We start from the raw sequence: 56633 nt of genomic DNA, 5'->3' as shown, positions 1-56633 counted from the left end.
CTGCCCCAGCACGCGCCCTTCGCCGGGGGCGAGCGTGCCGAGGATGCGCTCCAGATCGTCTATCGACGCGAACTCAACGACGATCTTTCCCTTCTTCTGACCGAGGTCGACCTTTACCCGGGTCTCGAAACGGTCGGACAGCCGGGAGGCAAGACCGGTGAGGGCAGGAGACACCAGGGCGCCCGCACGGGGCCCCTTGGCCTTGCCCCCACTCTTACGACTCGGCCCCATCACCTTCACGATCTCCTCGACCGTGCGCACGGAGAGTCCCTCCGCCACGATGCGGCCTGCGAGGTGTTCCTGCTCCTCCGAGTCATCCACGGGGAGCAGCGCACGGGCGTGTCCCGCGGAGAGTGTTCCTGCCGCGAGCCGCTTCTGTACGGATGGCGGGAGATTCAGCAGACGCAGCGTGTTGGAAACCTGCGAACGCGAACGCCCGATCCGGTCGGCCAGTTCGTCATGCGTGCACGTGAAGTCCTTCAGCAACTGGTCGTAAGCAGCTGCTTCTTCTATGGGGTTGAGCTGCGCCCGGTGAAGGTTCTCCAGAAGCGCGTCGAGCAGCAGCTTCTCGTCGCCCGTGGCCCGGACGATGGCGGGAATCCTCTCCAGCCCGGCCTCACGGCACGCCCGCCAGCGGCGCTCGCCCATGATGAGTTCGTACTTCTCCGGTGCCGTCTGACGGACCACCACCGGCTGTAGCAGACCCACCTCCCGGATGGAGGCGACCAGCTCAGTGAGCGCGATCTCATCGAAGTACTCCCGCGGCTGCCGCGGGTTCGGCTTGATCGCGTCGAGAGGCACCTCTGCGAAGTGCGCGCCCGCGACCTCTGATACCGCCGCTGACTCTTCCGGCTCGGTCGGTGGTTCCGTTTCACGGGAAACATCGTTCGTCGGCAGAGAAGCGACCTTGGCTGCCGCAATTCCGCGCTCCGGGGCCAATACCGGTACGGCCGTCGGTGACGTCGTTCCCCGTCCCACCGCAAGCCCGGCATGGTCCGTGCTCTGCGGTGCTGCGGGGATCAGCGCACCGAGCCCACGGCCCAGCCCTCTACGTCGTTCGCTCACTGAGTCCCCTCCGACATGCTGTGCTGTGCTTCATAGGTGATGCTGAGTCCCCGGCTCTCGGCCTGGGGAGCTCCACGCAGCGCGATCTCTCTGGCCGCTTCGAGGTACGACAGCGCCCCACTGGATCCCGGGTCATAGGTGAGCACCGTCTGCCCATAGCTGGGCGCCTCGGAGATGCGCACCGAGCGGGGGATGCTCGTACGGAGCACCTCGCTGCCGAAGTGGCTGCGGACCTCGTCAGCGACCTGAGAAGCCAGGCGGGTGCGTCCGTCGTACATGGTGAGAAGAATCGTCGAGACATGGAGCTTGGGGTTGAGATGTCCCCGCACCAGATCGACGTTCCTCAGGAGCTGTCCGAGGCCCTCCAGTGCGTAGTACTCGCACTGGATCGGGATCAGCACCTCGGCGCCGGCGACCAGAGCATTGACGGTCAGCAGGCCGAGCGAGGGCGGGCAGTCGATGAGGATGTAGTCCAGCGGCTGTTCATACGCCTTGATGGCCCGGTCCAAGCGGCTTTCGCGCGCTACCAGCGAGACCAGTTCGATCTCGGCGCCGGCCAGGTCGATCGTGGCGGGCGCGCAGAACAGGCCCTCCACTTCCACCACTGGCTGCACCACGTCGGAGAGCGGCTTGCTCTCCACCAGCACGTCATAGATTGACGGCACTTCGGCGTGGTGGTCGATTCCCAGAGCCGTAGAGGCATTTCCCTGCGGGTCGAGGTCGATCACCAGAACTCGAGCCCCGTGCAGGGCCAGCGAGGCTGCCAGGTTCACCGTGGTCGTGGTCTTGCCGACCCCGCCCTTCTGGTTGGCAACCACCATGACCCGTGTCTGATCGGGCCGGGGCAGCCCCTCACCCGCGCGGCCAAGTGTCTCTACCGCCAGTTGAGCTGCACGACCGATCGGGGTGTCGTCCATCGGGGGCGGCGTTTCACGTGAAACGTCGTCCCCGAACGACTCGCTACGGGGACCGGGGACCGGATCGGTCATCGGGCCCGCGATGTTGGCGTCGGACCGCAAGGATTCACTCTCCTCGACATCAGGCTCGGAATGTTCAGAGCCTGCCATGCTTTCGGCGTCATGAACCAGTGAGGTCCGCTCTCCTGTGGAGGAATCCACTTCTGTGGATACTTTCCTCACCCTGGCGGGCTTGCGGCCGCGCGGCACAGCAGCCGCCCGACCACGGCCGATGATCCCTTGCAGCAGAGAACGACGTTTCACGTGAAACACGATGCCAGCGTCGCCTCCGAATAGGCCGCGACACTCCGTCTTATATCGTTTTGATGGCGCCTGCGGAATTCGCCCCTTCAGTGATGCGGCGGACGACACGCCCGCCGCACCGGCACCGACCTGCGCACCTCTGGCATCAGGGCGTCAGCGCCGACGGCCCCTCGACACGCGACTGAGTCGCGCCGCCTTGGCCCGCTTGGCCGCAAAACGCACACCGCCGGGGCTCTCGCCCACCTCGACCCGCACCACGGTCGACAGCGGATCCACAATGCCCTCGCCTACGTGGACCACCGAGGTTTCCACCACACCCAGCTTGCTGAGCGCTGCCCGAGCCCCCTTGAGCTCTTCCTCCGCGGCATCGCCCTTGAGCGCCAGCATCTCGCCGTAAGGACGCAGCAGGGGGACTCCCCAGCCGGCCAGCCGGTCGAGCGGAGCGACGGCCCGTGCCGTCACCACATGCACCTGAGGAAGCTTGCCCATGACCTCTTCGGCGCGTCCCCGCACCACCGTCACATGGTCGAGCCCGAGCAGCTCGACGACCTCCTGAAGGAAATTCGTCCGCCGCAGCAGCGGCTCCAGGAGAGTGATCTTCAGGTCCGGACGCACCAGGGCCAACGGAATGCCCGGCAGCCCCGCCCCCGAGCCCACATCACAGACCGAGACGCCCTGGGGAACCACTTCGGAGAGCACCGCGCAGTTCAGCAGATGCCGCTCCCACAGCCGAGGCACCTCGCGCGGGCCGATGAGCCCCCGCTTCACCCCCGCGTCAGCGAGCAATTCGCCGTACCGCACGGCCTCCGGAAAGCGCTCACCGAATACCTCCTGCGCCGCTTTCGGCGCAGGAGGAAGCTCCGCCGCTGGCTCCGTCACGGGAACCGCCCTTCCTCTGGGACTGCTTTTCCTGCCGGGAACTCCGGGGGATGATCCAAGATCATCCCCCGGAGTAACACAGAAGGCTGACAAGTTTTGACCCCGCCTGCGAGCAGACGGGGCCAAAGACATCTGAAGCTCTGAGGGATCAGGCCGGGAGGACAACCACGCGACGCTGCGGTTCCTCACCCTCGGACTCGCTCCGTAGACCGGCCGCCGCCACCGCGTCGTGGACAACCTTGCGCTCGAACGGTGTCATCGGGTCGAGCTTCACCGGCAGTCCGGTGCTCTTGGCTTCTTCCGCCGCCTTCGCACCCAGCTCTGCGAGCTCCGCACGCTTACGCGCCCGGAAGCCGGCGATGTCCAGCATGAGACGGCTGCGGTCACCGGTCTCGCGGTGCACCGCGAGGCGGGTCAGCTCCTGGAGCGCCTCCAGCACCTCGCCGTCATGGCCCACCAGCTTCTGTAGATCGCGGCTGGTCGAGTCGCTGATGATCGACACAGCGGCGCGGTCGGCCTCGACATCCATGTCGATGTCGCCGTCGAGGTCCGCGATATCCAGCAGACCCTCGAGGTAGTCGGCCGCGATCTCGCCCTCCTGCTCAAGGCGGGTCAGGGTGTCGGTGCCCTCGGTGGCAGGGGTCGTGTCCGTCACGAAAGGACTCCTTCTTACTTCTTGGTCGGGTGCTTGGGGCGCTGCTGACCCTTGCGCTGTCCGGACTTGGTGGTGCGGGTGCCCGAGGCGGAGCTGCCCTTTGCCTTGCTGTCCTGCTTCTCCGGCGACTGCTTCTCCGACGCATCGGCGCCGGAGGCGGCGCCACCGGATCCGGCCCGCGTACGGCTCTGCGTACCGCCACCCACAGCACCGGTGCCCGCAGTGGCCTGCCGCTTGGACTTCGGCTGACGCTTGGGCTGCTGGCGGTTCTGACGCGCCTCTTCGACGGCCTTCTTCGCCTCGACCACGGCCGGGTCCTCGACCAGCTTGCCCGCGGCGCGCAGGCGCTCCTGGCGCTCCGTGAACGCCTTGCTGCCGGGGGTGGGGTTACGGCGGATGACGAACATCTGCTGGCCCATGGTCCACACGTTGGTGGTCAGCCAGTAGATGAGAACACCGACGGGGAAGTTGATGCCGAAGACGGCGAACATGATGGGGAAGACGTACATCAGCATCTTCTGCTGCTGCATGAACGGCGTCTTCACCGTCAGGTCGACGTTCTTGGTCATCAGCTGGCGCTGCGTGTAGAACTGCGACGCCGACATCAGGACGATCATGATGACTGTGACGACGCGGACGTCGACCAGCGAAGCACCCAGGCTCTGGATCTTCTCCGCGCTGTCCATGAACTTCGCCGCCAGCGGCGCGCCGAAGATGTGCGCCTTCTGCGCGCTCTCCAGCAGCGGCTGGTCGATGAAGCCGACCGTCTTGTTCTGCGCGATGTGGCTGAGGACCTGGTACAGCGAGATGAAGAACGGCGACTGGGCCAGAATCGGGAGACAGCTCGAGAGCGGGTTGGTGCCCGTCTCCTTGTAGAGCTTCATCATCTCTTCGGACTGGCGCTGCTTGTCGCTCTTGTAGCGCTCCTGGATCGCCTTCATCTTCGGCTGAAGCGCCTGCATGTTCCGCGTCGACTTGATCTGCTTCACAAAGAGCGGGATCAGGCAGATACGGATCAGCACCACCAGCGAGACGATGGACAGACCCCACGCCGCGCCACTGTCCTTGCCAAAGATGAGGCTGTAGAACGAGTGGAACTGGACGATGATCCAGGAAACGGCGTAATAGAGAGGTTTGAGGATCGTGTCCACGAATCAGGCTCCTTGGACGTTGGGCTGAGTCTCGGGCTGGGCGACAGGCTCAGGGACGGTGGGCCCGCCCAGGCGGCTCCTCAGCCGCTGATGCCAAACCGGACGCTTCCGGGGAGGGACGTGGTCGACGCCACCGAGCGACCACGGATTGCACCGCAGGATGCGCCAGGCGGTCAGCGCAGTCCCTTTCACCGCGCCGTGCCGGTCGATGGCGGTGTAGCCATAGTGCGAACACGACGGGTAGTACTTGCAGACCGGGCCCAGCAAGGGGCTGATGGTCCACTGGTAGATCTTGATCAAAAGCAGCAGCGGGTACTTCACCGTGCACTCCCTCCCGGGTCCAGGCCGGGGGTCCGGGGATCGTTCCCCGGGGGATTGCAGCCTCGTGGCACCCCTCCCAGCAGCCGCTGTAGCGCGGCGTCCAGGTCGCGGGCCAGCTGATCGTTATCCGCCGCGCCCGCGCCGGGCAGGGCCCGTACGACAACCAGGCTACCGGCGGGCAGCCGGTCCAGCCGATCGCGCATGAGATGGCGGAGCCTGCGCTTGACCTTGTTGCGCACCACCGCGATGCCAACGGCCTTGCTCACGACGAAACCCGCACGCGTCGGGGGAACGCATTCCCCCGACGCGTGCGGGTCCGTTGCACCGCTACGAAAATGAACGACAAGGAGCGGGCGCCCGGCCCTGCGTCCCCGGCGTACCGCGGTCGCAAAGTCCTCGCGCCGCCTCAGCCGATGCTCGGTAGGCAGCACGTCATGGACCTAGGGTCTGGCTGCTCAGGCCGACAGGCGGGCGCGACCCTTGCCACGGCGGGACGCCAGGATCGCGCGGCCGGCACGCGTCCGCATGCGCAGACGGAAGCCGTGGGTCTTCGCGCGGCGGCGGTTGTTCGGCTGGAAGGTGCGCTTGCTCACTCGGGGGCTCCAGGAATGCTTGTTGTCTCAAGAGAGACAAATGTGGGGCGTCTACTGGCTGTCACCGTGCGCCCACGAGTAGCTCGCAACGCCCAAGTGCACCGCTACACGATCACTGAGGTGCGATCTTTGCCCATCGGAGGCAGGCGGCAGCAGCCATCGACAACTCGACCTGGTCACGGTACGCGCGGCTACGCCATCCGGTCAAACCGGCCCTTGCCCGGTACGCACCAGTGCCTTGTCAGGACACACTATGCACAGCCTGTGGACAACAACTTGAATCCCCAGGCCCGCCCTGACTACCGTGGCAGAACTCCATTTACTTCCCGCCCGTCCTGAGAATCACACATTCGTGGGACTGTGAGAGAGCGTGCCCTGTGGCTGACGTACCTGCCGATCTTGCCGCAGTGTGGCCGCGCGTCCTCGACCATCTCCTACGTGCCGACGGCGACAGCCTCAAGCCCAAGGACCAGGACTGGCTCAAGCGCACCCAGCCACTGGCGCTGGTCGCCGACACCGCGCTGCTCGCCGTCCCCAACGAGTTCGCCAAGGGTGTGCTCGAAGGCCGGCTCGCCCCTCTGATCGGGGAAGCCCTCAGCCAGCAGTGCGGGCGGCCGATCCGGATCGCGATCACCGTCGACGACTCCGCCGAGGAGCCCCCGGCGCAGTCCGCGCCGCCCGTTGCTCCCCAGCAGACACAGCACCAGGCACCCCAGCAGCACTCGCAGCACCAGCAGTCGCATCAGTCACAGCAGCCGCACGATGCGTACGACGGCTACGACAACAGGCAGGGATACGGGCGCCAGGGCGACGGCCTCCCCTCCGTACGTCCCGCGTACCCCGGCTACCAGCAGCCCCGGCATGAGCAGGGTTCCTGGCCGCAGCACTCCCCCGGTATGGGTGGCGGCCCGCGTGAGGACTACGGCTGGCAGCAGCAGCGTCTCGGCGGTTTCCCCGAGCGCGACCCGTACGCCTCCCCGCCCTCGCACGTACAACAGCAGCACCAGCAACATCAGCAGAACGACTACCGCTCGCAGGTTCCCGAGCGCCCCGGTCCGCCCCAGCGCTCGGACGGTCCGCACTCTCCTTATGACCAGCCGCCGCGCCGCGACCTCGCCGAGCACCAGCCTCCCGGGCACAACGGCCGCTCCGGCCCACCCGCGCCCAGTGGTGCGCCCGGCCCGCTCGCCGCGCAGCCCGCGCCCGCGGCCGGCCCCGGTGAGCCGACCGCGCGGCTGAATCCGAAGTACCTCTTCGACACCTTCGTCATCGGTGCCTCGAACCGCTTCGCGCACGCCGCCGCGGTCGCCGTCGCCGAGGCACCGGCCAAGGCGTACAACCCGCTGTTCATCTACGGCGAGTCGGGACTCGGCAAGACCCACCTGCTGCATGCGATCGGGCACTACGCGCGCAGCCTCTATCCGGGCACCCGCGTGCGGTATGTGAGCTCGGAGGAGTTCACCAACGAGTTCATCAACTCCATCCGCGACGGCAAGGCGGACGCGTTCCGCAAGCGCTACCGCGATATGGACATCCTGCTCGTCGACGACATCCAGTTCCTGGCGAGCAAGGAGTCGACGCAGGAGGAGTTCTTCCACACCTTCAATACGCTGCACAACGCGAACAAGCAGATCGTGCTCTCCAGCGACCGGCCGCCCAAGCAGCTGGTCACCCTGGAGGACCGGCTGCGCAACCGCTTCGAGTGGGGTCTGATCACGGATGTCCAGCCGCCCGAGCTGGAGACCCGGATCGCGATCCTCCGCAAGAAGGCGGTGCAGGAGCAGCTGAACGCGCCGCCAGAGGTGCTGGAGTTCATCGCGTCCCGGATCTCGCGGAACATCCGCGAGCTGGAGGGCGCGCTGATCCGGGTCACGGCGTTCGCCTCGCTCAACCGGCAGCCGGTGGACCTGGGGCTCACCGAGATCGTGCTGAAGGACCTGATCCCCGGTGGTGAGGACGCCGCGCCGGAGATCACCGCGACCGCGATCATGGCCGCGACCGCCGACTACTTCGGGCTGACCATCGACGACCTGTGCGGCTCCTCGCGCAGCCGGGTGCTGGTGACAGCGCGCCAGATCGCGATGTATCTGTGCCGTGAGCTGACCGACCTCTCGCTGCCGAAGATCGGCGCGCAGTTCGGCGGCCGCGACCATACGACGGTGATGCACGCCGACCGCAAGATCCGCGCGCTGATGGCCGAGCGGCGCTCCATCTACAACCAGGTCACCGAACTGACCAACCGCATCAAGAACGGCTGACGCGGGCGCCCCGCGACCGCCGGCCACCGCAGGCGCCCAGGGCGCTTCGGGACGCGCTCCCGGGGCGCCCTTCGTCGTACGGGGAGACCGGGGGACGCATTGGCAGGAGGCGCGGCGGCGCGCCATGGGGGAGCCACGAGTGCCACAGGAGGCGTTCTGCGTCACGACCGGCCGCGACCGGAGGAGCCCCGGGACCGCTCGACGACCCCGGTGAACCGCCTCCGGAACGGGTTCCGGACCGGTTGCGAACCCGTTCCGGCGCGTCCCAAACCTGTGGAGCGCGCGGGCGCTGTTCGATTCCGGACCGGGACACGGCCTCTCTCCACAGATTGGGCAAGAATCTTCCGTCCACACCCTGGGGACTGGAAAGTTATCCCTGTGGGATCCACAGGCCGGTGTTCCTACGGGACATCAGACGAGGTCAGCCGGGTGTGGATTTGTGGCCAACCGTAATCCACAGGCTGTGGATGAAGATTTCGTCCACAGGGGGTGGGAGGGCTTGTCCACCGGCTGCCCACAGGAGCGCCGATGTTGTCCCCAGCTTCTCCACACCCCTGTCCACTGTTCGGCAACGCAACACCCGCTCTCACCGAGCCGAGTGAAAGCGGTCACACCGAGGTGATGGGTTGGGCTGTGGGGAACGTGGGTAAACCTGGGGACGGCGCTGGGGAGAAGTGCCCCTCGCCTGTGCATCGGGTGTGCAGAACTTTCGGCGATCCACAGAACCGCCGGCTTGTCCACTGCCGCCACCCACAGGGCCGGTGGACAAAAAATCCGTGTTGACCTGCGCAAAGGCAGTTGTCCACGGTTTCCACAGGCCCTACTACTACGACCACGGATATCTACCGGGGAACTTGCTCGGAAACGGGGCCTGTGCACAACTCGGCCCGAGAGCGCCCCACGCCGATCGAGTCGACTTGACCCCGAGCCGCAACGACTGTCGGTGGCGTGCGTCAGACTGGTCTCCGGCAACTCAGCCGACGACGAAAGCCAGCAGGGCGAGAGCCAGCAACAGCAGGAGGCGGTTTCCGGTGAAGATCCGGGTGGAGCGCGATGTACTCGCGGAGGCAGTGGCCTGGGCGGCCAAGAGCCTCCCGGCCCGTCCGCCGGTGCCCGTCCTCGCGGGCCTGCTGCTGAAGGCGGAGGACGGCAGCCTGAGCCTCTCCGGCTTCGACTACGAGGTTTCGGCGCGGGTCTCGGTGGACGCCGATGTGGAGGAGCACGGCACCGTCCTCGTCTCCGGCCGGCTGCTCGCCGACATCTGCCGGGCGCTCCCCAACCGGCCGGTGGAGATTTCCACCGACGGTGTACGAGTGACCGTGGTCTGCGGTTCCTCCCGGTTCACCCTCCACACCCTCCCTGTGGAGGAGTACCCGTCGCTGCCGACGATGCCCACCGCCACCGGCACCGTTCCCGGTGAGGTCTTCGCCGCGGCCGCCGCCCAGGTGGCCATCGCCGCCGGCCGTGACGACACCCTCCCGGTGCTCACCGGCGTCCGTATCGAGATCGAGGGCGACACCGTCACGCTGGCCTCCACCGACCGTTACCGCTTCGCGGTGCGCGAGTTCCTGTGGAAGCCCGAGAGCCCGGACGCCTCCGCGGTCGCGCTGGTCCCCGCCAAGACGCTGCTGGACACCGCCAAGTCGCTGAGCAGCGGCGACACCGTCACGCTGGCGCTGTCCGGCTCCGGTGCGGGCGAGGGCCTGATCGGTTTCGAGGGTGCCGGGCGGCGGACGACGACCCGTCTGCTGGAGGGCGACCTGCCCAAGTACCGCACCCTCTTCCCGACGGAGTTCAACTCGGTCGCCGTGATCGAGACCGCGCCGTTCGTCGAGGCCGTCAAGCGTGTGGCACTGGTGGCCGAGCGGAACACCCCGGTCCGGCTGAGCTTCGAGCAGGGTGTGCTGATCCTGGAGGCCGGCTCCAGTGACGATGCACAGGCTGTGGAGCGGGTGGACTGCGAGCTGGACGGCGACGACATCTCGATCGCCTTCAACCCGGGCTTCCTGCTGGAGGGCTTGTCGGCCATCGACTCGCCCGTGGCCCAGCTGTCCTTCACGACCTCGACCAAGCCCGCGCTGCTCAGCGGCCGCCCGGCCAAGGACGCCGAGGCGGACGACGCGTACAAGTACCTGATCATGCCGGTGCGGCTGTCCGGCTGAGCCTGCTGACGGCCGACGGGGCGCGGCCCTCCGGCCAGGAGCGCGAGGGACACCTCTCGCGCGGTCGGGGTGCGCCGGTGCGGCCCCCCGGCCGGGCCGGCTGACGGCGGTGGAGCACGGGCCGCCGCGGCCCCGCCGGAGCTCCGGAGCCCTTGGGGCGACCGGCTGATGCCCCGCCGATGAGCGCCCGAGCCCACAGGTGTGCACGCACCTGCGGGCGTAGGCTCGGACCCGGGTACGAAACGCAACGACTACGTGCAAAGAGGGTCTCTGATGGAGCTCGGTCTCGTCGGTCTCGGCAAGATGGGCGGCAATATGCGCGAGCGCATCCGCCGCGCAGGCCACACCGTCATCGGATACGACCGCAACCCGGACCTGGCGGATGTCCACAGCCTCGCGGAGCTGGTGGACAAGCTCAAGGGCCCGCGCGTCGTCTGGGTCATGGTGCCGGCCGGTGCCGCCACCCAGTCGACGATCGACGAGCTGGCCGAGCTGCTCTCGCCGGGCGACATCGTCGTGGACGGCGGCAACTCCCGCTGGACCGACGACGAGAAGCACGCAGCGGAGCTGAAGGCCAAGGGCATCGGCTTCGTCGACTGCGGTGTCTCCGGCGGCGTCTGGGGCCTGGAGAACGGCTACGCGCTGATGTACGGCGGTGCCGCGGACGATGTCGCCAAGGTGCAGCCGGTCTTCGACGCGCTCAAGCCCGAGGGCGAGTTCGGCTCGGTGCACGCCGGCAAGGTCGGTGCGGGCCACTTCGCGAAGATGGTTCACAACGGCATCGAGTACGCGATGATGCAGGCGTACGCCGAGGGCTGGGAGCTGCTGGAGAAGGTCGACTCCGTCACGGATGTGCGCGAGGTCTTCCGCTCCTGGCAGGAGGGCACGGTCATCCGCTCCTGGCTGCTCGATCTGGCCGTCAACGCGCTCGACGACGACGAGCACCTGGAGAAGCTCCGCGGCTTCGCCGCCGACTCCGGTGAGGGCCGCTGGACGGTCGAGGCCGCCATCGACAACGCCGTGCCGCTGCCCGCGATCACGGCCTCGCTCTTCGCGCGCTTCGCCTCCCGCCAGGAGGACTCCCCGCAGATGAAGATGATCGCCGCGCTGCGCAACCAGTTCGGCGGCCACGCGGTCGAGAACAAGAAGTAAGCCACACCAGCCACACCAGCAGTTCGGCAGCCGGGGGAGGTCGGCGCACCGTCATGCACGTATCGCATCTGTCGCTCGCCGACTTTCGCTCGTACGCCCGGGTCGAGGTCCCGCTCGATCCGGGCGTCACCGCTTTCGTGGGCCCCAACGGGCAGGGCAAGACCAATCTGGTCGAGGCCGTCGGCTATCTGGCCACGCTCGGCAGCCACCGCGTCTCCTCGGACGCCCCGCTGGTGCGGATGGGCGCGGACCGGGCCATCGTCCGGGCCGCCGTCGTCGAGGGCGAGCGGCAGCAGCTGATCGAGCTCGAACTCAATCCGGGCCGGGCCAACCGCGCCAGGATCAACCGGTCGTCGCAGGTCAGACCGCGCGATGTGCTGGGGATCGTGCGGACCGTGCTGTTCGCGCCGGAGGATCTGGCGCTGGTCAAGGGCGACCCCGGGGAGCGCCGGCGGTTCCTGGACGAGCTGATCACCGCGCGCTCGCCGCGGATGGCCGGGGTGCGCGCGGACTACGAGCGGGTGCTCAAACAGCGCAACACGCTGCTCAAGACGGCGGCGATGGCCAGGCGGCACGGCGGCAGGCAGCTGGATCTGTCGACGCTGGACGTGTGGGACCAGCATCTGGCGCGGGCCGGCGCCGAGCTGCTCGCGCAGCGGCTCGATCTGATCGCCGCGCTCCAGCCGCTGGCGGACAAGGCGTATGGGCAGCTGGCGCCGGGCGGCGGGCCGTTGGCGCTGGAGTACCGCGGTTCGGCGGGCGAGGCGATGGCCGCCGTGTCGACCCGCGAGGAGCTCTACGGCGTACTCCTGGAGGCGCTCGGCGAGGCCCGGAAGGGCGAGATCGAGCGCGGGGTGACCCTGGTCGGCCCGCACCGCGACGATCTGGTGCTGAAGCTGGGACAGCTGCCGGCCAAGGGGTACGCCAGTCACGGCGAGTCCTGGTCGTACGCGCTGGCGCTGCGGCTGGCCTCGTACGACCTGCTGCGCTCGGAGGGTACGCCGGGGCCCGCCGCGCCCGAGGGCGGGCGGCGGGCGGGCGAGCCGGTGCTGGTGCTCGACGACGTGTTCGCGGAGCTGGACGCCCGGCGGCGGGAGCGGCTGGCGGAGCTGGTGGCGCCGGGCGAGCAGGTGCTGGTGACGGCGGCGGTGGCCGAGGATGTGCCGGGGGTGCTGGCCGGTGCGCGGTTCGCCGTCTCGGAGGGCACCGTGCGGAAGGCCGGGCCGTGAGCGGCGAGCAGCTGCCCGGACCGGGTGCCGGGTCCGATCAGCCCAGGGCGCCGGAGCTGTCCGGGGTGGATCTGGCCCGCCAGGCGCTGGTGGCCGCGAAGGAGCAGGCGCGTGCGCGGGGCGCCGCCGTACAGCAGAAGAAGCAGGCCCGGCGGGGCGGGCTGCGCTCGGGTGCGCGGGCGGACGGTCGTGATCCGCTGCCGCTCGGCGCGGCGATCAACCGGCTGATCACGGAGCGCGGCTGGGAGACCCCGGCCGCGGTCGGCGGTGTGATGGGGCGCTGGCCGCAGCTGGTGGGCCCCGAGGTGGCGCAGCACTGCGAGCCGCAGAAGTACGACGAGGACGCCCGGGTGCTGACCGTGCAGTGCGACTCGACGGCGTGGGCGACGCAGCTGCGGCTGCTGGCGCCGCAGCTGGTGGCACGGCTCAACCAGGACCTGGGGCAGGGCACCGTAAAACTGATCAAGGTGCTGGGGCCCGGTGGTCCGGCGCGGCGGTACGGGCCGCTGCGGGCGCCCGGCAGCACGGGGCCCGGCGACACCTACGGCTGAGCCGTAGGGGACCTGCGTACGGGTGTCTACGCATGGTGCGGATGAGACTCCGCTCACGGTAGCCCGTGGTTGACAGCCGGAAGCGCTGAGTGCCCGTGTGAGCGTCCTGGGGCCCCATCTCAGATATGGGGAGTCGGCGGACGTTAGTTCAGGGCGGCACATGACGACTCAGGTGCCTGCAAACCCCCATGAGTGTCAGCGCTACCGGTAGACTGGCAGCAATCCCGCCCACTCGCGGAACATGTCGAACGACGCAGCCGCTCCCGCCTGTCTTCCCAGGGGTGTCCCCCACAGGTGCGGAAGGGCTCGTGCTGTGCCAGAAAGGGCGCTTCGTGGCCGACTCCGGCGACCTCAACGAGAACAACACGGCTTCTACTGAAGAGGGGGTTCCCCTCGGCGCCATGGCCGACTCCTCGGTGGAGAAGTCGTACGACGCCAGCGCGATCACCGTCCTTGAGGGCCTGGACGCGGTCCGCAAGCGCCCCGGCATGTACATCGGCTCGACGGGCGAGCGCGGTCTGCATCACCTCGTGCAGGAGGTCGTCGACAACTCCGTCGACGAGGCGCTGGCCGGCCACGCGGACACCATCGACGTGACGATCCTGGCGGACGGCGGCGTGCGCGTCGTCGACAACGGCCGCGGTATCCCCGTCGACATCGTGCCGTCCGAGAACAAGCCGGCCGTCGAGGTCGTGCTGACCGTCCTGCACGCCGGCGGCAAGTTCGGCGGCGGCGGTTACGCGGTCTCCGGTGGTCTGCACGGTGTGGGCGTCTCGGTCGTGAACGCGCTGTCGCAGCGGGTGGCGGTCGAGGTCCGCAGGGACGGGTTCCGCTGGACGCAGGAGTACAAGCTCGGTGTGCCGACCGCGCCGCTGGCCAAGAACGAGGCCACCGACGAGACCGGCACGATGGTGACGTTCTGGGCCGACGGCGACATCTTCGAGACCACCACGTACAGCTTCGAGACGCTGTCGCGGCGCTTCCAGGAGATGGCGTTCCTCAACAAGGGCCTGTCGATCACGCTGACCGACGAGCGCCCGGACCACGTCGACGAGGACGGCAAGCCGCTCACGGTGCGCTACCACTACGAGGGCGGCATCGTCGACTTCGTGACGTACCTGAACTCCCGCAAGGGCGAGCTGGTGCACCCGACGGTCATCGACGTCGAGGCCGAGGACCGCGAGCGGATGCTGTCGGTCGAGATCGCGATGCAGTGGAACACCCAGTACAGCGAGGGTGTCTACAGCTTCGCGAACACCATCCACACGCACGAGGGCGGCACCCACGAGGAAGGCTTCCGCGCGGCGCTGACGGGTCTGATCAACCGGTACGCGCGCGACAAGAAGCTGCTGCGCGAGAAGGACGACAACCTCACGGGCGAGGACATCCGCGAGGGTCTGACGGCGATCATCTCGGTCAAGCTCGGCGAGCCGCAGTTCGAGGGCCAGACCAAGACGAAGCTGGGCAACACCGAGGCGAAGACCTTTGTGCAGAAGGTCGTGCACGAGCACCTCACCGACTGGCTGGACCGCAACCCCAACGAGGCCGCGGACATCATCCGCAAGGGCATCCAGGCGGCGACGGCGCGGGTCGCGGCCCGTAAGGCGCGCGATCTGACCCGTCGCAAGGGGCTGCTGGAGACGGCGTCGCTGCCGGGCAAGCTGAGCGACTGCCAGTCCAACGACCCGACGAAGTGCGAGATCTTCATCGTCGAGGGTGACTCGGCCGGTGGTTCGGCGAAGTCCGGCCGTAACCCGCAGTACCAGGCGATCCTTCCGATCCGCGGCAAGATCCTCAACGTCGAGAAGGCTCGGGTCGACAAGATCCTCCAGAACAACGAGGTGCAGGCGCTGATCTCGGCGTTCGGCACCGGTGTTCACGAGGACTTCGACATCGAGAAGCTCCGCTATCACAAGATCATTCTGATGGCGGACGCCGACGTCGACGGTCAGCACATCAACACCCTGCTGCTCACTTTCCTCTTCCGCTTCATGCGGCCGCTGGTCGAGGCCGGGCACGTCTACCTCTCCCGCCCGCCGCTGTACAAGATCAAGTGGGGCCGGGACGACTTCGAGTACGCCTACTCCGACCCGGAGCGGGACGCGCTGATCGAGCTCGGCAAGCAGAACGGCAAGCGGATCAAGGACGACTCGGTCCAGCGGTTCAAGGGTCTCGGTGAGATGAACGCCGAGGAGCTGCGGGTCACGACCATGGACGCCGACCACCGGGTCCTCGGCCAGGTCTCGCTGGACGACGCGGCCCGCGCGGACGACCTGTTCTCCGTGCTGATGGGTGAGGACGTCGAGGCCCGCCGCTCGTTCATCCAGCGCAACGCCAAGGACGTCCGCTTCCTCGACATCTGAGCCCTGTCGGCCCTCTCCCCGCCCCGGGCGGGGGGACCTCAACCAGCCGCAGCTCGAAAGGACTTTGAATCAGCATGGCCGACGAGAACACTCCCGTCACTCCCGATGGCGTGACCGCCGAGGGCACGCCCGCCACCGTCGAAGGCGTGGGGATGCGCGTAGAGCCGGTCGGGCTCGAAACGGAGATGCAGCGCTCCTACCTCGACTACGCGATGTCCGTCATCGTCTCGCGTGCGCTGCCCGATGTGCGCGACGGCCTCAAGCCGGTGCACCGCCGTGTGCTGTACGCGATGTACGACGGCGGCTACCGCCCCGAGAAGGGCTTCTACAAGTGCGCCCGCGTCGTCGGCGACGTCATGGGTACGTACCACCCGCACGGCGACACCTCGATCTACGACGCCCTGGTGCGGCTGGCGCAGCCGTGGTCGATGCGGATGCCGCTGGTGGACTCCAACGGCAACTTCGGTTCTCCGGGCAACGACCCGGCCGCGGCCATGCGGTACACCGAGTGCAAGATGAAGCAGCTGTCGATGGAGATGCTCCGGGACATCGACGAGGAGACCGTCGACTTCCAGGACAACTACGACGGCCGCAACCAGGAGCCGACGGTCCTGCCGGCCCGCTTCCCCAACCTGCTGATCAACGGCTCGGCCGGTATCGCGGTCGGTATGGCCACCAACATCCCGCCGCACAACCTGCGCGAGGTCGCGGCCGGTGCCCAGTGGGCGCTGGAGAACCCCGCGGCGTCGAACGAGGAGCTGCTGGACGCGCTGATCGAGCGCATCAAGGGCCCGGACTTCCCCAGCGGCGCGCTGGTGGTGGGCCGCAAGGGCATCGAGGAGGCGTACCGCACCGGCCGCGGCTCGATCACGATGCGCGCGGTGGTGGCGGTCGAGGAGATCCAGAACCGCCAGTGCCTGGTGGTCACCGAGCTGCCGTACCAGGTCAACCCGGACAACCTCGCGCAGAAGATCGCCGACCTGGTGAAGGACGGCAAGATCGGCGGTATCGCGGACGTCCGCGACGAGACGTCCTCGCGGACGGGCCAGCGGCTGGTCATCGTCCTCAAGCGGGACGCGGTCGCCAAGGTCGTGCTCAACAACCTCTACAAGCACACCGACCTCCAGACGAACTTCGGCGCGAACATGCTCGCCCTGGTGGACGGCGTGCCGCGCACGCTCTCGCTGGACGCGTTCATCCGCAACTGGGTCAACCACCAGATCGAGGTCATCGTCCGGCGGACGAAGTTCCGGCTGCGCAAGGCCGAGGAGCGGGCGCACATCCTGCGCGGTCTGCTCAAGGCGCTGGACGCGATCGACGAGGTCATCGCGCTGATCCGGCGCAGTGAGACGGTCGAGGTGGCGCGTGAGGGCCTGATGGGCCTGCTGACGATCGACGAGATCCAGGCGAACGCGATCCTGGAGATGCAGCTGCGCCGGCTGGCGGCCCTGGAGCGCCAGAAGATCACCGCCGAGCACGACGAGCTCCAGCGCAAGATCGGCGAGTACAACGCGATCCTGGCCTCCCCGGAGCGGCAGCGGCAGATCATCAGCGAGGAACTGGCCGCGATCGTCGAGAAGTTCGGCGACGACCGGCGCAGCAAGCTGGTGCCCTTCGAGGGCGACATGTCCATCGAGGACCTGATCGCCGAGGAGGACATCGTCGTCACGATCTCCCGTGGCGGCTATGTGAAGCGGACCAAGACCGACGACTACCGCTCGCAGAAGCGCGGCGGCAAGGGCGTGCGGGGCACGAAGCTCAAGGAAGACGACATCGTCGACCACTTCTTCGTCTCCACCACCCACCACTGGCTGCTGTTCTTCACGAACAAGGGCCGGGTCTACCGCGCGAAGGCGTACGAGCTGCCGGACGCGGGCCGCGATGCGCGGGGCCAGCACGTCGCCAACCTGCTGGCGTTCCAGCCGGACGAGCGGATCGCGCAGATCCTGGCGATCCGCGACTACGACGCCGCGCCGTATCTGGTGCTCGCCACCAAGGGCGGCCTGGCGAAGAAGACGCCGCTCAAGGACTACGACTCGCCGCGCTCGGGCGGTGTGATCGCGATCAACCTGCGCGAGCGGGAGGACGGCTCGGACGACGAGCTGATCGGCGCCGAGCTGGTGTCGGACACCGATGATCTGCTGCTGATCAGCAAGAAGGCGCAGTCGATCCGGTTCACCGCGTCGGACGAGGCGCTGCGGCCCATGGGGCGCGCCACGTCGGGTGTGAAGGGCATGAGCTTCCGCGAGGACGACGAACTGCTCTCGATGAATGTGGTGCGTGAAGGTACTTTCGTCTTCACCGCCACCGACGGCGGCTACGCCAAGCGCACCCCGGTGGACGAGTACCGCGTCCAGGGCCGCGGCGGTCTGGGCATCAAGGCCGCCAAGATCGTGGAGGACCGGGGTTCGCTGGTCGGCGCGCTGGTGGTCGAGGCGACCGATGAGATCTTGGCGATCACCTTGAGCGGCGGTGTGATTCGTACGCGGGTCAACGAGGTCCGGGAGACCGGTCGTGACACGATGGGCGTCCAACTGATCAACCTGGGCAAGCGGGATGCCGTCGTCGGCATCGCACGGAACGCCGAGGCAGGTCGTGAGGCCGAAGAGGTCGACGGTCCCGAAGGGGCCGACGAGACCGAAGGGGCCGAGGGGACCGAGCCCACGGCAACCGAGGGCGAGCAGCCCGCGGCGGAGTAACACGAGGAGTAGAGCGTGAGTGGAGCCACGGGCGCTGCGGCGGGTGGACCGGGAACCGAGAAGGGTTCCCCGTCCGGACCCGCGACCGTGACGGAGGACAGCGCCCGTGGCTCCGCCGTTGCCGAGGACTCCCGACAAGAGGGCTCCTATCAGGGGGGAACCGTGACCGATACGCGTCAGCCGTATCCGCAGCCACACGCCCAGTCCCAGGGCGGACAGCAGCCGTACCAGCCGCCTCAGGCGTACAGCACGGGCGGTACCAAGGGCGCGGGGCAGCAGTCCGCGCGCCTGCCTCGTACGGACGCCCGTACGACGCCACGGACCCGTAAGGCCCGGTTGCGGGTGGCGCGGGCCGACCCGTGGTCGGTGATGAAGGTCAGCTTCCTGCTCTCCATCGCGCTGGGCATCTGCACGATAGTCGCCGTCTCGGTGCTGTGGATGGTGATGGACGCGATGGGCGTCTTCTCCGCGGTCGGCGGGACGATCAGCGACGCCACGGGCGCGGACGGCGGCGGCTTCAATCTCCAGTCGTTCCTGTCGCTGCCGCGGGTGCTGCTGTTCACCACGATCATCTCGGTGATCGATGTGGTGCTGGCGACCGCGCTGGGAACGCTTGGCGCCTTCATCTACAACCTGTCGGCCGGCTTCGTCGGCGGGGTGGAGCTCACCCTCGCCGAGGACGAGTGAAGCCCTGATGGGAGGGCGTTCCCAGGGTCGCGGGAACCGATTTTGGGAACGCCTCTGAAGTGCGCTAATCTTTCGGTGCAGCGAACGAGCGGCTATAGCTCAGACGGTTAGAGCGCTTCCCTGATAAGGAAGAGGCCCCAGGTTCAAGTCCTGGTAGCCGCACCGCAACATCGGCCCGGTCGGAGGTTTCTCCGGCCGGGCCGATGTGTTGCGCGAGTGCGGAAGTTGGGTGCGCGGCCGGGCCGGAGCCAGTTGTTGCCAACCGCGGCCTAGGTAACCGATCGGTATCGACCGGTGTGTATCATCGGCCCCCATAGGTCCCCTACGTCAACGAAAGACGAGGTCGCGCGGTGAAGAAGCTTCTCCTGGTCGCACTGGCCGCCATCGGCGGGCTCCTCGTGTACCGCCAGATCCAGGCGGATCGCGCCGAGCAGGATCTGTGGACGGAGGCGACCGACTCCGTGCCCGCAGGTTCGGGTGTGTGAGACCCAGACGCACAGCACAATTCGTACGGACCCCGGTCGCCTGTGGGCGGCCGGGGTTCCGTGCGTCCGGGGGCGGGCGGGGGTGTCCGGGGCGTAGGGGCGGATGAGGCGGCGCGCCGCGTCGAGGTGGGTTTATTTGCATTAGCACAACATTTAATTGCTATAGCAAATCTTAGTGTGATCTGTGTGACCCGCGTGAGGTGCGGGGTATGGCGCACGGAGCTCCAGACGTGATTCGGGCTCTTGGCGGACACCGCGCGGGGCAGCGGTGGAGGATGGGGTTTTGGCCCGGCGGGGACGGCGCCGGCGGACGGGGTGGGCGTACCGGTATCGGCCGGCCGCGGCGTGGACTTCCGGCGGGCCCGCGGGAAGGGGCGGGCGTACGGCGGGAATTCGGAACCGATGAGGGGTGACTTGTGGTGACGGGGCGCACGACGTACAGGGGGCTCGTCGCGCTGGCGGCGCTCGCGGTGGTGACGGCTCTGCCGGGGACGGTGGGAGTGGCCTCGGCCGGGGAGGTGCCCGCCTACCGGACGGCGGACGGCGCCACGGCGATCACGGGCACCCCGAGTGCCGCGGACGCGCCGCAGCTCACCCCCGGTATGCACACCGACTCCATCGGCCGCGGTGAGCGGAAGTACTACGCCGTCACCCTGGACGACAGGACCAGTGCGTATTTCTCGGCGGTCGCCGCGCCCCGGCCCGGCACCAAGGTCCAGGACTACGGCGACCAGTTGGCCATCAGCGTCCAGGACAGCGGCGGCAGCACCTGTGGCCCGGTCGCGCATCCGTCCTTCCACAGCGGTGGAGCGGCCTATCCCATCGCCGACTACGCCGTCCGCCGTATCGGCGCGGACAGGACGGACTGTCAGAAAGCGGGCCCGTACTACCTGGTGATCAGCCGCAAGGGGACGGCGGCCTCCGGTCCCGACAGCTGGCCGGTCGAGATCGGCTGTCTCACCGAGCCCGCGCTCAAGGGCGGCACCCCGGACCGGCCCGGCGACGGCACGTGGAGCAGTGCGACGCCCGCTCCGCCCACCGACACCAACAAGCGCGACGCCAGAGGCGGGACCGGTTTCAACGACGCGGGGTCGGTCGGCAAGGGCGTGTGGCAGGACCGGATCAGGCCGGGCGAGGCCCGGTTCTACCGCGTACCGGTGGACTGGGGGCAGCAGCTCAACGTGAGCGCCGAACTGCCGAATTCGACCCTCGCTGACCCGACGGCCGGTGCGGCGACGACCGGTGTCACGAAGTACGTCTCGAACGCGCTGGGGCTCAGCCTCTTCAATCCCGCGCGCGGGGCGGTGCGGGACAACAACTTCGTCTCGTACAGCGGGAAACCGGCCGCCGCCAGAGAATTCACCGCGCCCGTCGCGTACGGCAACCGCCTCCACCCGACCGGTGCGGTCAGCGCGATGCGGTTCGCGGGCTGGTACTACCTGGAGGTCACCCTCAATCCGGGTATGGCGCAGTACTTTCCCGAGGGCGCGGACCTCACTCTGCGGGTGGACGTCCTGGGCACCGCGCAGGCCGGGCCCGGTTACTCCCGGCCGACCGGCGTTTTCTCCGTCACACCCACCGACCGGGACATGGCCGACAAGGGGCAGCCCGCCCAGGGGGCGGCGAAGAGCGGCACCCTGATGGCGGTGGCGTACGCCGGGATCGGTACGGGCGTGACGCTGTTGCTGGGGCTCGCGGTGTGGACGGTGGTGGCGCGGCGCAAGGTGGGGGGTGCGGCGAGGCCCGGGGCTCCGGGTATGCCCGAGGCACAGGGGCCGCAGGGGGCTGTTGTGGCTTCTGTGGCCCCCGTGATGCCTGGGACGGTGCCTCCGGGCCCTGTGATGTCCGGGGCGGTGCCCCGGAACCCTGTGGCGCCTGAGGCGGTGCCTGTCCCGCCGCCGGGGTGGCCGGAGCTGTACGGGCAGTCGGGTCAGTCGATGCAGTCGCCAACGGGTCAGCCGAATCAGCCGAATCAGCCGGGTCAGCTGGGTCGGCCGAATGAGCTGGGCCAACCGGAGTGGGCAGGTCAGCCAGGCCGGTCGCCTGAGGCGGAGCGGTCTTCGGCAACACAGTCTTCGCTGCCTTCGCAGTCCCCGCAGTCCCCGCAGTTGTCGCAGTTGTCGCAGTCCTTGAATTCCTCGCCTGCGGCAGAGACATCGCAGCAGTCTCAGACTTCGCAGGCATCGGCATCGGCATCGGCATCGGCATCGGCATCGGCATCGCCGTTGTCCGGGACGCCGCAGGAGGACCGGGCGGCGCAACAGAGCCGGGAAGCCGAGCAGTTCGGGCCGCCGCAGGGCTGGTAGCCGGGCGGCGGACGGGTGCGTCAGGCGGCGAACAGAGCCCAGACGCCGACCGCGATGCACAGCAGCGCGACGATCAGTACCGGGACCGCCACCTTCGGAGGCGGCCCCGGTCGCTTGTACGGGGCGGTCCCTGGTGGTGCGGGGACCGCGGCGGCGGCGTCGGAAGTGGTGGCTGTAGCGGCCGCGGGATACGCGGGCCGGGCCATCGGCGCCATGCCTGCCATCTCTGCCAGCCCTGGCGTTCCAGGTATGCCCGTCGTCCCCGTCGTCCCGGTCATCCCGGTCATCGGCGCCATCGGCGTCATGGGGGCGGGCTGTCCCGGGGCGGTGACCTGGGGGTGCCCGGGGACGGGGTGGTGGTCCGCCGTGTAGGGGCGGGTCGCGGACGGCTCCGGGCGGAGGGCGGCCGTCGGCTCGTAGGTCGGAGGCGGGGGCGGTGGGGTGGCGGGTGCGGACGGTATGCCGTGGCCCGGAGGCGTGCTGCCGGGCAGGGGTGTCGGTGTGGGGGCGGCAGGTGTGGCGGTGGGGGTGGGCGGTGCGGCCGGCTGCGGCGGCGCCGGGGTGCTCTGCCGCGGTGGCGCGAGCTGGAAACTCCCGGTGTCCGACATGGACACCTGCCCGGCGGCCTGGTGGGAGGGCCTGGCGGGTGAACCGGCGTCCCCGAGTGCGCCGCCGTCCCTGCGCGCGGCGCCGTCCCTATGCGCGTCAACGTCCCCGTCCCCGCGCACGTCGTCCCTGTACGAGCGGGAACCGCCGTTCCCGCGCGGGCCGGGGCCGCCGTTCCCGCGCGGGCCGGGACGCTCGTTCCCGTGTGGGCCGTCGGCCATGGTGTCGGGGCCCAGGGGCCCGTCCGCGCCGTACCCCGAAGGCAGTGGCCCGATGTGGTCGAAGACCTCGACGACCTCGTCCTCGATCGTCGTCTCCGGCAGCATCTCGACCGCCGGCAGGAGCGCCTTACGCGCCCCCGTGGCCGTCCTGAACCGGGCCTGCGGATCCGGATGCAGCAGACTGGCCAGCACCTGCCAGAGGGGTTCCGGCACGTCCTCGGGCGCGTCCGGGATGCCGTGCCGGGCGAAGTGCTTGATCAGCGCCTCGGAGTCCGGTTTGCGGCCGGTGACCAGATAGAGCCCGACCAGGCCGACCGCGAAGAGATCCGCCGGGAAGTCCGGTTCGGCGCCCAGCATTTGCTCGGGGGCGAAGTAACCGGGTGTGCCCACCACATAGTTGGCCTCGGTGAGCCGCGGTTCCCCCTTGCGCATCGCGATGCCGAAGTCGGACAGCCGCAGATGCGGACGGCCCGTACCGGTGGCCTCCAGCAGGATGTTCGCCGGTTTGATGTCGCGGTGCACCACACCCTCGGCGTGCACCGCCGTCAGCCCGGCCAGCAGCTGGTCCAGCAGCGTGCAGACGTACCGCGGCGGCAGGGGCCCGTAGTCGCCGGTCAGATGCGCCAACGAGCCGCCGTTCACCAGGTCCATGGTGAACAGCACCTTGTCGTCGTCCGCGGCCCAGCTCGCCGGGGCCAGCACATGCGGGTGGTCGATCCGCAGCGCCTGCTCGCGGACGAAGCGCAGGAGGGTGTGCGCGTCGCTCTGCTGGAGCACCTTGGCCGCGACATAGCGGCGGCGGCGCTGGTCCCAGGCGCGCCAGACGGCGCCCACACCGCCCCGCCCGATCGGGTCGATCAGTTCGTACCGACCGGCGAAGATCTCACCCATTGCGCCCCGTCCGCCCTCTGAACTCCGCAAGTGCCGCTGTGGACGCGGCCGGCCAGCTCCGGTGCGCCGCGTACTAGTTCTGGTGTGCCTCGTAGTGGGCGACCGCGTCGGCGGTGCGGCCGGCACCGTAGACCCGCAGGAACTCTGCCAGTTCGGGGTGCGTGGGGGCGAGGGTGTTCGCCGCGTCGATGATGTCCCCCGCATCCGAGACCGAGCGCAGCAACGACTGAATCTCCCGCACCACCCGGCGCACCGTCGTCGCCCCCGTCGACGACGTGGCCTGCGCGGTGTTGTTCAGCACCGACCCGCCGGCTGTCTTCTTGATCTCGTCCATGCGGTCGGTGGCCTCGGCGGCACTGACGCTCCCGTCGGCGACCTGCCCGGCCAGCTCCTGGAGCGCCTGGACCCGCTGCACCACGGCCGGGTTGCCTATCTTTGCGCGCTGCCCGCTCATCAGCTGGGACAGCATCGGCGCGGAGAGCCCGAGCACGGAGGCCAGCCGGGCCTGATTGAGACCGAGGTCGTCGATCAGACGGCGGAACAGCGCACCCAGAGGCTCCCCGTACCAACTGCGCTGGAGTTCCCGGGCCCGCGCGGTGGCTTCCTGCTGTGCTGCGTCCATGCCGTCTCCCCTGTCTCCCCGATCGCGCTTCACTGCCGCGAATCTCGCGAAGCATCCTACGGAGAGCGACTGCCCGGGGCGATACCCGGTCGGGAAAGCGGCCGGGCACCGGGTACTCTGGTCCGCGACGGGGCCTTAGCTCAGTTGGTAGAGCGCTGTCTTTGCATGGCAGATGTCAGGGGTTCGACTCTCCTAGGCTCCACATCATGAGAGGTCCTCTGACCTGCGGAAACGCAGGTCAGAGGACCTCTCTGTGTTTATAACGTCAGCACCGTGTCAGCACGCATCTGATCTACGGTGCCGACCATGGCTTACGTGAAAGACCGCCCAAACAAGGACGGAACGACCACCTACTGCGTCATGTGGCGCAAGGGCGGCAAGGCGAGCGGCAAGCAGGAGAGCGAGAACTTCGACGACCCGAAGGCCGCGAGCCGGTTCAAGGAACTGGTCAATGGACACGGCCAGGAGTGGCCGCCAGGCTGGGTTCGGGGCCAGGGGTTCGTTGCGGAGCAGCGGAGGCCAGCAACTATGTTCGAGCCCTTCGCCCTCGCCTACGTAGACCGGCTCACCGGCATTCAGGGCGATACCCGCAGCAAGTACAAGAAAGAAATACGCGAGAACATGGTGCCCTGGTTCGGGCCCTACTCCGTGGAGGACGGCCAGGGCGGCATCGTCCGGGCGATGGTGCAGGACTGGGTCAACGATCTTGAGGCCGGACGTCTGGCTCCGATGGACGCGCGGGACCGGAAGCCTCGGACGAAGTACGCCCCGAAGACCGTCCAGAACAAGCATGGACTGCTGTCCGCGATCTTGCAGTCCGCCGTCGATGCAGAACCGTCACTGAGGGGCGCCAACCCGTGCTCGAAGACGCGCCTCCCTCGGCTCGACGGAGCGGAGGACGAGGAGGAGATGGTCTTCCTCGAACGCGAAGAGTGGGCATGGCTGCACGACTGCCTTGCCGACGATGCCAAGGAACTCGGCGAGACGATTGCGGAAACCGGCTTCCGTTGGGGTGAGGCCACTGCACTCCAGCCGCGCGACCTCCGCCGCCGTAACGGCAGGCCCGCTATCCGTGTCCAAAGGGCCTGGAAGAAGGACGAAGACGGCAAGTCCGTCCTTGGCCCGCCGAAGACGCGGAAGTCGCGCCGGACCGTCGTCATCACCCACAAGCTGGACCGGACGCTGCGGCGCCGTGCGAAGGGCCTGGCTCCCGACGCGCTCCTGTTCACGGGCCCCGAAGGGGGCAAGTGGGATCCCGGCACCTTCCGCCGTCTGCGCTGGGTGCCCGCGATCGAGCTGGCCGCAGAGAAGTACGGGCTCATCAAGCGACCCCGCATCCACGACCTTCGCCACTCCCACGCGTCGTGGCTCATTGCTGCGAAGGTGCCCCTGCCCGCCATCCAGGGACGGCTTGGCCACGAGTCCATCACCACCACCGTGGACCGGTACGGTCACCTGCTGGACGCGCTGGACGACGAAGTCATGGCCGCAGTCGAATGGGCCATGGACCCGACCGCCCCGTTGCCCGGATTCCTCGAACGCTCCGGTCTGGCATCCACGACAGACGGACTGCTCAACGTGCCTCGCCAGCTGTCCGGCCTGGCCCAAGAGATCTGGAAGGACGCGAGCGGCATGGTGCAGGACGGACCGGAGGACGGAAGCGAGACGGTCTTCGTGGTCACTCTGGATGGCCGCGAGGTGCCCTTCGCGGACCGCCAGGACGCCCAGGACGTGGCCGACCAGTGGAACGACGACCACGCGGACGAGATCGACGCCATGCGCGCGGATGGCTGGTCCGAGGAGAAGCCCACGCGGCGCGGCGCGATAGGACCGGAGGAACGCGAACAGTGGACCGGTGGCGGGCCGGTCTGGACCCGGATGCCGGCGCGCGAGTTCGTTCACTCCGCCCTGGCGTCGCACGAACCCGACGGCGCCTTGTCGTACGAACCGCATCCCGTGATGAGCCGGTGGACGTGGGAGTTCGAGCACGACGGTTTCACCACGAAGGCCGCCGAGTTCCGGATCGAGTTCCGGCCCGGAGGAACCACGGAAGCCCACGCCCGCGGAATCAACAAGGCTGCCGTGCGGAGGGCGTTCGAGCAGGCCCGCATGGACGCCTTGGAGGTCTGCTCGCAGAACCCGAATCTCGACCCGGTGGAGTCCAGGGCATAGCCGAACCTCTGTTCCTCCGCGATCATGAAGCCTCGGTGCCTGCCAGGCCGCCACAGTTCGGTGCAAGTCGGTCCGTAAGGCAGAGAAGCATCTCGAAGCCGATGCGTCAGGGCCCGCTCCTCTTCGGAGGAGCGGGCCCTCGTGCTTGGTTTGCCTCAGTGGCCACAGTGCGGACACCGGCTACTGGGCCGGCCGCGGGTCTCCACCGCGAGACCGTGCTCACGCATCCGCCGCAGGTGGTAGGCAACGGTGGAGGCGCTGGACAGACCGACGGCTGCGGCAAGGTCGCGCATCGAGGGCGGCTCTCCGAACTCGGCGACGTACTCCCGCGCACTTCGGGCAATGCGTATCTGCTGATCGCTCAGGCCAGCCACGAGGCCCTCGCCTCCGACTGCTCATACGCGCGTACCTGCCGCCGCAGCTCGGCTCTGGCCGCCGGCCCCCCGCTGGAGACGCTGTTGAAGAAGGGGTGCCAGACCAGACGCACGGAAAGCCGCTGAAGCTCGCGGCGCAACGCCGTCACGTTGTGGGAACGGGGTACGGCGAGTGCGGCGTACGTACGGTTCCATGCGTGCTGGAGCTGGACTAGGTCGTGGGGGAAGTGGGGGGACGGCATGGTCGAAATTCAATCATGTGTTCGATTTTGGGCGCACGCCGAAGAAGCGCCATCACTCTGAGTTGTGTGGTCGGGGACGGCTTCCGGCGCAGCCCGCGGCCGGGGGCGGCAGGTTCTCGACTGCGCTCCATCCTGTAATCCGGTAGCGCTGAAGGCTGTGCTGGGCCGTGAAGCCCATGACCCACTTCTCCCCTGCCGAGTCGATGACGATCAAGCGGGGGTCAGTGCCGTCCTTCGGGCGGTAAAGGCCCATCGGCACAGGGACGGGACACTCGCCCAGCAAGGCGGACTCCGCGCTGAAGATCCGCTCGGTGACCATCCGGCCCGCCAGGAATCCCCTGCGGTGGTACTGCGCGGGGACCGCGCGGAGGATGCCGTCTAGCTCGATCATCACCGTGCGGGCCACCGGTTCAGCGGCGGCCCGCACGCATGGGCACGGCTTGTCGTACGGGGTGCCGTCCGAATAGGTCGGCCGCTCGGCCCGGAGCCACTGAAACGCCTCACAGACGCGCCGGGTGTGACACGGGCAGTTCGGGCACCCCTCCGACGTCGGCCGTACGTACTCGGGGCCGAATGGCTCGGGGAACGGGTAGTCGGCGGTCATGCCCTGGCCTCCGTCGTACCCATGTGGAAAAGGATCGAGGCGGCCTGGTGGAGGCTGTCGGACAGAGCCCGTGCTCCGTCACCGGCTTCGCCGAGGTAGCGAAGGACTTCGTCAGCAGCCGAGCCGGCGTCAGTGCCGTCGTCCATCCGGATCAGGCCCTCCGACAGGTGCCGTCGAATCGCGGCTGAGAGCTGGTCGAAGGTCTGGGGGAGGCTGTCGAGCATCACCGTGAGGGACTGCGTGACCTCGCTGACCAGCGGCGGATACCGCAGCGCTTCCGGTCCGAAGGTGGCGTGGTTGATCTCGCGTATCGCCGCTGCGGCGTCGCTCGCGTGCCGGGAAATGTTCGTGGACATGGGCGTCAGCGCTCTCCTGATCGCAAGGGTGGTCGAGTGGTTTCCGGGGGCGGTCACCACAGGCTCAGCGGGCGGCCTGCCGCCGCTGCGGTACGGATGCGGAGGGCGATCTCCGCCTCGGTCTCGCCGTTCGCGCGACCAGTCCGTATGGCCTCGCCGATCGCGCGTGAGCGGCCGGCGGGCCCCCGCAGGTCTGCCAGCGGGCTGCTCGGGTTCCGGCGGCGAGCCAGCCACTCAGCCCGGTTCTCCGCCGGGGTACCCAGTCGAAGGTGCACAGGCTGTTGGCACGAGTGGCTGTCACACGTGTGGCATACGGTCGGGCTGTCGGTGCCCCAGCCAAGCCGGGGAATCACACCGTGCGCGAGCTGGTAGCCGTACAGGTGGCCCGGCACGGTGCCGCGCCGAGTCAGGCCAGGCAATGACGCCGCCCGGAAACTCGCGTGGCCTGTGCTGGAGATTCCCCCGAAGAAGAACCAGCAGTCCGACGTTGAAGACGTGCGGTGGACCTTGGCCCAGTACCGGGTTCGGACCGAGTCGTCGGCCAGCCATGCCGTCCAGGCCACGGCCGGGATGCGTACCGGCGACGGCTCCCCAATCAGCGCGAGTTGCTCGGGCAGGTCCTCGCCCGGCACCGGCCCTGCCCGGTCCACTGCGGAATGCGGGAACAGACCGGGCGCGGGGCCGTCTTCACGCGGCATCAGTGCGGCTGTCATCTGGATCAGCGGCCACCGAATGCGCGGTGGTCACCGGAGCCGGTTCCTGCGTCTTTGCAGGGCGGGCGGTGCGCGAGCGGCGGGTTCGGGGACGCTCCGCATGAGCACGCAGGGACTCGATGACCTCCTTCGCGCGAGCTGCGGTAACAGGCTTCGCCTCCCGTTCCAGCTCCTCCGCCGGCACGCCGAGCAGCTCAGCGACCAACTCGGCGTCGTTGCCGAACAGCCGCAGGACCGCCGCCGCCGCCTCACGCGCCGCGATGTCCGCCGCTTCCTTCGCGAGCGCCGCCTTCAGCGCGGCCTCCCGCGCCGTCAGAACATTCCCCGCCGCCAGCTCACGCGTCTTCGCCTGGAGAGCCTCGATCTCCCGTACGCGGCGCCGCAGTTCGGATTGGCTCACCCCAGCCGTTGAAGTCGTGGTCATCAGTTCTCTCCGTCGAAGCTCTGTGTGGCCGTCGCAGTCACCACGAGCACCTTGTCGGCCACCGGCGCCAGGCGGTTGGCCAACGACTCCGCGGCTTCCTTCAGCTCGCTGTCCGTGACGTTCTCCACCTCCTTGTACGACGGACGCCACCGGCCGTCGGCGACCTGGTGGCGGACGATGTCTTCCATCTCGCCCACCAGGCCCTGGACCGCTTCCTCGATCTCTGCGCGCTGCTGCTCGGAATACCTGCTCATGGCGCGCACCGTAGGCACAGGTCCGGAGACATCTCGAACTGGCGAGTGGGACGCCGGCCTCAGAACATCTATGCCTCCGGCGGGTCCTCTCTCGGAGGGGGAGGAGCAGTCGCTCGGCCGTCGCGCCGCCGTGGTTGAGGTAGAGGGGGCGGGGTTCCCTCCTCGGTCGGCCGACCCAGCAGAGCGCACCGCGCCGCAGGGGCGCGAGGTCGTACGTCCGGGTCACGCAACTTCCCTCGTTCCTCACGAAGTTGCGTGCTTCCGGGCGCTCCACCTCGCACCCCTGCACCACGGCACGCAGGGCAGCGCCGTCCGACCGAGGAGGGAACCCCGCCGCAGGCCCGTATGGGCCGAGGCCCCATTCCCAGGCCCGGACCGTCGTCCCGCACGAACAAAACCCCAGTTCAGGAGTTGATCAGAGCCTCAAAACATGGTTTAATTAGTGATGTCGGAAGGGGAGGGCAACACCCCGATCGACACCCCGCCGGACCGACCGGCCCGGCGGAACCTCTCACCAGGAGCAGAACTGTGAGCACCGAGAAGAAGAACCCCAAGCTGGACACCATCCGCGCCCTGCTGGCCAAGGCCGAGGACCCCGCGACCGCCGAGGCGGAAGCCGAACTGGCCCGTAAGCGGGCGTTCGAGATGATGGCCAAGTACGGCGTAGAACAGGCCATGTTGAACGATGGAAAGCCATCGAACGATGCCCCCGTCAACCGCCAGATCGTTCTTGACAACCCGTGGGCAATGGAACGGGTCCGCCTGATCAACCGGATAGCCAGGGCTCTTGGATGCCAGCTCATCCACCTTGGCCGGGACGGAGGCGGGCCCGGCCGCCGTGTCCACCTCTTCGGGTACGAATCCGACCTTGAGCGCGTCGAACTCCTCTACACCTCCCTTCTCCTCCAGATGAACAGCGGACTCGCAGCCCAGTACGTACCGGTGAGCAGGGGCGTACGCGTGTGGCGCCGTTCCTGGCTCCTGGGCTTCATCGACCGCGTCGGCGGGCGGATCGAGGAAGCCGAGCAGGGCGCGCGCGACGCGGCCCGCAACGAGACCACGGCGACCGGCCGCAGCGCCGCCCTGGTTCTGGCCGACCGCAAGGCCGTGGTGGAGCGCAACTACCGCCAGGTGTACCCGCGCGCCCGCAAGGGTGGCTCCACCACCATGACCGGCACCGGATTCCGAGACGGATGGGCCGCCGGAGGCCACGCTGACATCGGAGGTCGCCGCATCGGCCGCGCCACCTCCGGAGCCATCTCGGCATAGTCGACACGTCCGGGGCGGCGCGGCGCCGCCCCGGGCCTTGACTCAAGGGCAAGAACATGGTTTAATTAGTGGTGTCGGAAGGGGAGGGCAACGCCCCGACCGACACCCCCGCCAGGCCGACCGGCCCGGCGGAACCTCTCACCAAGGAAGACGAAGAACGATGAGCAATGCCACGGCCCAGGCCGGCGTCCAGGTCGCCCCTGCCCAGTGGGAGACCCTCCCCGTCGCCGAACTCACCGCCCACCCCGGCAACGTCCGCAATATCGAGGTGCCCGCCGATCTCTCGGCCGACATTCAGGCCAACGGTGTGCAGGAGCCGCTGTACGTCGTCCGCACTCATGGCGACGTGCCCCAGGTGATCGACGGGTTCCAGCGACTGGCCGCCGCCGTCGCCGTCGGACTGGAGGCCGTGCCGTTCACGCCCCGACCGGTCATCCGGATTGACGCGCTCACCCCGCACCCGAAGAACGCCCGCGAGGACCTCGACATCAACGCGTCGTTCGTGGAGTCGCTGCGCGCCGAGGGGTGCCGCATCCCGGTCAAGGTTCAGCGGCTGGACGGGGGCGTTGTCCAGGTCAACGACGGGAACCGGAGGTACTTCGGCGCACAGGAGGCAGGGCTTACCCACCTCCCGTACGAGTGGGAGGACGACGACCGCGACGCGGCCGGGCAGTTCCTCGACATGATCACCACTGCCCAGCACCGCAAGGCGCTCAGCCATGGCGAGATGACCGCCGCCATGTTCAGCGCGGCCGAGGCGGGCGCCCAGGTGGGCCGCATCGCCAAGGCCGCAGGTGTCCGGCAGAAGGACGTCAAGGCCGTCGTGAAGGTCAGGAGCGACAAAACCTTGAACGATGTCGTCGCGGGCAACTACGCGTGGACGTTCGATCAGCTCGCGGCCCTCAGCGAGTTTGCTGACGACCCCGAGGCGCTCGCCGCGATCACGGAGGCCGCCGAGGAGGCCACCGAGGATGAAGGCGCCGCCGACGAAGTCGACTGGACTATCAGGATCGAGCGGACCAAGCGCGAGAAGCAGGCGAAGGCCCAAGCACACCGGGCCGAGCTGGAGAAGGCCGGGCAGAAGGTCCGGGACAAGGCGGAGCTGTCCGAACGGACCACCCCGGTATGGCGTCTCAGGACCCCGGACGGCAAGCGGATCACCGCCGAGGAGCACTCGGAGTGCAAGGGGCAGGTGTGGGTTCTGGAGGACTCCGACGACGAGCAGTTGAAGCCGTACTGCACTTCTCCCGCCCTGTACGGCCACGCCGAGCCCGGCAACCCGTTGGGTGGCAGCGGCAAGAGCACCGCCGAGAAGGAAGCGGAGAAGGCCGCCCGTGCCGCCGTCAAGAAGGGGAATCTGGAGTGGGACGCGGCCGAGGGCAGGCGTCACCAGTGGCTTGCGGACATGATCAAGCGGCGCAACCTCCCCAAGGACACCATCAACGCCCTTATTGAGTACGTCAACACCGCGTTGCTCGGCGGTACTTGGGGAATCTGTGACGACCTGAACAAGGAGGGCACCACCAAGATTCTGGCAACTCTGCTCGGGCTCACCGGCGACAAGGCGAAGTACCGCATGGACTTCCCGGACCACGTCGCCAAGGACCCCCGCCGCGCGCCTCAGCTCCAGTTTGCTGCCGTCGCCGCCGTCCGCGAGAAGTCCGCGACCCGGTTCGCATGGCGCACCGATGACCAGATCTGCCGCGAAATCCGCAGGCCCACGGGCAAGTGGTTCGCGATCCTCGAAGCGCTCGGGTACCAGCTCACCCCGATTGAACAGTCCGTCAAGGATGGCGAGCCGTACGACCCGTACAAGAAGAAGCGCGCCGCGATCACGGCCAACGCCGACGCCGAGCAGGCCGCCGACCAGGAGCCTGCCGCCGACGAACCGTCGGACGACGACGCAGCCGCCGCCTAAGACCCTCAGCCGTACGACTCCGGGGCGGGAAGACCCACCCGCCCCGGCCGCCCCAGGAGCCTCACAGTGACCCGTACAGCCACGTTCGAGACCCCCGCAGACGCCCATGGTTGCGGTTGCCTCCCCGCCCCCGCCGAGCCCGACCCCGCCACCACGGCCGACATCATGCAGGCCCGCGCGATTGCCGCCGGACTCGCTGAGTTCGGCATCGGGCCCGACCGCTGGAGCGCCGCCTACGACCACGAGGCCGCCGCCGTCGTGCTGCGTGTGGATACCTCGCGCGGACTGTACGCGCTCGTCATCCCCGCCCCCGGCCAGGCGTTCCCCGTGCTGCACCGGGCCGAGCGAATCGGGGCCCTTGACTGCCGCCGCATCTACGGCACCGCCGACAGCTACACCGCCGCCCTGTTCGCGGCGTTCCTCCGGGACCGCGCGGCACTGGAGATCCCCGGCCGCGATGTTTGCCCCATAGCTCAAAACATGGTTTAATTAATTGTGTCGGAGGGGGAGGGCAACACCCCCTCCGGCCACTGGGCCCACGCGGCCCACCAGGTCCGGCCGAACGCGGAGGGCAACCCGCCCGGCCGGGCACTCATCACCTCTCACCAGCAGGAGCACACGCGATGAAAAGCGCAGCCATGCGTTTCGACGTCCCGGCCACGTCTGCCAACCACGTCCGTCAGCTTGTCGAGGCCACCAACACCCGCGCCGCCGTCCACGGACTCACCGCCTATTCGCTCGACATCTCCGCCCCGTTCCTTGCGGACTACAAAGACTCGTACGACGGCCGCGTGATCGGCCAGCGACCCATGGTCACCGTGACGATCTTCGGGGAGATCCCGCGTCACAGCGGCTGGACGGTCGTGGCCCGGCTGGACCACGACGAGGAGGGAGAGACGCTCCTCAGCCTGTTCCCTGGGCTGCCCGAGCAGCTTGCCGCCGAGGCGAGCGCACAGCGGGTGATCGAGAATGTCTGCCACGGCTGCAACGTGACCCGCCACCGGACCGCGACCTACCTTGCCCGCCACGACAGCGGCGAGTACCGACAGTTGGGCACCACATGCGTGGAGCCGTACACCGGACTGCCGATCAAGGGCCTTGAGGCACTGTGGCGCTTCGGGCGGTTGAAGGACTCCGATTGGGATGGCGACAGCGAGGGCGGATTCCCCGCCGATCTCCGGGTCCCCGTGGCAGAGGTGCTCCGGGTGACCGCCGCGATCGTGGCCCAGGAGGGACGTTTCTACAGCCGGTCCGAGCAGTGGGCGAAGTCCCCGACCGCTGACGGAGTCGAGGCGTACTTCTTCAGCCGCAAGGCCCCGATGGAGTGGCGCGCGGCCATTGACGCCGAGCCCGACGCTCCCGCCACGGCCGCCGCCGTCCGGCAATGGGCCGTCCAGGGATACGGCAGCGCGAACGACTACCGCCACAAGGTGGGCCAGCTGGCCAAGGCCGAGACCGTCAACCCACGACACCTGCCGACGCTGGTCTCCGCGATCGCAGGATGGCACCGCGACCAGGAGAAGGCCGCCGCCGAGCGCGCCGCCCAGAACTCAAAGCCACAAGGCGCCAAAGGAGAACGGCTCACCGTGGCCGCCACCGTGACGACCGTGATCGAGCTGGAGGAGCGCTACTACGGCTACCACGCCCAGCGCCGCCACCTGATCAAGTTCCAGGACCAGGAAGGCAACGTCTACGTCTGGTTCAGCAGCGCGGCCACCGTCCCCGACAAGGGCGACGAAGTCGAGTTGACCGGCACCGTCAAGGAACACAGCACGTATGGCGAGGTCACTCAGACCGTTCTGACCCGGTGCCGCGTCGCCGAGCACCAGCTAGCCGCAGCGTGAAGACACCGGCCGGGCGGACCACCACCGCCCGGCCGGACCCCGAGCAGCCGCACTGCACCCCGCACCTATCCCGAGGAACCCCCATGTCTGTCTTCACCAAGTTCTCCGAAGTATTCCGCGCACGCTTCATCTGCCCCGGGACCATCAAGTACACGTGCCGATGCGGACTCACAGCCACAGTCACCGGAGACGTGGCGTACTGCGAGCGCATGTTCCGCCGGATACGGAACCTTCACCGCCCCAACTGCCAGGCCAGAGAGGAAGCGGCCAGCCAGAGCTAGCCGAGATCAGCCCGGCGAGCGCGGCCGTGGTGTGGACGGCATCGAGCCGCCCACACCACGCTCCGCCCACCACCGTGGAGCCGCCGGTGCGTCGGCGGCCGCCCGTACAAAGGGCGTCCCTGCGGGGACGGCTCAGCCTGGCCCGGCTCGCAGCCGGCCGGAACGTCCGGGCCGCGGGCGGCCCTCCCGTCCCGTCCGGACGCCGGACCGAAGGACGTGCCCTCCGGGCACGGCGCACAGCCCGTCGCGCTTCGCGCGACCCCTGGCGGCAGCCCTGCGCCGGAGCGCCGCTGAATCGCCCGACTGCCACCACCGAAATTTCAACCGCGAGGACCCAGGTCATGACCGAGAACGAAAGTGGCGCTTGCCCCGAGGAGCCAACTGCCCGGCCGGGAGCCGCCTACGAGGCGCGGTTCGCCCGTGTCGCCAAACGGCACAAACGCAGCGACGACAAGAAGGCGCCGCCCGCCGTCTGCCGCCCCTGGACTCCAGCGCACAGCGGCTGTACCGGCGGCTGGTGACGCTCGTCGAGCAGGAGGCGCACGCCGAGCACGATGCGACTGACCGGTGAGAGGGCGAGGGCGGCTACGGCCCCGACGCGGAAGCCCCCCGCTCGGTGGCCACTCCTGTCGTGACAGCACCGGCCCCGATGAGCCGGCGGGCAAGCTGGCGCCCCATCGTGCAGCCCGCCTTGTGGTGATGCGAGGGTGCCGGCGGTCAAGACCTTGATGCCTCCGGCGGGTCCTACTCGGAGGGGGCGGGTGCCGGTCGGTCGGGTGCCGCGCCGTCGTGGTGAAGGTGGCGAAGGCGGGGTTCCCTCCTCGGCCGGACACCCCAAGGGGCGTACCAGGAACCCGAACACGGCGTCCAGGCCAAGCCGCTATGCGGTCGCTACGCGAGCCAGGACACCGCGCCCGGAACCCTGGTACGGCGGAGCTGTCCGACCGAGGAGGGAACCCCGCCCAAGCTCGTTGTAGCCGGGCCCGGCCGGGCGGGTGCAGGCCGGTGGGGGTGAGAAACGAGTAGCTCAGAGATTGCAGCCGGGTTGACCCGAGCCTGAGAACGTGGTTTAATTAGTGATGTCGGAAGGGGAGGGCAACCCTCGACCGGCACACGGCAGGCCGACCGGCCGCCGACAACCTCTCTCACCAGGAGACAGAGATGGAACAGCGCCCCACCGTCGCAGAGCTGGCCCACCCGATCGCCGTCGAACTCGGCGGGAACTGGCGACCTCAGCAGGCGTACCACGGCGTCCAGGGGCTGGACCACGCCGCCACCTTCACTCACCTCGACGGCCGACAGCTCCACCTTTCCGAGCGGTTCGACGACCCCGGCCACCTGCACATCCGAGGCGCATTCCCCGCCACCGACTACCCCTTTCGCAGGGGTGAGCGCGACAGCGTCCGAGTCGCCATGAGCGAGGACCCGGCGGACATCGCGGCCCGGATCGCCGCCGACCTCATCCCCGTGCACCGTGACGTTCACCGGCGGGTGAAGGAGCACAACCGCGAACAGGCCGAGACGAGGCGAGATGTCGAAGAAGCCGCCCGTGATCTCTCCGCCCGACTCCCCGGATCCCGAACCCGAGTCGACGGGACAACTGCCTTCGTCTACATGAACCTTGAACCGGGAGAGGTTCGAATCGGACTCGACGGTGACACGGTCAGCCTCGTACTCAATGATGCACCCCGGATCATCGCCGACGCCGTCGTATTCGCGGTGAGCCGATTCCTCCCCCACGTCCAGACCCCCGAGGCTGAACGCGGCGAATACGTCGACGGATACGCCCTCTAAACCCCACGCTTCACGGCGGCGCGCTCTTGGAGCGCGCCGCCCTGACGGAAAGTCCCTGTGCCGGAAGGGGGAGGGGCCCCCACCCGACACTGCGGGGCCAATCGGCCCCGGACGCCGATTTCTCACCAGGAGGACCGAGACATGCCCCGCAAGCCGAAGATGACCGACGAAGAGCGCCGCGCCTACACCGCCAAGATGCGCGGTGAACTCGAAGCCGTCATGGACCGCGCTTACGGCGCGATGGTCGCCAGCGAGGAATTCTGGACCACCGTCATGCGCGCGGCCGCAACCCTGACCGACCGTGGTCCCGTCAACTCCATCGCCATCGCCGCCCAGCGCCCCCACGCCACCCGCGTGCTTAGCTCCGGAGACTGGCGGAAGGTCGGGCGATTCCCGGCCAAGGGCTCCACCTCCATCCGCATATGGACGCCGATCAAGCAACGGTCGGGAGACGCCCAGGACGCCGCAGCCGCAGCCGCCGACGGCGGGCAGCGAGAGGCCGCCAGCGACGCCGCCGAGGGCGGGGAGCGCCGGGTGTCCGGCTACAAGGCGGGGCCGGTGTTCGACATCGGCCAGACCGACGGAGATCCGTACGAGCCGCCCGCCGCCGCCCGGCTCACCGCCGAAGCCGTCTGGGCCGTCATCGCCGGGGCCGACGAGGTGCCTGGAGGGTGTGGCCACGCCGTCCGCCTCCACCTGTACAACGCAGCTTTTCAGCGCATCAGCGAGATGGACGCCCCCGTTCGCGGGCAGCGTGAAGCGGAAGTGGCGTCCGCCGCCCATGTCGCCGCGCTGATCCTCGGGATCACTCCGGGTCCCGCCGTCATGCCCCCGCTCGCGGGCATCATCACCCAGGGTAAGAAGCCCCCGGTTCACGAGTCTGCCGTCCGGGTCATCGAGACCGGCCGCGCCATCGCCCACGCCATCACCACGGCCGCCGAGAACCGCCGCGAACTCGTCCCGGCGGTTGACCCTCACCCAAGAACATGGTTTAATTAGTGGTGTCGGGAGGGGGAGGGCAACCCCCCGACCGACACCCCCGCCGGGGCCGACCGGCCCCGGCGGCACCTCTCACCAGACAGGACACGACATGCTCACCACCGACCAGAAGCCCACCGCCCAGGACTTCCCCACCGCGACGCTCGTTCTGGCCGGACCCTGGCGCGACGGCTACCAGCTCGACACCCGCCCCGCTGTCGTCGTCGGTCCCTTCGGCGGACCGGAGTTCGCGGGCCGAGCCACCATGGTGGTCGCCTGGTTCTTCACCCTCGGGGCCCCTGAGCCCGGCGACAGCGTCCAGGGGATGTTCCCGCACGAGCTGACGCCGCTTGACGACTCGCTGACCACGATGCACCAGGACGTTTTCCGCGACATCGTGTGCGGTCTGCGTAAGGGCCGGTTCGCCTACGACGACGGACACGCGTTCCGCGCCGCCGTCCGCCAGGCATGGCGCGAGCGGACCGGACTGGCCGACGCCGACCCGGCCGCCCGGCACACGCTCCACCGCAGCTGACCACGGCCCCGCCGGTCCGGGGGAGGGCAACACCTCCGGACCGGCAGGCCCCCAGCACCCCAGCGGACACCCCTTCGGGGCGACAGCAGCAGGTCCGGTGCGTTCACCGCCGCCGGCCGACTCCGCCGCAGGCGGCTCCGCCGACCGACGACGGGCACCGGACCGCGAAGGACGCGCCCCGCGGGGGCGCGGCAGCCCCTGCCGTCGCGCAGGGCGCGACGGCCCGCGAGCCGATCGTCCCTCACGGCCCGCGCCCGTGGCGCAGCACCGCTGCCAACGCAAGGTCCGGCCAGGCCGGACCACAAACTCTCACCAGAAAAGACCAGTTCAATGACTATCGAGATCACCCACACCCGCCGAGAAGGAACCCTGATCGAGGGCACCAGCCGGGGCGACGGATCAGCCGAAATCCTCAAGCTCCGCGAGTACGGCCGCACCCAGCGCCAGCCCTTCCGATGGAGCAGGAACCTTGACTGCTGGTACCTCCCCCACAGCCGCGACCACGCCACCTACACCCCCTCGCTCGAACTCCTCGCCCAGCGCCTTCGAGACGCAGACTTCGACGTCACGCTGACCATCGACAACGCCGACCGCCGTTCGTTCTCCGAGGCCGAGCAGGACCGGGAGGAGAAGGCCGAAGGCCGGGCCGAGCGGTTCGGCGGGTACGCCGACACCGCCGCCCGGAACTCCGAGGCCGCGTGGAAGAAGAGCCACGAGATATCCGAGCGGTTCGCCTTCGGACAGCCCATCCTCATCGGCCACCACTCCGAGGGCCGCGCCCGCCGTGATCACGCGCGGATGGACAACGCGATGCGCAAGAGCATTGGTGAGCGCGACCGCGCCGAGCACTGGACCGGCCGGGCGCAGGCCGCCGCGAACTACGAGCAGTTCAAGAAGGACCCCGGCCGCACGCTCCGCCGTCTCGACAAGCTGCGGGCCGACCTCCGCGCGGTCGAGAAGTGGCAGCGCGGCGAGTCCGCCAAGGGCTACTCCCGCAACCCGGACGACCCCGAGCTGACGATCCGGCACGAGGAACTGACCGAAGAGATCGAGCACTGGCAGCAGATCATCAAGGACGCCGAGGCCAAGGGCTTCAAGGTCTGGTCGAAGGCCGACTTCACCCGCGGGGACTTCGTTCTCTACCGCGGCACCTGGTACGAGGTCCTGCGCGTCAACCCGAAGTCGGTGACGATCCCGCACATCCACAACGGCACCGGTCGGCGCATCGTCCGCGCCACGGACAACCGTCACGACGACTGGACCTGGACCGCCCCCTACGACGACGTGTCCGGGCGCAAGAGCGCCGCCGAGATGCAGCAGCCGACCCAGCCCGAGGCCGCCGAACAGCAGGAGCGGGCCGAGCAGTCCACGCCGATCGAGGAGCCTGTACCGGCGGAGAAACCGACCCCCGTGGTGGCCCCCGCCGCAGATGTGAACTGGCAGGACGGCATGGCGCTGGTGCTGATCGCCTCGAAAAACTCCAGCCGCTCCCGCAAGCGCGCCCTGTGGGCGATGACCCGCCGCGAGGCACAGACCGTGTGCGGCGACCCCCGCACCTCCGGCCGCTCCTACATGCTCACCTGGACCGACCGGCCCGGCACCGAAGGCGCCGACTGGGAATGGGTCCCGGACAACGGGAGCCTCGACCCGGTCCTTGAAGACCTGGGCATCACCCCGCGCCGTGACTGGACCGCCGCCCCGCAGGCCCCGGCCGACGCCGCGTAACGACTGCCCCGCCCGCCCCCCGGCGGCCGAGCACGCCGGGGGCGGGCCCCTCTCTCACCAGAACAGGGCCCCACCATGACCACGCAACTCCTCGAACGACCCGCGACGGCCACCGTCCCCGACACCGAAGCGGCCAGGCTCATCGTGCCCGCGACCGAGGGCATCACCACCATCCCGACGTACCGCGTCGGCGCCCCCGACATCCAGTGCCGATACCCCGTGACCGTTGGCGAAGACCAAGTCATCGGCCGCGCCTACCGGTGGCACCGAGACTGGCTCGTCCTCACCACCGCAGGCGAATACAACCTCCGTCGCCCGCCGAAGGGCACCCCGGGCACCGACATGGCCGCCGCCCATCTCGCGGAGCAGTACGCCGCCGGTCTGATCGGCGCCATCCCCTTGGACCAGGTGCTCGCCGAGGCCCCCACCCCGCTGTGCGGGCCGGTGCCTCTCCTGCACCCCCGGATGCCGGTCAACGACCGCAACATCCAGGGCGCCCTGACCGCGTTCGCGGGACTCCGGGCCCACCACTGGCGGGCAGTCCTCACCGGGTTCCCCGGCAGCGATAACCACTGGTACCTCAGCTGTGAATTGTGCCCGTGGGAAGGCCCGAAGTTCTGGTCGCACTTGCGCGGGCGCAACGGAGAGCCGCCGAGCGCGCGCCGTCACAAGGGCGGGTGCATCGGAGAGGACAAGGTACGCCGACTGATCCCCGCCTACCACTAGCAGCCCGACCGAGGGGCGGCGGCAGCGCGCCGCCGCCCCCGCTCTCCCGAAGGACAGCACCGTGCCGACCCGCCACACCCCCGAAAGCATCGTCATCGCGGACACCCCCGCCGCGATCCTGGAATGGGCCGCCCGCCACATCGAACACGTCGGCATCTACCAGGGCCCCCGCCTGTTCGACGGTCCCGGCCGTACGGCCACACTGCCGTGCTGGCCACGCGGCGCCCTCGAAGTCGCCGCCGGCCACGGGCGGGGAGCCGCCGGCCGGACGTACGACTGGGACCGCATCGACCGCGCCCGCGACCAGGCGTTCGGCATCCTCGCGGAAACCCTCACCGGTCACCCCGTCGACGCCGACGACCCCGCCGCCGCCAAGGCCCTGCACCGCGAGGTCATCGACCGGTGGAGTGCCGAGCCCGGACGTACCGCCGCCGACGCCGCCCACGCGTTTCGCACCGCCGCCGCCCACGCCGAACACGCCCTGTTCTGAACCCCGCCGCCCGCCAGCATCCCGAGTCATCGAAGGCCAGCCCGATGGACGAGACGACAGAAGACCGCAGCACCACCAGGACGCCGAGCCGCCGAGGAGCCGCCACCCCCAGCCGGGATGGCGTCCACCGGCTCAGCGTGCCCCTCCACCCCAGGCTCAGCGCGTCCGAGCTGATCCGCGTACTCCTCGCGGCCCCCGTGGAGACCGACCTCCACACCCTCGACCCCGTACAGATCCGATCGCTCATCGCCGACGTGCTCACCCAGCACGGCTATGACGTACTCGACCGATCGCTGTACTACTCGGAACTCGACCGCCACCAGGACGCCCGCCGCGCAGTGCGCTGCGCGTACGCCGGCCGGTTTCTCGACGCACCCGCCGAACAGGCCGTACTCGCTGACCCCCTCCGCGAAGTGCTCGCTGCCCGAGATGGGAAGTCGTGACCGCGACCGTCACCGAGCCGACCGGAGCACGAGCACGGCAGACGTACTACTGGCGGTTGCGCAACGCACGGACCCGCCATCCTCCCGCGAGCGCGGGACAGACGTGGCACATTCAGCCCGGACACCCCGGCGGCGCGTACTGCGACCTCGGCCACGAACTGGACCCGCCCGCCCGCACACCACGCCCCGACCCTGCTCTCCCGCAGCCGGCCAACCGGCCGCCGGGGGGACGAGCGGGAGTTCCGCGGCGGCTGCCTCACCTGCGACTGGGAAGGCCCCGTCCACCGCGGCGACGGTTACGGCGACGGCGACAACGAGGCAGTGGAGGACGCCCACGACCACGCGTTCCCCGGCTGGCGGACGCTGCCGCCGATCACCAGAGTCGAGGACAGATGGGCCGTTCCGCAGAGCCGGAGCCGCTGGGCTCAGCTCACCTCCCAGTACCCGGCGGGCTGGATCGACCAGGGCGCCCCCGTCCTGGCCTGGAGCCGGTACCACCGCGAAGCTCACGCTCCGCCGCACGCGGGACGCCCCCGCTACGAACTCCGGATCAACCGGCCACCGAGCAGCCGGGCCAAGCGCCCCACAGATCAGGGGGCCCTCTTCTGATGACCGCCGTCCTCCGGACCAGGGCCCCGCCCACTCCAAGGTAAAGGTGGTTTAATTACCCCGCCGTCAGCGGAGCAGGGCAACCTCCGACCGGCCGTGCGCCCCACGGACGCCGCGCACCCCAGACAACAGATGACGGCCAGCGCACAAGGGCAACAAGGCGCTGGCCGTCGGTGTCTCTCACCAGAAAGACCACACCATGCTATGTGACCGACACCCCGACTGTCCCCAGCCTGGCGACATCGCCCAGCTCAAGAGGGGTAACAGCATCGGCGCTGATCAGGCCGACAGCTTCGTCATCGTCGAAGACTTTCCACCGACCGGCCGACACCTCGTGCTCAACCTCCCCGCCGACCACCCCGGCCGCGCCGACTGGGCCGCTGCTGTCCCCCCGGCCGACATAGCCACCCTCACCCGGCTTGAACCGGCCGGCAGCCGTACGTGGGCGCCGGCCCCGGAACCGGACGACATCCAGTGACCCTGCCGAGCGGTCACGACCCCGAACAAGAACAGGAGACGACCGTGCCCAGCAAGACCGGCCGCACGCTTTACTCACGAGCGGACCTGCGCAAGGTCCACGGCATCAGCGAGCCCACGCTTCAGAACCTGTGGACCGACCGGGAGAGCAACGGGCACCCGCCCATCGCGGAGACCATCGGCGGCGTCATGCACTGGGACGGCGACGAATGGGCGACGTGGCACCACGAGCTTCAGCGGCAGCGCGCTGCCGCGAGCACCACCAACCCGCCGAAGCTCGATGGCGACCCCGAAGAGATGGTTGGCCCGGCCGAAGCGGCGAAGGTCTGCGGGTTCGCTGACTCCGCCACCGTTTCCCACTACGTCAAGAACCCGCCCGAGGGGTGGCCGGCGCCGGACGACTGGGACGAGCTTCCGACCCGGCGTCGCCCGAAGTGGAAGCGCTGGCGCCTGTGGCAGTACCTCGCAGACCGGAAAGGCCGCGGTCACGCCGGCGGACGGCCCACGGGCCGCCGCGGACTGGCCTACCCCTACCAAGGAGACGAGCGGCTGACCCTCGCGCGACAGGCCATCGCGGCGAACCCCAGCGCGAAGAACGCGGAACTGATCCCCCAGCTCCAGGAGCAGACGGAGAAGACCTACTCCCGCCCCACCTGGAACCTGATCCTCAAGTCCGCCCGCGAGCACCCCGAGGAGTGACCCGTGCCCGACACCCGCTGTCCGCGCTGCGGCAGCCCGCTCGGGGAACGGCCCGCGCGTTCCCGGCTGACCGTTGATCGAGAGGTCTTCATCTGTACCCCGTGCGGTACGGAGGAAGCCGTGCGCGAGGCCCAGGGCCAGGCACCCGTGCCGTTCGGCGAATGGCCCCTGAACACGTAGCCACCGGTAGAGAGGCCACACGGCGAACATGGGAAGGTCCCCGCTCCAGGGCAGTCGGAGCGGGGACCTTCCCATGTCACCAGGCACTGGCAGGTTGGCGGGGCCCAACCAAGACCGCTCGACCCGACAGCGGGGGCAACGGACCACCGCCTGCAAGTCCTCCGCCGGTCGGGGGCCCGCTCCGCCCACCGGCCGACCGCTTGCGGCGTAGGGCAGCGTCCCACGTCCCCGCCCGAACCAGCTTCCCGCGTCGGTCCGTACACCGGGGAATCCCAAGCCATCCAGAAAGAACCCGACAACTCCGCGAATCCGCGGGGGTGCCCCGGACGTGGGGTGTGCTCCATGCCTGGACCAACGACGCAGCCTCGCGTAGGTACCGCAGAGCCATCGGATCGTCACACCGCAGCAGCGTGAACAGCACCCCGCACATGCACCTCTCTCAGAGGTAACAGTCCACCAGGACATCAGACTTCAGGAGCCTGATCCGCAGGAGCGATCAGGCCGCCCCGAGCATCCGAGATTTCCCCCCGCTGATCACGAACTTGAAATTGGAGGACCAAGGTATCGTCACTTCGTGACGATACGATGATCCAAAGACGACCGGATTTGAGCGGTTGACCGGAGGGGGTGGGCGGGCCAATGGGGTGGGTGACGATGATCGGCCCGTCCGACGGGCAGGTCGAGTACCGCCTGACCGGAGGCCACGGCTGCGGGAAGGCCACCATCGTCGAGGCGGCCCCGCTCGTCGCCGCCATCGAGGCCAGGGCCGAGGAGGCCGGGACCAGCGTCGCCGCTCTCCTCGGTTCCACGGAGGCCAAGAAGGCGTTCTTCCGGGCCCGCACCCAGCTGCGGAACGCCAAGAGCGCGAGGTTCACCGGGTTTGACGCCGTCGAAGTCGCCGCTGCGGCCGGGCTGGAGGCCCGCGAGCTGTACGGGGAGAACGTCCTTCCTGCCCCGGCCGCTGACGGGCAGGTGGACTACCACTTGGACGCCAGCGAGCGCCCCCTGATGTGGATCGGCAACGGCCTCAGCGAGTTCGGTATCACCCCTGGCAGCGTGCTCGACCCCGCCCAGTTCCCGGCCGCCCGCCGCCTCACGCGCGGCGAGGACCCGCACACCGGCAAGACGCTCGTGGAACCGAAGCTCGCCATCGCGCCCACGGCCAAACTGCCCGCCGCCCCTCTCGTCCGGGCCATCCGCCGAAGCGCCGCCGAGCGCGGCGTGAAGCCGGAGGCGCTGCTCAACTCGCAGCGCAAGAAGGACGCTTTCCGCCGCATGGAGAGCCAGCTCACCCGGTTCGGCGAAGCCCACCGTGTCCCCGCGTCCACCCTCCTCAAATTGGCCGACGCCGTCGGCGTCGAAGCCGCCGAGCTGTACGGCGAAGAGGCCCTGGAGAAGGCGCTCACCGCCGAGTCCGGCGGTCGGCTTGATGCCCGCGCGCTCCTGCACGCGGTCGAGGACAAGGCCCGCCAGACCGGGCAGCAGCCCGCCGACCTGTTCACCGCAGAGTCGATGAAACGGCGCTACGCACAGACCGAGGCCGAGGGCGGCCGACGTCTGCGCGATCTCCCCATGGCCGTACGCGAGGCTGTCGCCATGGCCAAGGCCGCCGGACTCTCCCCCGAGCAGGTGTGGGATGCCGAAGAGATCAAGGCCGCCATGCGGGAAGGACGCGTCGAAGTCGGCAACCGCGCCGCCGACGTCACCTTGGACCTTCCCAAATCGCAGTCCGTGTTCCTTGCGTACGCGCCGGACGAGATGGCTGCCGAGATCGAGGCCATCTTCACCTCCGCTGGCCGCGAGTCCATCCAGGCCCTGGAGGGTTGGACCGCGTACGCGATGCGCGGCCGTCACGGCGACGGGGAGGAAGCCGACACCATCAAGACGAGCGGGTTCTCCGGGTGGATGATGATCCACCGCGCGGCCCGGCCCGTCGGCGGCGCCCCATACGGCGACCCTCACTTCCACCTGCACTTCACGCTGGCCAACATGGTCAAGGCCACCGACGGCAAGTGGTCCACCGTGGCCGCAGGCGGCCGTGACCTGCACCGTCACGCCCGCGCCACGCAGTCCCTGATGAACGCCCGCGTCCGCCGCGAACTCGCCGACCGCTACGGCATCCGCTTCCGCCGCGAGGAGCGCACTGGGGCCTGGGAGATCGCCGCGATCCCCGAGGCCACCATCAAGCTGTTCAGCAAGCGCGACAGCCAGGTCCGCCAGATGCTCACCAAGCTGGGACTCGACTACGACAGCGCCACCCTGCGCGAGCGCACCGCCGCGTCCGCCGTCTCCAAGTCGGCCAAGAACGGCGAGGCCGTAGGCGTCGCGGACGATGTCCTGCGCGGGTACTGGCAGGCCGAAGGCCAAGCGGCCGGTGACGACCCCGAAGCGATCACCACCGGTGCCATCCAGCACGACGGCCAGGAGCCGAACCCGGACCTGAACGAGCTGTGCAGCATCGTCTTCGACCCGAAGAACGGCCTCACCAGCCACGCCAAGGAGTTCACGCACGCCGCCGCCATCGCGGCCGTACTCGACGCGCTCCCGTACGGGGTCGGCACCGCCGCCGAAGCCGAGCGGCTCACCAAGTCGGTACTCCGGCACGCCGGTTACGCGGTCGAGCTGAACCCCAAGGGCGCCCAGCACTACACACACGCCACCCGGTACACGACCGCGGACATCGTCGCCGCCGAAACGTTGATCGTCTCCGAGACCACTCGCCGCCTTGGCGAACAGACGGCGGTCGTCAGCACCGACACGATCGCGATGACCCTGTCCACCGTCGAAGCCCAGCACGGCGGGGACTTCGCGTTCTCCACCGAACAGCGCGCCGTACTGGAACGGCTCCTCACCGCCGGACACGGCATTGACGCCGTTGTCGGCGTCGCAGGCGCGGGCAAGACCACCATCATGGACGCCGCCCGGCAGGCATGGGAGGCCCAAGGACTCGTCATCGCGGGCGCGAGCACTGCGGCCGTCGCTGCCGCCAACCTCAAGGCGGAAGCCGGGATCACCTCCCGCACCGTCGCCTCCTGGCTCACGGGCATCCGCAAGGGCGGACGAGGACTCACCGGTGTGGACGTTCTTGTCGTGGACGAGGCGGCTATGTGCGATGACCGCGACGTAGCCGAACTCCTTACCCACGCCGCCACGACCGGCACAAAGATCGTCGGCATCGGGGATCCAAAGCAGCTGCACTCGCCCGGCATCGGCGGCAGCTTCGCCGCTGTCCACCATCTCGTCGGTGGACTCGCCCTCAGCCAGAACTTCCGGCAGACGGACGCGATCGAGCGCCGGGCACTGGAGCTGTGGCGCGACGACAATCGCGTAGAAGCACTCCGCACCTTCGCCGGAACCGGCCGCGTACACGCCCTCGCGGACAAGGACACCACCCTCGCCGCGATGCTCACCGTCTGGGCCGACAAGCGCGCCGCACACACCGACGACCACACCGCCGTGCAGCAACTCCTCATGCTGGCCGCCACCAACGAGGTCGTGGAGGAACTGAACGTTGGGGCCCGCTCACTGCGGAAGTCCAACGGCGACCTCACCGGCCCGGAACACGCCTACGCCCTTCCCGGTGGTGGCGAACTGATGCTGTCCGTCGGGGACCAGGTCCTCCTTCGGACCAACGACTACCGGGGCAAGCGAACCCGAGGTGAGCACGAAGACGTACTGAACGGATACCGCGGAATCGTCCGTGCCGTCGATGACGAACGGCGTGTCTTGGTGGAGTGGCGAGAGAAGACCGCCGACGGCCACCGAGACGTCGCCGAATGGATCGATGCCGACTACATCGCACAGGGCGGGCTGAGCCTCGGATACGCGATCACCGGCCACAAATCGCAGGGCCTGAGCGTGCAGGAAGCCCTGGTCTACGGACCCGGCGCACAGGCCAACGCGCTCTACACGATGATGAGCCGCGACAAGCAGGAGTCGCACCTCTTCCTCCCACTATCCGTCTACGAGACTGACACCGACCGAGCACGCGCAGGCGCGCCCGTCACCGATCAAGAGCAGCTGGACCGCGCCGTAGCCGGCCTCATCCGGGAGATCGAAACCGGTACCGAGGAGCGCATGATCCTTACCGAGCTCCCGCAGACAGCAGTGCCCGCGCATCTCCGCGAGATCGTGGCCGGCCTGCCCACGCCACGGGCCCTCGGTCACGACGAACCACAGCAGGACGCTATGGCGGAGTCCGACGCCGAGCCCGAGACCCGCAGCCGACGTACCGCGCCCTACCCTTCCGCAGAGCCGACACCGAACAGCCCCGCACGGACGGAAACCACGCCCTACCATCACCTCGACAACGGTGCGTTGCGCGATGCCATCCGCAAGGCGGCCACCGCCACCCGCGCCACACAACGCGCCGCCGAAGCCGCCGAAGCCAAGGCGGATCGTGCCGAACAGCAGGCAGCAGCGGGCACCGGGCCGAACGTCCTCGCACTCACCCGTCAGCACCAGGACCTCATCACACGCGCCGACGCGATCCGTGAAGTCCAGAGCCTCACCTATGCCATCGACCAGCACAACGAAGAGCAGCACGGTTCAGATGAACGCCTTCAGCAGCTCGAACGGCAACTGACGGCCACCGGCCGATTCGGACGCCCCCTCCTACGCGGTGATGCCCTGGCGCAGGCTGAAGCCGAACGCGACGAACTACACCGCAACCGCGAAGAACCCGGTCACGAACTGGAGGCGCTGCACGCGCGACTCCACGAACTCTCCGCAGCGGCCGGCCCCCCTGAAGAACATGACGAAGTGCTGGCAGAAGCAGCGACCCTCAAACATGACAAGAAGGGGCTTCTGCGCCGCGCCCAGAACCACGACAACCAGCTGGCCAAGGGATTCCGAACTGCTGCGGCAGCAGCACGGAGCACGGCCCACGGGGCCGCTCACCGTGAAGCCGGCCTGCGCGCCGAACTCACACGCCGTAGCACATCCGACCCACACCACAGGGAAGACGCGACGAATACCGCGGAGCCGCCCCACACACGGAGACTCACGAGCCCGTACGGTGCCCGACGTCGAATGCCCGATGCGGCCCAGCAGTATCCCCACGGACCGGAAGAGCCACCCCCCGTGCCACTGTCTTGAGGGCAATACCGCCAGCACGACCCACCACAGAAAGGGCGGGGAGAATCCTCACCTCGCCGGACGAGTTGGGGGAATGAAGGCGCAGGCGCCGCACCGATGCGATCTGGTCAGTCGTCAATCACTTCGGGTTCGTTGCCCTGGTCGTTCCTGAGGTTCAAGAGGGACGGTGATGAGCGCCCCGGCTCGCCGGGAGCGCGCTGGCATCGCTTTACGGTGTGGTGACGCAGCGGAATCCGGTGTCGTTGTCGCGCATGGTGGCGTTTGCCGCGTTCTGAAGCGCCACACCGCATACCGCCTCTACACCCTGCTGCTCATGCTCTACGGAATGTGCCTGCGCATCGAGGCCGCGCTCGGCGCACAGATCGAGCACCTGGGCTACGACGCCGGCCACCACGTACTGAACGTCGAGGTCAAGGGCGGCTACTGGGTGAAGAAAGCCATCCCCCCGCTGGTCTACGACGCGATCACGACCCTCATCGGCGACCGCACCGCTGGCTACATCCTCACCACCAGCACCGGCCGGCGGCTCGACGAGCCCTCCCAGTGGCGCGCGATCCGCTCCGTCGCCAAACGGGCGGGCCTGCCGCAGAAGACGATCGGCCCGCACTCCCTCAAGCACTCCACCATCACCCACCGGCTGGCCCGACCCGGCGCCCGGCGCGACAAGATCCAGCACTGGGCCGATCACCACGACGCGCGCACCACCGACCGGTACAACCGGCGCCGCGGCGCCCTCGACGGCTCCCCCGCCTACGACGCCGCCGCAGACCTGGCCGAAGGACTCACCGGCGAAGGCTGACGGGGTTACTCGGGGCCGGCGCAGCCGGGGCAGCCTGCACCAGCATGAAGAACCCGCTGAGGGAGACAGCGTAGGTACCTATGGCGCTCAGGTCGGCTGGATGGCGCTCACCAGCAGTGTGTCGGCAGTGCGCGGCCCCTCGGCCGCCGACGGCAGCACATCGACGCAGATCTGGGTGAACCCGGATTCGTCCAGGGCCTTTGTCCAGACCTGCTCCTGGAGCACCCAGCGGCGCATCGTGGTCGCCTCCCCGTCCGGTGCCTTCGCCGGGACATCTGCGGGTACGACGTCAGGCTGTGCGGGCGCGCCGTTCAGGTAGTGGGCGAGGGTGGAGAACACCAGCCGGCCGCCGGGGCGCAGCGCGGTGGCTGCCGCCGGCAGCAGGCCGCGGGGGTCGGTGAAGTCCAGTGCGCCGAAGACGCTGTAGAGCACGTCGTATGTGCGGGTTGTCGCGTGCAGGTGCGGCACGGCATCGGATGGCACGATGCGCAGGCGCGGCGCGAGGTGGCCGTAGAGATCGGTGGCCATGGCGCATTGCGCGGGCGAGGCGTCGACGGCGACGACCTGGGCGGGCTCGTGGTGGGTGGTGAGGTGGGCGGCGTGCCGGGCGGCTCCGGCACCGAGGTCGCCGACGACCCGCCCGGACAGGTCGCCGAGGACTTCCGCGCCGGGGCCGCCGTTCTGGCCCCAGATCCAGTAGAAGGTCTCGGGGACCACGCGGTCGCGCTGGGCGCGGGTGCGGCCGTAGTGATGCCAGAGATCTGTGGTGGTGGTCGTCACCCGCCCATCCTGGCGGGCGCGGCCCGGCGCCGGGCCGATTCCGCGGATCTCGCCCAGAGTGCCCGGGGCCCGGCCGGTAGTCGGCAGGGCCCCGGGCACCTGGCGGGTCGGTCAGTGCGAGTCGTTGCCTGGGTGGCACGGGCCGCACTCCGCGGCGTCGGCCCACAGCGGCAGATCGACCTCCCAGCCGTCTGCCGCGATGATGTGGGCGGTCTTGAGCACCGAGCCGTCGTCCTTCATCTCGACCTTGGGCACGTGGTGCAGGAAGTGCCCGCCGTTGAAGCGGTTGCACAGCTCGGCGTACGCCACGGTGTCGAGGATGATCGTGTGGACGCCGATGTCGACGAGTGTGCTGGGCGCCAGCCCCAGCGACTCGCCGCGATGGTTCATCGCGGTCAGCAGGTAGGCGTACCCCTGGCCGAGGACCCGGGCCGCCATGACCGAGAAGAACCTGCGCCCCGCGCAGTTCCCGACGGCCGAGCGCAAGGCCCGGCAGGGCACCGACATGGCGCGAGCCTGGTGGGCGTGGCAGCGGCCCGAGCAGACCGCCCACGCACTGCTGTCCGCCTACCGCGCCAGCCCGGGAGAGGTCCGAGACCGTCCCGCCATCCGCAGCATCGTCTACGAGTTGGCAGAACGGCACCCCCACACCACCGGCGTCCGTGAATTGCACACCGCCGTATGCCGGCAGGCCAGTAACTAAGTCGTGTTTGAGATGTCGTTCATGAGGTGGGGGTGTCGGTTGTGGCCTGGTCATAGGTGCGGTTGATCTCTGTGACGGCGTCAGCCACGTGTGGGTGTTGGTCGTGCCAGTAGTTGGCCGCCATGTGGGGAAGGTGACGCAGATGCCGCTCGTACAGGTCGAGTCCGGCTGCTGTGGCTCGCAGGCCCCCGTCCGTGTGCTCCACCAGGCCGCAGTGGATGGCGGCTGCTTCGTGAAGCTCGGTGCCGAACAGGGACTTGAAGTACCGGTAGCGATCCACGTGAGGATCTGCGGCCTCTTCCACGAGTCCGCGCACCAGAGCGAGGATGTGGACGGGGCTGATGGTTTCGTGAGGTGCGTGGGCTTGGGACACGTCGCCGGACCCTCCTTCCGTCTGCGGGGAACACGATTGTCCTACCTCGGGCGTCGCCGGGCTCGCAGGGGCACCGGACACGGGCCACATCTCCAGGATCGCGCGCCGTTCGGCCTCTCGTTGCTCTGGCTCACCAGGCGACGGGAAGAACGCGTTGCCCGCTCTCCACCCACAGGTGCTGCCCGGCATCATCGACGGTCAGGCCGAGACGACCGAGGCCGGGCCGGCCCTGCTCCCGCCACCAGGCGTAAGCGGCCTCGACCTCGTCCCACAGCCGGCGGTCGCCGTACTGGTAGAGCGTGGACTCCTGCCCGTCCTCGCGGAACAGGACACATGCCCAGGACCGGTCATCGGCCAGGCTGCACAGCCACACAGGCCGTCGCCCGTCCTGCGGCTCATCGAAGATGACAGTGCAGTCGGCAACGAGCAACCCGAGGACGAACCGGCTGATCTCCCATTCGCCCGCAATCGTCTCCTCCAGCGTCAGCGCTGTGACGCCTCGCGCTGCCTTCTCCCGGGACTCGGCGGTCACGTAATCCGTGTACCCGGGCATGCCACGGCGCTGCGCCCGCAGGCTCATGAACTGCACCAGCTCCGTGAATTTACCGGTGGCGCTCCGGCCGTTCTCCGAGACCGTGAGCGCGACCGTGGCCTCCGTCGGCGTAAAACGGGTGCCCCACGGCACCACGATCACGCCCCCGGGGCGGCACTGCTCCAGCCACGTACGGGGGAAGGTGTGCAGCCCGCATGTGGCGATGATCCTGTCATACGGCGCGCCGGCCGGGTGCCCCTGGAAGCCGTCGCCGCAGACGACCGTGACCGCCTTCAGCCCCTGACGTTCGAGGGCCGCTCGGGCGGCTTCGGCGAGGGCCTTGTCGACCTCGACTGTGGTCACGTTCTCGGCACCCAGGCGGGAGGCGAGGAGACCGGCGTTCCATCCCGTGCCGGTACCGATCTCCAAGACGCTCTGCCCCGGGTGCACTTCGAGGTCACGGAGCATCGCGGCAACGACGGACGGCGCGGACGCCGACGACGACGCCACCACGCCTTGCCCCACCCCAAGGTGTTCTCCGTCGTCCCACTGCGTCACCAAAGGGTGGTCCGACTCGGCTGCCTCGCGCCACCGCTTCCGATCGCGAACACGGTCCGCGGCTTCGACTTCTCCGGTCGCCACGTCGTGTTGCCAGACCAGATCGGGCAGAAACCCCGTCCGGGGCAGAGCCCCGAACGCAGGTTCCCACTTGGCAGTCAGTGCTCCATCCGCCGCGAGCTGCGCAACCAGCTCCCGCCACCCCTGCTCGCTCACTTCCCGTGCTTCCCGCCGCCCTTGGGCGCGCCACCGTCGGTCTGCGGCGGCTCCTTCGGCGGTGTCCACGGCTGTCCCGGCAGCTTGTCCTGCTTCCCGCTGTCATCAGGCTTGTCACGCTGGCCCACGACGGCCCTCCCGCTTCCGGCGATATGAGACGGATCACGGTAGTGGTGGAACGGTGCTGGGAGGAAGGCCGCCCCATCGAGCGCCCTGAAGCAGCCGGGGCAACACCTTCCAGCCCACCGATCACCCGGGGTACGCTCCCCTAACCCATGGGTACGGCTGTACGAGAACGGCCCGTTTCCCCCCACATCTGCCGTGGGGGGAAACGGGCCTTCGCGCGCTGACTCAGATGCCGACGGAGTCGGACAGTGGTTGGCTTCTGCGCTACGCCTCGACCACGCCGAAGTCAGCGTCGCCGGAACGCACCAGGCCCATGAAAGAGGACCAAGCCGCAGCCGGCACAACGAGCGCGGGGCCGGCCTTGTCCTTGGAATCGCGGATGCCGACCTGACCCGTCAGATGTGCGATCTCGATGCAGTTGCCGCCGTCCTGGGAGCTGTATGACGACTTGAACCACCCTTCTTCGGTTGCCAGGTTGGTTGAAGGGCGCAAAGTGTGATTCACGGTCATTTCCATAGTTTCTTTTCGAGGTTTTTGAGGAATTGCGGCGTCTCGTGGGGGCCGGGTGCGATCTTGGCCATGTTGTCGAACTGCCGCTTGTACTGCCCTACATCCGATTCCTTGGACCACATGGTTGTCGCCTTGTAGCTGTCGCTCTGGACCACGGGGTCCAAGCCGTCGAACTCCAGCATCGTGAAGTTCCAGTCCGATCGGTAGGTGAGCAGGTCTCTGGGGATGATCTGCACCTCAACGTTCTCCAGCTTGGTGAGGCGGATGATCTCGGCGTACTGGACTCGCATCACCTCTGGCGAGCCGATGGCCGTGGTCAAGCTGTTCTCGGTCAGGATGACGTGTATCTCGGGGCCGTCTGCGCTGGTCAGCCGCTTCTTCCGCTCCATCCTGACGCGGATGGCTTGCTCCACGGCGTCGGTGGTGCGCTCTTCCACGATCTTCGCCGACTGCATCTGAGCACGAGCGTAGCTTTCGTCTTGGAGGAGTCCGAACACGCTGTTGTTCTGGTAGCCGCGGATGCGGATCGCGTCATGCTCCAGTCCCAGATATAGCGGCATGCCGGAGGGCAGCGCGTTGCGGTAGGACGTGTACGGCTCCTTGCTCAGCGAACCGCGTTGCATGGACAGCAGTGCGTCCCGGTCCGCTGGGTCTTTGACGCCGTAGCGGTCCATCAGGCGTTCGAGGTCGGCCAGCTTGGGCAGGGGAATGTCTCCGCTCTCGACCCTACTGACCTTGGACCGCGAGAAGCCCAGTTCGAGCGACACGCTCTCAGCGGTCAGATCGTTCTGCTCACGGAGTGCTCGTAGTTCCTTTCCGAGCATGACCCGTAGAAACGTCGGTCCCCGTCGTGCGGCCACCTGCTCCCTCTTTTCGGTGCTCTGTCTGCCAGATGAGTACCCCTGTCCGCCGGAATGAAGTGCCTGTCCGTCAGATTGAGGCGTCAGTCCGGAGTCTGACATGCCCTGTCTGCCAAACAACACCCCTCGTCGGGTAAGGGGCATTTGCCAATGTGCGCCCGAGTGCGGATTCGCTTGAATGTTAACTGCGATGTGAGCCAGGCTAGTTGAGCTGGTCACGGCAGCGCATCCGGAAGGGTGGGTTGCCTGCATCGGCGCCGGAGCGCTGCCTGTGCAGCGCGGTTCGCATCCGTGCGGGGGAGGTGTTCTGCGCTGTCCGATTGGCTCTGGCAGCGCTCCGGCTGAAGCTTTCGTACGACCGATTGCGGCAGGCGTCGAACCATCATGAAGCTACGGAAACTGTCTTCCGGGATGGCTCATGGGGCGCCTCCGCGTACGTCGCGTGCGGTGCCAGCCTCTTCGAGGGCCATCTTAGGGAATCCTCGGAGACCGGGCCGCGCCGGCAAGTCCCCCTCACCCCCGACGAGCCGAGGCCGGCAATGCGTCAGAGCACCACCCCTAGCGGTCTGGACTGGATGGACCGGGAGCGTGCCTTCGAGGCAGAGTTTCTCCTGGAGAAGGCCCGTGTTGAGGTCGATCCGTACGTGCCTCTCGCGGCAGCTCGGCGCGGGCATCTGGAGCGGATCGTCGCGCAGCTCCATGTCCGGCGCCGGGTGCCGCGGGTGTGCCTGTACGCGCTTTCTGTCGGTGGGCAGGAGCCGCGGCACTCTCTGGATGCCGCTGCGGCTTTCGCGGTGCGTCAGTCGTGGCAGGTCGGGGTGGGGCAGTCCTACACGGATCACCAGGGCGCGGCCGCCCCCTTGGCACGGCCGGGGTGGTGCCTGGTGCGGGCGCAGATCCGGGCTGGCTACGCCGACGGGGTCGTGGTGGTCACCCACAGTGTCATCAGCCCGCACGCCGACGAGTACAGGCAGCAACTGGAGTGGTTCGGACATCATTTCGGGTTCGTCGCTCTGATCGTTCCTGAGGTTCAGGAGGGGCGGAGGTGAGCGCCCCAGCAGCAGAACGGGCCGCTGTGCGCGCCTTCGAGGTGCACTTCTTGCCGGCTGCCTGCCGCGTGCGGCACATGCGGCAGATCACCGCCGCCCACCTGCGCCTGTGGCACCTGACCGCCCTGGTCGATACCGCGACGCTCGCCGTTTCGGAACTGGTGACGAATTCCATCCGGCACGGGGAGGGGCATCCGGTCGGGCTCAGGGTGACGTGCTCGGCCCACGAGCTGCGGATCGCGGTCACCGACGGATGCCCCACCCCGGCCCGGCTGCGCTCCGCAGACGACACCGCCGAGTCCGGCCGCGGGCTGCTGCTCATCGCATTCTTCACGAAGGACTGGGGCGTCAGCCCCGACGGGCTGACGACGTGGTGCGCCTTCGCGATCCCGGCACGGAGGCCGTGATGGCCGCCGTCACAGATCCTGCCGCCGCCCAACTGCGCCGCTCCCTCGTCCGCGACACGATCGGCGACGACCTCTACAACGCCTTGAACGCCGTGCTCGATGAGTACTCACGCCCCACCCCGGACCAGATCGGGCAGACCACGCAGCGGCTTCGGGATGTGACGGCCCCGCTCGTCCAGGCCATCCCGTACCTCGTGACGCCGTACCCGGCTGCCGAGATCCGGCACTTGCTCGACCTGCGCTCCGAACGGCCCGAGCCTGAGCACGCCTACCGGCACGCTGTCCGCTTCGCCCTGACAATCGTCGACCTGCTCGGCCTGATGGGAGAGGGCGCTCCATGACGCGCTCCCCGCGCCGGCAGGCCCGACCCCACGCACAGGGGCGGCCGGCCCGGCAGCCCCGATCTCCCGCCTGAGGAACCCGCCCGTATGCCAGATCCCCGTGACCATATGGAGAGCGCCGCGTGAATACCAGTACCAGTGGACTGCCGAGCGCCGCCGCCGGCGTGAGCGTCGATCTCGCTGCTGCGACCCGCGTTGTGCGTGTGGCCTGGACCCGTGTCGCCAGCCACGAGATGTGGGAGGACGAGGCGCGGACGTTGATCCGTAAGGTCGAAGAGACGCTGCGTGTTGACGTGCTGCCTGCCTCCGAGCAGCGCGCCGGCCGCCTCAACCGCGGCAGCCAGGAGTGGTCCCTCTTCGCGACGGCGATCAGCAGGGCCCGTCACTGTCTGGACGACCAGACCTGGACGAAACCGGCCGCACACCTCCACCACCTCGTCATCTGCGCGGTCCAGCTCCTGCATCAGATGGACGTGCCGGTATGAATCACACAAGGCCGCCGACGCATCGGCGCCAGCCGGACCCGCCCACGCGCGACCGGCTGGCCGTCATCGCCCTGGTCGTACTCATCGCGGTCAGCGTCGTCACCCTGACGCTGGCATCGACACCCGCCCGCATCTGAACCCACCGCCCCCTGACCGGTCACCTCCCGGCGCGCCGACCCCGCAGCGTCGGGAGGTGACCTCAGACGGGCTCCTCCGTCCCCGCCGAGGCCACCGTGAGGTGTCGCACGGTCCGGCCCGCGGATGGAGGAGCGGCGCCACCGTGCCGTCCCTGTCAGACGGCACGAGCAGCGCGCCCCGGCCGCCCTTACCAGCGGGAAAGGGCGGCCGGCCACCACTCCCGAATCGTTACCTGTCCGCCGCCAATGCGCGGCGGCCGTCACAGCGAGGACGTATGACCGCCCGTACGCACGCCGCCGAGCACTGGGACAACTGGTACACCGGCCTCCACAACTTCCCCCCGGCCAGCCAGACAGAGACGGCCCGCTTCCATCGGCACGTTCGGCCCAGGCCGGGGCAGGCGGCTCTTGATGCAGGATGCGGCACGGGCGTCTTC

58 protein-coding genes, 2 tRNA genes and 3 pseudogenes (2 of these 63 cut by a window edge) are annotated in these 56633 nt (G+C 68.8%); 39 read left to right on the top strand and 24 right to left on the bottom strand.

The features are described from left to right. The 8 genes and pseudogenes from ACLJWH_RS20445 to rpmH form a co-directional block, all read right to left on the bottom strand. Nucleotides 1-1065, bottom strand: the 5' portion of a protein-coding gene (locus ACLJWH_RS20445; RefSeq protein WP_411143157.1) for a ParB/RepB/Spo0J family partition protein. The gene continues 33 nt to the left of window position 1, outside the view; the window shows 1065 of its 1098 coding nt (coding positions 1-1065); its start codon is at nt 1063-1065; its stop codon lies off the left edge, out of view. Beyond that, entirely contained in the window at nt 1062-2132 is a 1071-nt protein-coding gene (locus ACLJWH_RS20440; protein WP_411143273.1) for an AAA family ATPase, read from the bottom strand. Before ACLJWH_RS20440 ends, ACLJWH_RS20445 begins: the two co-directional genes overlap by 4 nt. A 306-nt stretch (nt 2133-2438) precedes the next feature. Further along, complete coding sequence (rsmG, locus tag ACLJWH_RS20435; RefSeq protein WP_411143156.1) at nt 2439-3164, bottom strand: 16S rRNA (guanine(527)-N(7))-methyltransferase RsmG; 726 nt, start codon at nt 3162-3164, stop codon at nt 2439-2441. A 148-nt stretch (nt 3165-3312) separates the two neighbouring features. After that, nucleotides 3313-3819: a protein jag gene (locus ACLJWH_RS20430; RefSeq protein WP_411143155.1), complete on the bottom strand. Its 507-nt coding sequence runs from the start codon at nt 3817-3819 to the stop codon at nt 3313-3315. 14 nt (nt 3820-3833) lie between these two features. Further along, entirely contained in the window at nt 3834-4970 is a 1137-nt protein-coding gene (yidC, locus tag ACLJWH_RS20425) for a membrane protein insertase YidC (protein WP_411143154.1), read from the bottom strand. 3 nt (nt 4971-4973) lie between these two features. After that, the gene (gene yidD / locus ACLJWH_RS20420; protein ID WP_042150996.1) at nt 4974-5291 is read right to left on the bottom strand and encodes a membrane protein insertion efficiency factor YidD; all 318 of its coding nucleotides are present in this window, start codon (nt 5289-5291) and stop codon (nt 4974-4976) included. 62 nt (nt 5292-5353) lie between these two features. After that, nucleotides 5354-5722: pseudogene (rnpA, locus tag ACLJWH_RS20415) on the bottom strand (ribonuclease P protein component); the annotation flags it as partial. A 24-nt stretch (nt 5723-5746) separates the two neighbouring features. Further along, a complete protein-coding gene (gene rpmH, locus ACLJWH_RS20410; protein WP_003949374.1) occupies nt 5747-5884 on the bottom strand; it encodes a 50S ribosomal protein L34 in 138 nt (45 codons plus the stop codon). A 377-nt stretch (nt 5885-6261) separates the two neighbouring features. Between rpmH and dnaA the strand changes: the two genes are divergently transcribed. The 11 genes from dnaA (at nt 6262) to ACLJWH_RS20355 (ending at nt 21776) form a co-directional block, all read left to right on the top strand. After that, nucleotides 6262-8142 carry a chromosomal replication initiator protein DnaA gene (dnaA, locus tag ACLJWH_RS20405; RefSeq protein ID WP_411143153.1) on the top strand — a complete coding sequence of 627 codons (1881 nt, stop codon included), beginning with the start codon at nt 6262-6264 and terminating at the stop codon, nt 8140-8142. A gap of 1031 nt (nt 8143-9173) precedes the next feature. Further along, complete coding sequence (gene dnaN / locus ACLJWH_RS20400; RefSeq protein WP_411143152.1) at nt 9174-10304, top strand: DNA polymerase III subunit beta; 1131 nt, start codon at nt 9174-9176, stop codon at nt 10302-10304. 273 nt (nt 10305-10577) lie between these two features. After that, entirely contained in the window at nt 10578-11456 is an 879-nt protein-coding gene (gnd, locus tag ACLJWH_RS20395; protein WP_411143151.1) for a phosphogluconate dehydrogenase (NAD(+)-dependent, decarboxylating), read from the top strand. Nucleotides 11457-11509: 53 nt separating this feature from the next. Then, complete coding sequence (recF, locus tag ACLJWH_RS20390) at nt 11510-12685, top strand: DNA replication/repair protein RecF (RefSeq protein WP_411143150.1); 1176 nt, start codon at nt 11510-11512, stop codon at nt 12683-12685. After that, a complete protein-coding gene (locus tag ACLJWH_RS20385) occupies nt 12682-13236 on the top strand; it encodes a DUF721 domain-containing protein (RefSeq protein ID WP_411143149.1) in 555 nt (184 codons plus the stop codon). The genes recF and ACLJWH_RS20385 overlap by 4 nt, the downstream gene beginning before the upstream one ends. Before the next feature lie 308 nt (nt 13237-13544). Then, complete coding sequence (gyrB, locus tag ACLJWH_RS20380) at nt 13545-15599, top strand: DNA topoisomerase (ATP-hydrolyzing) subunit B (RefSeq protein WP_411143148.1); 2055 nt, start codon at nt 13545-13547, stop codon at nt 15597-15599. A gap of 74 nt (nt 15600-15673) precedes the next feature. Then, the gene (gene gyrA / locus ACLJWH_RS20375; RefSeq protein WP_411143147.1) at nt 15674-18298 is read left to right on the top strand and encodes a DNA gyrase subunit A; all 2625 of its coding nucleotides are present in this window, start codon (nt 15674-15676) and stop codon (nt 18296-18298) included. 15 nt (nt 18299-18313) lie between these two features. Further along, nucleotides 18314-18985 carry a DUF3566 domain-containing protein gene (locus tag ACLJWH_RS20370; protein ID WP_094793618.1) on the top strand — a complete coding sequence of 224 codons (672 nt, stop codon included), beginning with the start codon at nt 18314-18316 and terminating at the stop codon, nt 18983-18985. An 88-nt stretch (nt 18986-19073) separates the two neighbouring features. Then, nucleotides 19074-19147 (top strand) — tRNA-Ile (locus ACLJWH_RS20365). Nucleotides 19148-19335: 188 nt separating this feature from the next. After that, on the top strand, nt 19336-19470 hold the full coding sequence (locus tag ACLJWH_RS20360; RefSeq protein WP_003958712.1) for a DLW-39 family protein: 135 nt from the start codon (nt 19336-19338) through the stop codon (nt 19468-19470). A gap of 419 nt (nt 19471-19889) precedes the next feature. Further along, nucleotides 19890-21776, top strand: a complete 1887-nt coding sequence (locus ACLJWH_RS20355; protein ID WP_411143146.1) for a hypothetical protein — start codon at nt 19890-19892, stop codon at nt 21774-21776. 20 nt (nt 21777-21796) lie between these two features. Here the strand turns inward: ACLJWH_RS20355 and ACLJWH_RS20350 are convergent, their stop codons facing one another. Both ACLJWH_RS20350 and ACLJWH_RS20345 read right to left on the bottom strand, forming a co-directional pair. Further along, on the bottom strand, nt 21797-23494 hold the full coding sequence (locus tag ACLJWH_RS20350) for a serine/threonine-protein kinase (RefSeq protein WP_411143145.1): 1698 nt from the start codon (nt 23492-23494) through the stop codon (nt 21797-21799). Between the two features lie 73 nt (nt 23495-23567). Continuing rightward, nucleotides 23568-24116 carry a helix-turn-helix domain-containing protein gene (locus ACLJWH_RS20345; RefSeq protein ID WP_094793616.1) on the bottom strand — a complete coding sequence of 183 codons (549 nt, stop codon included), beginning with the start codon at nt 24114-24116 and terminating at the stop codon, nt 23568-23570. A 129-nt stretch (nt 24117-24245) separates the two neighbouring features. Between ACLJWH_RS20345 and ACLJWH_RS20340 the strand changes: the two genes are divergently transcribed. After that, a tRNA-Ala gene (locus ACLJWH_RS20340) sits at nt 24246-24318 on the top strand. A gap of 104 nt (nt 24319-24422) precedes the next feature. Next, nucleotides 24423-26288: a tyrosine-type recombinase/integrase gene (locus ACLJWH_RS20335; protein ID WP_411143144.1), complete on the top strand. Its 1866-nt coding sequence runs from the start codon at nt 24423-24425 to the stop codon at nt 26286-26288. 155 nt (nt 26289-26443) lie between these two features. On the opposite strand, the gene ACLJWH_RS20330 is transcribed toward ACLJWH_RS20335, so the two are convergent. The 7 genes from ACLJWH_RS20330 to ACLJWH_RS20300 are packed head-to-tail and all read right to left on the bottom strand — an operon-like array spanning nt 26444 to nt 29255. Beyond that, nucleotides 26444-26662, bottom strand: a complete 219-nt coding sequence (locus ACLJWH_RS20330; protein WP_411143143.1) for a hypothetical protein — start codon at nt 26660-26662, stop codon at nt 26444-26446. After that, complete coding sequence (locus tag ACLJWH_RS20325) at nt 26650-26904, bottom strand: hypothetical protein (protein ID WP_411143142.1); 255 nt, start codon at nt 26902-26904, stop codon at nt 26650-26652. Before ACLJWH_RS20325 ends, ACLJWH_RS20330 begins: the two co-directional genes overlap by 13 nt. A gap of 52 nt (nt 26905-26956) precedes the next feature. Further along, complete coding sequence (locus tag ACLJWH_RS20320; RefSeq protein ID WP_411143141.1) at nt 26957-27508, bottom strand: hypothetical protein; 552 nt, start codon at nt 27506-27508, stop codon at nt 26957-26959. Then, a complete protein-coding gene (locus tag ACLJWH_RS20315; RefSeq protein WP_411143140.1) occupies nt 27505-27864 on the bottom strand; it encodes a hypothetical protein in 360 nt (119 codons plus the stop codon). The genes ACLJWH_RS20320 and ACLJWH_RS20315 overlap by 4 nt, the downstream gene beginning before the upstream one ends. A 53-nt stretch (nt 27865-27917) precedes the next feature. Beyond that, nucleotides 27918-28577 carry a hypothetical protein gene (locus tag ACLJWH_RS20310; protein ID WP_411143139.1) on the bottom strand — a complete coding sequence of 220 codons (660 nt, stop codon included), beginning with the start codon at nt 28575-28577 and terminating at the stop codon, nt 27918-27920. Next, nucleotides 28552-29001 (bottom strand): hypothetical protein, encoded by a 450-nt coding sequence (locus ACLJWH_RS20305; RefSeq protein ID WP_411143138.1) that lies wholly within the window; start codon nt 28999-29001, stop codon nt 28552-28554. The genes ACLJWH_RS20310 and ACLJWH_RS20305 overlap by 26 nt, the downstream gene beginning before the upstream one ends. After that, the gene (locus ACLJWH_RS20300) at nt 29001-29255 is read right to left on the bottom strand and encodes a hypothetical protein (RefSeq protein ID WP_411143137.1); all 255 of its coding nucleotides are present in this window, start codon (nt 29253-29255) and stop codon (nt 29001-29003) included. Before ACLJWH_RS20300 ends, ACLJWH_RS20305 begins: the two co-directional genes overlap by 1 nt. Before the next feature lie 528 nt (nt 29256-29783). Between ACLJWH_RS20300 and ACLJWH_RS20295 the strand changes: the two genes are divergently transcribed. From ACLJWH_RS20295 to ACLJWH_RS20205, 19 genes and pseudogenes are all read left to right on the top strand, one after another. Further along, nucleotides 29784-30524 carry a DUF2786 domain-containing protein gene (locus ACLJWH_RS20295; RefSeq protein WP_411143136.1) on the top strand — a complete coding sequence of 247 codons (741 nt, stop codon included), beginning with the start codon at nt 29784-29786 and terminating at the stop codon, nt 30522-30524. Nucleotides 30525-30684: 160 nt separating this feature from the next. Further along, nucleotides 30685-32442 carry a ParB N-terminal domain-containing protein gene (locus ACLJWH_RS20290; RefSeq protein ID WP_411143135.1) on the top strand — a complete coding sequence of 586 codons (1758 nt, stop codon included), beginning with the start codon at nt 30685-30687 and terminating at the stop codon, nt 32440-32442. Between the two features lie 66 nt (nt 32443-32508). After that, entirely contained in the window at nt 32509-32931 is a 423-nt protein-coding gene (locus ACLJWH_RS20285) for a hypothetical protein (RefSeq protein ID WP_411143134.1), read from the top strand. 134 nt (nt 32932-33065) lie between these two features. Continuing rightward, the gene (locus tag ACLJWH_RS20280) at nt 33066-34286 is read left to right on the top strand and encodes a hypothetical protein (RefSeq protein ID WP_411143133.1); all 1221 of its coding nucleotides are present in this window, start codon (nt 33066-33068) and stop codon (nt 34284-34286) included. A 622-nt stretch (nt 34287-34908) separates the two neighbouring features. Then, nucleotides 34909-35088 carry a hypothetical protein gene (locus ACLJWH_RS20275; protein WP_411143132.1) on the top strand — a complete coding sequence of 60 codons (180 nt, stop codon included), beginning with the start codon at nt 34909-34911 and terminating at the stop codon, nt 35086-35088. A 640-nt stretch (nt 35089-35728) separates the two neighbouring features. Next, the gene (locus ACLJWH_RS20270) at nt 35729-36361 is read left to right on the top strand and encodes a hypothetical protein (RefSeq protein ID WP_411143131.1); all 633 of its coding nucleotides are present in this window, start codon (nt 35729-35731) and stop codon (nt 36359-36361) included. 141 nt (nt 36362-36502) lie between these two features. Then, nucleotides 36503-37360 (top strand): hypothetical protein, encoded by an 858-nt coding sequence (locus ACLJWH_RS20265; protein ID WP_411143130.1) that lies wholly within the window; start codon nt 36503-36505, stop codon nt 37358-37360. Between the two features lie 91 nt (nt 37361-37451). After that, complete coding sequence (locus ACLJWH_RS20260) at nt 37452-37874, top strand: DUF6409 family protein (RefSeq protein WP_411143129.1); 423 nt, start codon at nt 37452-37454, stop codon at nt 37872-37874. A gap of 330 nt (nt 37875-38204) precedes the next feature. Beyond that, nucleotides 38205-39599 (top strand): DUF3560 domain-containing protein, encoded by a 1395-nt coding sequence (locus tag ACLJWH_RS20255; protein WP_411143128.1) that lies wholly within the window; start codon nt 38205-38207, stop codon nt 39597-39599. A gap of 75 nt (nt 39600-39674) precedes the next feature. Next, complete coding sequence (locus tag ACLJWH_RS20250) at nt 39675-40325, top strand: hypothetical protein (RefSeq protein ID WP_411143127.1); 651 nt, start codon at nt 39675-39677, stop codon at nt 40323-40325. A gap of 61 nt (nt 40326-40386) precedes the next feature. Continuing rightward, nucleotides 40387-40815: a DUF6197 family protein gene (locus ACLJWH_RS20245; protein ID WP_411143126.1), complete on the top strand. Its 429-nt coding sequence runs from the start codon at nt 40387-40389 to the stop codon at nt 40813-40815. A gap of 44 nt (nt 40816-40859) precedes the next feature. Continuing rightward, nucleotides 40860-41258 (top strand): DUF6181 family protein, encoded by a 399-nt coding sequence (locus ACLJWH_RS20240; protein ID WP_411143125.1) that lies wholly within the window; start codon nt 40860-40862, stop codon nt 41256-41258. Continuing rightward, nucleotides 41255-41422 (top strand): annotated as a pseudogene (locus ACLJWH_RS20235) (DUF6349 family protein); the annotation flags it as partial. The gene ACLJWH_RS20240 and the pseudogene ACLJWH_RS20235, both read left to right, overlap by 4 nt. Before the next feature lie 28 nt (nt 41423-41450). Next, a complete protein-coding gene (locus tag ACLJWH_RS20230) occupies nt 41451-41867 on the top strand; it encodes a DUF6349 family protein (RefSeq protein WP_411143272.1) in 417 nt (138 codons plus the stop codon). A 199-nt stretch (nt 41868-42066) separates the two neighbouring features. Next, a complete protein-coding gene (locus tag ACLJWH_RS20225; RefSeq protein ID WP_411143124.1) occupies nt 42067-42345 on the top strand; it encodes a DUF6211 family protein in 279 nt (92 codons plus the stop codon). A gap of 44 nt (nt 42346-42389) precedes the next feature. Continuing rightward, nucleotides 42390-43043 carry a hypothetical protein gene (locus ACLJWH_RS20220; protein ID WP_411143123.1) on the top strand — a complete coding sequence of 218 codons (654 nt, stop codon included), beginning with the start codon at nt 42390-42392 and terminating at the stop codon, nt 43041-43043. 3 nt (nt 43044-43046) lie between these two features. Continuing rightward, nucleotides 43047-43223, top strand: coding sequence for a hypothetical protein (locus ACLJWH_RS20215; protein ID WP_411143122.1), 177 nt, complete (start codon nt 43047-43049; stop codon nt 43221-43223). Between the two features lie 654 nt (nt 43224-43877). Next, nucleotides 43878-48320 carry a MobF family relaxase gene (mobF, locus tag ACLJWH_RS20210; protein ID WP_411143271.1) on the top strand — a complete coding sequence of 1481 codons (4443 nt, stop codon included), beginning with the start codon at nt 43878-43880 and terminating at the stop codon, nt 48318-48320. Nucleotides 48321-48489: 169 nt separating this feature from the next. Continuing rightward, nucleotides 48490-49119, top strand: a complete 630-nt coding sequence (locus tag ACLJWH_RS20205; RefSeq protein WP_411143121.1) for a tyrosine-type recombinase/integrase — start codon at nt 48490-48492, stop codon at nt 49117-49119. An 87-nt stretch (nt 49120-49206) separates the two neighbouring features. Here the strand turns inward: ACLJWH_RS20205 and ACLJWH_RS20200 are convergent, their stop codons facing one another. Together ACLJWH_RS20200 and ACLJWH_RS20195 are read right to left on the bottom strand one after the other, a co-directional pair. Beyond that, nucleotides 49207-49899 carry a class I SAM-dependent methyltransferase gene (locus ACLJWH_RS20200; RefSeq protein WP_411143120.1) on the bottom strand — a complete coding sequence of 231 codons (693 nt, stop codon included), beginning with the start codon at nt 49897-49899 and terminating at the stop codon, nt 49207-49209. 111 nt (nt 49900-50010) lie between these two features. Continuing rightward, nucleotides 50011-50337 carry a hypothetical protein gene (locus ACLJWH_RS20195; protein WP_411143119.1) on the bottom strand — a complete coding sequence of 109 codons (327 nt, stop codon included), beginning with the start codon at nt 50335-50337 and terminating at the stop codon, nt 50011-50013. 7 nt (nt 50338-50344) lie between these two features. Between ACLJWH_RS20195 and ACLJWH_RS20190 the strand changes: the two are divergent. Then, nucleotides 50345-50602 (top strand): annotated as a pseudogene (locus tag ACLJWH_RS20190) (transcriptional regulator); the annotation flags it as partial. Between the two features lie 19 nt (nt 50603-50621). On the opposite strand, the gene ACLJWH_RS20185 reads toward ACLJWH_RS20190, so the two are convergent. The 5 genes from ACLJWH_RS20185 to ACLJWH_RS20165 form a co-directional block, all read right to left on the bottom strand. Next, nucleotides 50622-50975, bottom strand: coding sequence for a hypothetical protein (locus ACLJWH_RS20185; RefSeq protein ID WP_411143118.1), 354 nt, complete (start codon nt 50973-50975; stop codon nt 50622-50624). A 130-nt stretch (nt 50976-51105) separates the two neighbouring features. Further along, nucleotides 51106-52065 carry a methyltransferase domain-containing protein gene (locus tag ACLJWH_RS20180; RefSeq protein WP_411143116.1) on the bottom strand — a complete coding sequence of 320 codons (960 nt, stop codon included), beginning with the start codon at nt 52063-52065 and terminating at the stop codon, nt 51106-51108. 212 nt (nt 52066-52277) lie between these two features. Next, a complete protein-coding gene (locus tag ACLJWH_RS20175; RefSeq protein ID WP_411143115.1) occupies nt 52278-52409 on the bottom strand; it encodes a hypothetical protein in 132 nt (43 codons plus the stop codon). A gap of 262 nt (nt 52410-52671) precedes the next feature. Next, nucleotides 52672-52917: a DUF397 domain-containing protein gene (locus ACLJWH_RS20170; protein WP_411143114.1), complete on the bottom strand. Its 246-nt coding sequence runs from the start codon at nt 52915-52917 to the stop codon at nt 52672-52674. Then, the gene (locus ACLJWH_RS20165) at nt 52914-53741 is read right to left on the bottom strand and encodes a helix-turn-helix domain-containing protein (RefSeq protein ID WP_411143270.1); all 828 of its coding nucleotides are present in this window, start codon (nt 53739-53741) and stop codon (nt 52914-52916) included. Before ACLJWH_RS20165 ends, ACLJWH_RS20170 begins: the two co-directional genes overlap by 4 nt. Before the next feature lie 575 nt (nt 53742-54316). On the opposite strand from ACLJWH_RS20165, the gene ACLJWH_RS20160 reads away from it, so the two are divergent. The 6 genes from ACLJWH_RS20160 to ACLJWH_RS20135 all read left to right on the top strand — a co-directional run. Then, the gene (locus ACLJWH_RS20160) at nt 54317-54826 is read left to right on the top strand and encodes a hypothetical protein (RefSeq protein WP_411143113.1); all 510 of its coding nucleotides are present in this window, start codon (nt 54317-54319) and stop codon (nt 54824-54826) included. Continuing rightward, nucleotides 54823-55233: an ATP-binding protein gene (locus ACLJWH_RS20155; protein ID WP_411143112.1), complete on the top strand. Its 411-nt coding sequence runs from the start codon at nt 54823-54825 to the stop codon at nt 55231-55233. The genes ACLJWH_RS20160 and ACLJWH_RS20155 overlap by 4 nt, the downstream gene beginning before the upstream one ends. Further along, nucleotides 55233-55574: a DUF6415 family natural product biosynthesis protein gene (locus ACLJWH_RS20150; protein WP_411143111.1), complete on the top strand. Its 342-nt coding sequence runs from the start codon at nt 55233-55235 to the stop codon at nt 55572-55574. The genes ACLJWH_RS20155 and ACLJWH_RS20150 overlap by 1 nt, the downstream gene beginning before the upstream one ends. Before the next feature lie 122 nt (nt 55575-55696). Beyond that, nucleotides 55697-56059 (top strand): hypothetical protein, encoded by a 363-nt coding sequence (locus tag ACLJWH_RS20145; protein ID WP_411143110.1) that lies wholly within the window; start codon nt 55697-55699, stop codon nt 56057-56059. Beyond that, nucleotides 56056-56196, top strand: coding sequence for a hypothetical protein (locus tag ACLJWH_RS20140; protein ID WP_411143109.1), 141 nt, complete (start codon nt 56056-56058; stop codon nt 56194-56196). The genes ACLJWH_RS20145 and ACLJWH_RS20140 overlap by 4 nt, the downstream gene beginning before the upstream one ends. A 275-nt stretch (nt 56197-56471) precedes the next feature. After that, nucleotides 56472-56633, top strand: partial view of a class I SAM-dependent methyltransferase gene (locus tag ACLJWH_RS20135; protein ID WP_411143108.1) — the 5' end (the start) only. 462 nt of this gene lie beyond the right edge of the window; the window shows 162 of its 624 coding nt (coding positions 1-162); the start codon lies at nt 56472-56474; the stop codon falls past the right edge of the window.

The organism is Streptomyces sp. x-80 (assembly GCF_046549095.1).
Taxonomy (GTDB): Bacteria; Actinomycetota; Actinomycetes; order Streptomycetales; family Streptomycetaceae; genus Streptomyces; species Streptomyces celluloflavus.
This window is presented reverse-complemented; position numbering and strand designations above follow the sequence as displayed.

Coding starts and splice junctions, on each gene's coding strand:
- recF (WP_411143150.1), top strand. CDS start 11,510: ATGCACGTATCGCATCTGTCGCTCGCCGACTTTCGCTCGTACGCCCGG.
- ACLJWH_RS20310 (WP_411143139.1), bottom strand. CDS start 28,577: ATGACAGCCGCACTGATGCCGCGTGAAGACGGCCCCGCGCCCGGTCTG.
- ACLJWH_RS20240 (WP_411143125.1), top strand. CDS start 40,860: ATGGACGAGACGACAGAAGACCGCAGCACCACCAGGACGCCGAGCCGC.
- ACLJWH_RS20440 (WP_411143273.1), bottom strand. CDS start 2,132: ATGGCAGGCTCTGAACATTCCGAGCCTGATGTCGAGGAGAGTGAATCC.
- ACLJWH_RS20315 (WP_411143140.1), bottom strand. CDS start 27,864: ATGTCCACGAACATTTCCCGGCACGCGAGCGACGCCGCAGCGGCGATA.
- gnd (WP_411143151.1), top strand. CDS start 10,578: ATGGAGCTCGGTCTCGTCGGTCTCGGCAAGATGGGCGGCAATATGCGC.
- ACLJWH_RS20225 (WP_411143124.1), top strand. CDS start 42,067: ATGCTATGTGACCGACACCCCGACTGTCCCCAGCCTGGCGACATCGCC.
- ACLJWH_RS20195 (WP_411143119.1), bottom strand. CDS start 50,337: ATGGCGGCCCGGGTCCTCGGCCAGGGGTACGCCTACCTGCTGACCGCG.
- ACLJWH_RS20140 (WP_411143109.1), top strand. CDS start 56,056: ATGAATCACACAAGGCCGCCGACGCATCGGCGCCAGCCGGACCCGCCC.
- ACLJWH_RS20300 (WP_411143137.1), bottom strand. CDS start 29,255: ATGAGCAGGTATTCCGAGCAGCAGCGCGCAGAGATCGAGGAAGCGGTC.
- ACLJWH_RS20320 (WP_411143141.1), bottom strand. CDS start 27,508: ATGACCGCCGACTACCCGTTCCCCGAGCCATTCGGCCCCGAGTACGTA.
- ACLJWH_RS20345 (WP_094793616.1), bottom strand. CDS start 24,116: ATGGACGCAGCACAGCAGGAAGCCACCGCGCGGGCCCGGGAACTCCAG.
- ACLJWH_RS20160 (WP_411143113.1), top strand. CDS start 54,317: ATGCGTCAGAGCACCACCCCTAGCGGTCTGGACTGGATGGACCGGGAG.
- ACLJWH_RS20150 (WP_411143111.1), top strand. CDS start 55,233: ATGGCCGCCGTCACAGATCCTGCCGCCGCCCAACTGCGCCGCTCCCTC.
- ACLJWH_RS20305 (WP_411143138.1), bottom strand. CDS start 29,001: ATGACCACGACTTCAACGGCTGGGGTGAGCCAATCCGAACTGCGGCGC.
- gyrA (WP_411143147.1), top strand. CDS start 15,674: ATGGCCGACGAGAACACTCCCGTCACTCCCGATGGCGTGACCGCCGAG.
- ACLJWH_RS20260 (WP_411143129.1), top strand. CDS start 37,452: ATGCTCACCACCGACCAGAAGCCCACCGCCCAGGACTTCCCCACCGCG.
- ACLJWH_RS20170 (WP_411143114.1), bottom strand. CDS start 52,917: ATGACCGTGAATCACACTTTGCGCCCTTCAACCAACCTGGCAACCGAA.
- ACLJWH_RS20335 (WP_411143144.1), top strand. CDS start 24,423: ATGGCTTACGTGAAAGACCGCCCAAACAAGGACGGAACGACCACCTAC.
- ACLJWH_RS20350 (WP_411143145.1), bottom strand. CDS start 23,494: ATGGGTGAGATCTTCGCCGGTCGGTACGAACTGATCGACCCGATCGGG.
- ACLJWH_RS20280 (WP_411143133.1), top strand. CDS start 33,066: ATGAAAAGCGCAGCCATGCGTTTCGACGTCCCGGCCACGTCTGCCAAC.
- ACLJWH_RS20265 (WP_411143130.1), top strand. CDS start 36,503: ATGCCCCGCAAGCCGAAGATGACCGACGAAGAGCGCCGCGCCTACACC.
- mobF (WP_411143271.1), top strand. CDS start 43,878: ATGATCGGCCCGTCCGACGGGCAGGTCGAGTACCGCCTGACCGGAGGC.
- ACLJWH_RS20165 (WP_411143270.1), bottom strand. CDS start 53,741: ATGCTCGGAAAGGAACTACGAGCACTCCGTGAGCAGAACGATCTGACC.
- ACLJWH_RS20290 (WP_411143135.1), top strand. CDS start 30,685: ATGAGCAATGCCACGGCCCAGGCCGGCGTCCAGGTCGCCCCTGCCCAG.
- ACLJWH_RS20250 (WP_411143127.1), top strand. CDS start 39,675: ATGACCACGCAACTCCTCGAACGACCCGCGACGGCCACCGTCCCCGAC.
- ACLJWH_RS20270 (WP_411143131.1), top strand. CDS start 35,729: ATGGAACAGCGCCCCACCGTCGCAGAGCTGGCCCACCCGATCGCCGTC.
- ACLJWH_RS20325 (WP_411143142.1), bottom strand. CDS start 26,904: ATGCCGTCCCCCCACTTCCCCCACGACCTAGTCCAGCTCCAGCACGCA.
- ACLJWH_RS20205 (WP_411143121.1), top strand. CDS start 48,490: ATGAGCGCCCCGGCTCGCCGGGAGCGCGCTGGCATCGCTTTACGGTGT.
- ACLJWH_RS20255 (WP_411143128.1), top strand. CDS start 38,205: ATGACTATCGAGATCACCCACACCCGCCGAGAAGGAACCCTGATCGAG.
- ACLJWH_RS20275 (WP_411143132.1), top strand. CDS start 34,909: ATGACCGAGAACGAAAGTGGCGCTTGCCCCGAGGAGCCAACTGCCCGG.